This is a genomic window from Pseudomonas sp. 9.1(2019) (assembly GCF_009910445.1).
In the GTDB taxonomy this organism is placed as follows: Bacteria; Pseudomonadota; Gammaproteobacteria; order Pseudomonadales; family Pseudomonadaceae; genus Aquipseudomonas; species Aquipseudomonas paraversuta.
The window spans coordinates 682,853-728,368 of record NZ_VBWF01000011.1 but is presented as its reverse complement, the minus strand read 5'-3'; the positions used below and the strand labels follow the sequence as shown (position 1 = coordinate 728,368).

Genomic DNA, 45,516 nt, shown 5'->3' with positions numbered 1-45,516 from the left:
CCCAAGCAATTTGCGTTCTTGATGACAAGAACAGACAAGTTGCGGTGTGTGAAGACGATACAAACCGAAAGTTTGCATAACACACAAATCTATTACATACCCATTCGCTGGAACGTTGACCGTAAGGTAAACGCGCTTGCTACCGAATTTCTTGACGACCATAGAGCATTGGAACCACCTGATCCCATCCCGAACTCAGAAGTGAAACGATGCATCGCCGATGGTAGTGTGGGGTTTCCCCATGTGAGAGTAGGTCATCGTCAAGATTAAATTCCAAACCCCCTGTCTGCTCACGCAGACAGGGGGTTTGTTTTTGTGCCGAGAAAAGTTGCAACATGCCTGGCCGCAACAAGCTGCAACTCGGGCACTGCGTGCCCAGATTCACCTGCAGCTCAAGTCCTACAAATATGCACAGTTATTTTGTAGTCCGCGCACTAGAATAGGCGCAGTCATTTTCTGAGCCCGAGACTCCCTATATGCCAGATCCGGTTGACCCCCAAAGGGTGTCAGATCTACCGCTGGACGAGTTAGTGGCCTGCCACGAGTGCGATCTGTTGATGCGCAGGCCACATCTCGCTCTCGGCGAAAAAGCCCAATGTCCGCGCTGTGGGTATGAGCTCTATGCTCATCGGCACAAAGTCGTCGAACGCAGCCTCGCGCTGGTGATCGCCGCTTTGCTGCTCTACGTGCCCGCGAACTTTTTGCCCATCATGCAACTCAATCTATTGGGCCAGGCGTCGCAAGACACGGTCTGGAGCGGTGTGCTTGGCCTGTTCAATACCGGCATGCAAGGGATCGCCGTTGTAGTCTTCCTGTGCAGCATGGGAATTCCGCTGCTCAAGCTGCTATGCCAGCTCGTCGTGTTACTCAGCATTCGCTGGAACATAGGCCGTAGCTACGGGCTGCTCATTTACCGTATTTATCACCACTTACGTGATTGGGGCATGCTTGAGGTGTACCTGATGGGAGTACTGGTGGCGATTGTGAAATTGTCCGACCTTGCAGAGTTGAGCCTCGGTCTTGGTTTAACCTGTTTTGTCAGCTTATTGCTGGTACAGGTCTGGCTGGAAGTTGTGATGTCGCCGCACCAGATCTGGCAGGCATTATCCGGGGAGGATGTCCATGCGGGCGATTGATGCAGGTATCTTGATCTGTGGCGAGTGTCACGAGCTGAACAGACAAGACCCCGAGACCGACGAGCAAAGCTGTACCCGATGTGGCGCTCTGGTACATGCGCGTCGTCCCGACAGCCTTATGCGTACCTGGGCATTGCTGTTAACCTCGGCCATTCTCTACATTCCGGCCAACCTGCTGCCCATCATGACCGTCAACTCTTTGGGCCAGGGTTCCCCGAGTACCATCATGGCGGGTGTCATTGAGCTGGTGCAGCACGGCATGATCCCGATTGCGGCCGTGGTATTTGTGGCCAGTATTCTGGTGCCAACCTTCAAGCTCGTCGGCATCGCCTTGCTGTTGTTTTCAGTGCAACGCCGTCAGCCGCTGTCAGCCCGGCAACGGATCATCATGTACCGCTTTATCGAATTCATTGGCCGCTGGTCAATGCTGGATATTTTTGTCATCGCCATTCTGGTGGCGGTGGTGAATTTTGGACGGATAGCCAGCATCGAGGCCAATCTTGGTGCGGTGGCTTTTGCCAGTGTGGTGGTATTAACAATGCTAGCCGCTGTAACTTTTGATCCCCGACTGATTTGGGATAACACGGAGTCGGACGACGACCATGAGTGACTTGCCTACCGCTAAAACCCGCCCGGCTTCCAACTGGTCGGCGATCTGGATTCTCCCGCTCATTGCCCTGATCATCGGTGGCTGGCTGGGATGGCGTGCCTATACCCAGACCGGAATCGACATTCAGGTGCGCTTCGAAAGTGGCGAAGGCATCGTCGCCAACAAGACTGAAGTGGTCTACAAAGGCATGCCCGTGGGCAAGGTCAAAACCCTGGCTCTGGACGAAGCTGGCCCGAGCAACGGGGTCATTGCCACCGTCGAGATGGATAAAGACGTCGAGCAGTACCTGAGAACCAACACCCGATTCTGGCTGGTCAAACCCAGCGTCTCTCTGGCGGGTATTACCGGCCTGGAAACACTGGTATCCGGCAATTACATCGCCGTCAGCCCGGCAGATGGCGAGTCAACGCGCAAATTCAAGGCCTTGTCACAAGAGCCGCCTCTGTCTGACGCCAAGCCAGGACTGCACCTGACGCTCAAGGCAGACCGCCTGGGCTCGTTGAACCGGGGCAGTCCGGTGTTTTACAAACAGATTCAGGTTGGTCAGATCAAAAGCTACGTGCTCTCTGAAGATCAAAGTACGGTCGAGATCAAAGTCTTTATCGAGCCGACTTACGCCAACCTGGTGCGCAAACACACACGTTTCTGGAACGCCAGCGGCATCAGCATCGACGCCAACCTTTCAGGGGTGAAAGTGCGCAGTGAGTCTCTGGCCAGCATTGTTGCCGGAGGCATAGCCTTCGCGACGCCGGAGAACCGTAAAGACAGCCCGCCAACAGACACAAATCTACCGTTCCGGCTGTATGAGGACTTTGATGCCGCGCAGGCGGGGATCAAGGTCAAAGTCAAACTCAGTGACTTCGAAGGCCTGCAGGCAGGCCGTACACCGGTCATGTACAAAGGTATTCAGGTCGGTAGCCTCAAGGCCTTGAAAGTTGACCCGGACCTCACCAGTGCCAGTGCCGAACTGGCCCTTGATCCGCTGGCGGAAGATTACCTGGTGCAGGGCACCCAGTTCTGGGTGGTAAAACCTTCCATTTCGCTGGCCGGGATTACGGGGCTGGAAGCTCTGGTGAAAGGCAACTACATCGCCATTCGCCCGGGAGACAAAGGCAGCACACCGGAACGCGAATTCATTGCGCGGCCCAAAGCACCACCGCTGGATCTGCGCTCACCGGGTCTGCACATGGTGCTCTTCACCGATAATCTGGGATCACTGGATGTCGGCAGCCCGATTCTCTACAAGCAGGTCAAGGTTGGATCGGTCCAGAGCTATCAGTTCTCCCGCACCAAGAAGCAGTTGGTCATTGGTGTCCACATCGAGAAAGAATACGAAAACCTGGTGAACGCCTCGACCCGTTTCTGGAATGCCAGCGGCATCACGCTCACTGGCGGATTGACCGGGGGGATTCAGGTCAAGAGTGAGTCCCTGCAAAGCCTGATGGCCGGCGGGATTGCATTCGAAACACCGGAAGCCACGGCGCCCCTGCAAAAACGCATCCCTCGTTTCCGCCTGTATACCGACCGCGACGCGGCGATGCAGCAAGGTGTCGCTGTAACAATCAAAGTGGCACGTGCCGACGGGCTGCGCAGCGGTACGCCGATTCGTTTCAAAGGTCTGGATGTAGGCAAGATCGAAAGCATCGACCTCAGTGACGACCTGCAGTCGGTCATGCTCCAGGCCCGTATCACCGAAGTGCCGGGGCGGATAGCACGGGTGGGCAGTCAATTCTGGGTCGTCAAACCCGAGCTTGGATTGATGAAAACCGCCAACCTGGAAACCCTGGTCACCGGTCAGTACATAGAAGTGCAGCCTGCTGCCCGGCAACTGGGTCCGCAGACCAGCTTTGTCGCTCTGGATCAAGCCCCGGAGGCTGCCGTCTCGCAAGCCGGGTTAAGCCTGGTGTTGAGTGCGGCACGCCGTGGTTCGCTCAAGGAAGGGGTACCCGTGACCTACCGTGAAGTTACGGTGGGCAAGGTCACTGGATACGAGCTGGGCAATACCGCTGACCGTGTACTGGTGCATATCCTGATCGAGCCGCGTTACGCGCCATTGGTTCGCACTGGCAGCCGCTTCTGGAACAGCAGCGGCTTTGGTGTCGATTTTGGTCTGTTCAAAGGCGCCACAATCCGTACCGAGTCCCTGGAGACCCTGGTCCAGGGCGGTATCGCATTCGCTACCCCGGATGACGGCAAGATGGGTAATCAGGCCCGCCCGGAGCAAACCTTCCCCTTGTTCGACAAGTTCGAGGACGAGTGGCTGCAATGGGCACCGAAAATCCCGTTGGCTAAATAGCCTTCAGTTGCACCCGCTTAACAAAAGACCGCGATCAATGATCGCGGTCTTTTGGTTTGCAGCGCATTTCAGGTTTCAGACCTCATCCAGCTCCGGCTGTTGAACCGGTACGCCAGCGACCGGTTGCACTTCGTCATGGCGACGAATGTACTTCCAGTCATCCTCGTCGATGTAAATCCCGTTCGGGCCGCTGCCGCCTTCAAGGTCGATGGCTACGTGGGCACAGACCTGCGGCTTGACACTGGCCAGGATAGGCACAAACCCCAGCTGCAGACTGGTTTCCAGCAGCGCGGTCTGGTTCTTCTCGTCGATGTCGGCCGCTTCGTCGAGGTAGTACGGCAGTCGAATGCGCCCGGCCTGATCGCGGTCCATCAAGTGCAGCAACAGATACATGTTGGTCAGCGCCTTGATGGTCATGGTCGTACCGTTGGACGCAGCACCGTCGATATCGGTATGGATCACCGGCTGGCCATTGACCTTGGTGATCTCGAACGCCAGCTCAAACAAATCCTTGAGCCCCAACTGGTTATGGTTTGCCGCTACCAGTCGCGCCAGATACTCCTTGGCCTCTTCGTTCTTGTTGTCCTGCTCGGCGCTCTGGCTGAGGTCGAACACCGACAGGGTTTCGCCTTCTTCGTACTGACCGGCGCTGTGGATAATCTGATCGATATGCTTGAGCGCTTCCTTGTTCGGTGCCAGCACGATACGGAAGCTTTGCAGGTTGGAGACCTGACGCTTGTTGATCTCGCGGTTGAACAACGCCAGCTGGTGTTCAAGGCTGTCGTAGTCACTGCGAATATTGCGCAGGGTGCGGGCGATGTCAGTCACGGCTGCACGACGGGCCTTGCCCAGGGTCAGGGCTTCTTCGGTGCGGTGGGCATAAGCGTTGATCAGCAGTTGCAGGCGGCGCTCCATGTCGTCTTCGCTGTCGAACTTGGCCACTCCCTTCAACCGCACCTGGGCATATAAGGCTTCGATCTGCCCGTCGCTGCGCAGCAGACTTTGCCAGCTGTCCTGATAGTCATTGAGCAGCGGCAACAGGTTGTCCATCGAGTCGTCGACCGGGTCCATGAACGGCGTGCCGAACGGCAGGTCGGCAGGCAGTAACTGACGACGGCGCAGGCTGTCATCCAGGGTGCGCTGCTTGGCTTCCATGTCGCCGATCTGGCGGCCCACCAGCTGCAGCTTGGCCGACAGTTGTTGCACCCGTTCGGTGAACGCATCGCTGGAGCGTTTCAATTCGTCTTGCGCACCTTCGGCCTGGGCCAGTTGCTCAAGCTTTTCGCCTTCCTCGGCACTCAACGTCTGACTGCGGCGGAAGTCTTCCAGCGCCTTTTGTGCGTCCAGCACCTGTTGATACAGTGATTCAGCTTCGCTCTTGCTCGCCGCCCGGTCAGAGGTCACGGCCTGCTGGGTTTTCAGTTGTTTGAGTTCTTTTTCCAGACGCTCTTTGTGCTCGCGCAATGCCGCGCGGTCCGCCAGTGCCTGCAGGGCCGGCGGCTCGATATGGCCAAGATCGATGCTAAGCCCTGGCGCCTCAAAGCGCTCACCTTTGAAGCCGGCGAGGATCAGTTCCAGGGATTTGACCCAGGCATCGCTGTCATCCAGGGCAATGCCGTGCTCACCCAGCGGCAGGCTGAACAGGGCGCTGTTGAACAGGCGCATCAGGCGCTCTACATCCTGTTGCGAAAACTCTTCGCGCAGACGGGCGTAGCTGTTGTTGTCGGCGTGGTCGAGCTGCTGCTTGACCGACTTCAGGCGTTTTTCCAGATCCCGCAGGCGCTCATCCAGATCCTCGGCGCTGAATTGACGCGACTGGGACAGGGCCCCGGCCAACTCATCATGGGCATCCTTGGCGGCCAGCAGCTGCTGCTCCAGCACTTTCACATCGTCAACCAGGGCAAAGCGGTGCTTGAGCACTGACAGCTCACCAAGCCAGCGCTGTATACCGCTGATTTCCCGCTCCAGGCGCATCAGTTCCTGGGTGCTGCTGCGTTGATCGTTTTGCAGCGAATCCTGTTCGTTGCGGTAATGCTCGGATTGAATCAGCAACTCTTCCTTGCGTGCCCCGGCGTAGTCTTGCCAGGTGCCGAGCAGAGAATCCAGGAGCGGCGACAGGCGATGCAGCTTGCCGCGCAGCAGATCACGCTGGCGAACACCGGCGGCCAGCGCTTCCACCAGAGGCCCGGCGCCCACCAGCGCGTTGTAGTCCTGCTCCATGCGGCGTACGTCGCGGAAGGCTTCTTCACAGGCGGCAATGTAATCGACGCTGCCCGAACGCAGGCTGTGCTCAAAGGCATCGAGGAACAGTTGCTTGAGCTTGGCCGCAGTGATTTCGCGCATGTGCAGCAGGTTGATAAACAGGGCGCGGAACGTCTTCATGCTCTGCTCGCTGGTGGAACGCAGCGGGATCAGCGTCAGGTCCAGCGGAATCGAGGTGTGCCCGCCCACCAGCAGACGGCGCAGTTCGTCGGGCTTGAGCTCATAGGCCTTGAGACCATTGCGCTCAAGGTTGGTGAACAGCTCCTTCTGCCGCAGGCAGGTGTCGTCTTTCTGATAATGGGCCAGGTCCAGTTTGCCTGCGTAGGCAAAGAACTGGTGACCGAAGCCGCCACCCGGGCCACGGCCGACCACGCCGATCACATGGGGGCCATGGGGCAGTGAGACTTCGACGAGGATGTAGCTGGTGTCGGACGCAAAGTAGAAGCGGCGCGACTGTTCGAGGCTGTACTTGCCGAAGCTCATGTCTGACATGCGCGCCAGAATCGGGAACTGCAAGGCATTGATCGAAGCTGATTTGCCGAGGTTGTTGGCACCGTACACCGACAGTGGGTGCTCAAGCGGGAAAAGGCCCAGGCTGTAACCGGCGGTATTCAACAAGGCAAAACGGCGTATTCCGTAGCGTTCCTGGCTCATGCATCCATCTCCTGTTGCTCGGCGGCAATGGCGCGTGCCAATGCGGCTTCTTCGTCCTCTTCCTCGGGCTCAGCGTCATCGTCGATCAACACCGGCGTGGGCAGCGGCAGAATGCTGTGCAGGCTGGCGGCCAGATCGCGGTCTTGCTGAACCGACAGGCAAACATCCAGGAAGCGGTGCATCGGCGGCAGAAAACGGTAGATCCCGGGCTCTTCGCTGGCGAATCCGAGCTGGGTCATGCGGCGCATGATCTTTTCTTCCAGCTCTTCGTGGGAAGTGACCTCCGCCTGTACAAACAGATCACGGTATTTATCCAGCAGCGCAGGCAGCTCATCGCGGCCCAGGCTGCCACCATCGAGCACGGCAATCGGGTCGCGACCCTGATCGGCCAGATGCTCGACGATGATAAAGGTGAACAGTGCCAGGCGTTGTGCGGTCTTGTTCACTTGCGCGGTGGCGGTGTCGGGCACGAAGTAATAAAAGCCGCGGGTATCACACACCAGCTCAAAGCCCAGTGCCTTGAACAGGGCGCGGTACTGATCCTGAAAGTTTGACAGTTGCGCGTACAGCTCCGGGTCACGACGGCTGACGTGGTAACCCTTGAACAACTCGCGAAAGATCGGCGCAAGTTGGGACAGTTCTGACAGATCAAGATGCATGGAGAGGGCTCGCTGTAGTCTCGGTTGCGTCTTCGTTGCGAGAAAGCAGGGCGAAGGAACGCAGGCTGACCAGATGTTCGTGGGTGTGATAATCGCGGCGCTCCAGGCGTTCGCGCACGAAGCGTTTTTCCCGTGACAGGCGGGAGAACCAGTACAGCAACTCGTCGGTGTCACCGTCTGGCTCCTGTGCCAGCAGCCAGTTCATCAAGTCCGGCATTGGCAGCGCGTCGCTGCAACGATCGAGCATTTCCTTGACCGTACGCGGCGCTTTGGGTGTTTCGCCCCGGTGGGCTTTATGCGCCTTGGGGAAACGTGCCGGTTTTGCTTCGAAGCGGGCCAGCGCATACACGTAGGCCTCCACCTGACTGGCGCTGCCCAAAAAGGTACTTTGCGGGCGCGTGAACATCGGCATCGAGGCTTGCGGCACGGCGTCCAGCCCTTTGCGGCGGATGGCTGCCAGCGCCAGTGCGGCGCCACGGGTCACGGCATTGTGCCGGCGCGCCTCTTCACGCAGCGGCAGCAACAGCTCGCGGGCATGGCGCAAAGTCAGCTGGGCGCTGGTTTGCATCTCAAGGATCCGCGCATGGGTGCGCAGCAACATGTCGTCGTCCACCAGATGGCCGAGTCGCTGTTGCTCGCTGAGCATGCGCAGCAATACGTTTTCAACCTTGCGCACGCCTTGCTCGAAAGCACCGTCGGCGTTGACCAGCTGGATCATGGGCTCGACGTATTCGTCCCACGTTGCCAGAACCTCGGCATAACGCTGGCGCAGCGGGATCTGCCGGTCGCTGGTCTTGGCCCGCTCGGCTACCGCGACCAGGGCCTGTTCATCATTGGCGAGTTTTTTCAGCACATCGCGAACGCGCATATCGAGCAAGCGCAGCTGGCGCGCCAGATCATGACCGTCACGGATGTCGAACGCATCCTGGATGTACCCCGCCAGACGCTCCAGATGACGCAGATAGGCTTCGATCTCCAGGCACAGGCCAAGGCGGTGCTCGCGCCTCAGGTAGGCCAGAAAATCGAGGATCTGTGCATTTAACTCAAAGCGGTTCGGGCTTTTGGCGACCGGCACCAGAATATCCAGCCGGATCCAGCTGTCGAGGACGTTGGTGATGTCCTGTGGCGTGCTATCCACTTGATGGATAGCCAATTGCAGACGTAGTTCGCTGAGGCTCAACGTGCCTTGGTCGAAGTGTTCACACAAAGGCTCAAGGAGTGCCCAGTGCTCGGCAAGGGCACGTAATACGCGCTTGGGTTCGATCATGGGAGGGCCGGTCAATTGGCAATGAAAGTTCGCGATTGTACTGCAACGTGCCGTCGAGTCATCACTTGACGATCAGAGGCGCAACCCGCCGAGCATCCGTTTTTCATCAACGGGGGGCGGGAAGGGCAGAAGGGCGGTAGAATTGCCTATCTTTAGTTATCCACAGATGGCCGCCCCTTGTTGAACGAGTCCCGCCGCCGCGCGTATATGACTGCCATGCAGGTGGTCAGCTGGTTACCGCGCACCGAATTGCCATTTGCCGCGCCTTCGCGGCCCGAGCTGCTGGTGCTCCTCGAGGCGCCCGCAGAGCCCGTGATTACGCGGCCTGCGGTCAAGGCAGTGGCGGCTGCGAGCGCGCCTGCAGAGCGGCCAAAGATCGAAGTGCCCCGGCCTTCGATCTCTGTGCGTGCGGCCAGCAAGCCCGTGGTTGAAGCCGAACCGGTACCGGTCACGCCCAAGGTGGTGCAACTGCCGCCGCCGCGCTTTGCCTTGCAGTTGCTGCGGGCCGGGCGTTGTCTGGTGCTGGTGGAGTTACCCACAGGCAGCGCGTTCCAGAGCCGTGATCCGGCGTATTTATTGTTAAAGGACATGTTGCGCGCTGCCGGTCTGCCCGACAGCCCGCAAATCATTGGCGAGCCCGTGCGCTGGCCGTTGTTGCGCCGGGGCAATGTCGACCAGGGGCCGGAAGCCGCGCGGGAATTCGTGCAGGGCTTTGTCATGGCCCGTCTCGAAGAGGCCGAGTGTGCCTGCTTGTGGCTGGTGGGGCTGCCAGCGGTGCGTTTTGCCGGTGAGGCAGACGCGCAAGCGTTTAACACTGAACTTGCAATTGAAGGGCTGGGCTGCGCATGGGCGCTGCCGGGTCTGGAACTCTTAATGGATGAGCCACAACGCAAAGCGCATGTGTGGCAAGCCATGCGCCGGCTGATGGCGCGCTGGAAACAAAACGATGAGTGACGCTGTAACCTTTCGCCCGATGACCGAGGCGGACCTTGAAGCCGTATTGAAAATTGAATACGCCGCCTTCAGCCACCCCTGGACCCGCGGTATTTTTCTCGACGGTCTGGGGAAATACCAGATCTGGCTGATGTTTGAAGGCGAGCAGCAAGTGGGCCACGGGGTGGTGCAAATCATCCTCGATGAAGCACATTTGCTGAACATCACCGTCAAGCCGGAAAGCCAGGGCCGTGGCCTGGGACTCAAATTGCTCGAGCACCTGATGTCCATTGCCTATGCCAACAAGGCCCGGGAGTGTTTCCTGGAGCTGCGCGACAGCAACACGGCTGCGTTCAAGTTGTATGAGCGTTATGGCTTTAACGAAATCGGCCGCCGCCGTGACTACTATCCGGCGGTTGGCGGACGTGAAGATGCAGTCGTGATGGCCTGCACCCTGGTCGACTGACCCGCACCGCCACCCTGCAGGAGCTGGCTTGGCAGGATCTGGCTTGGTAGGAGCCGGCTTGGTAGGAGCTGGCTTGCCAGCGAGCTTTTAACAACATACAGCTCGCTCCTGCAGGTGGGGTGGGAGCTGGTTTGCCAGCGATCAAGTCATTCAGGTTTGCGCCCCACCGGATCTATATCTGCCAGCTCCGCTTCGTCCAGGCCGTGGCCTGCGCCAATTTCACTTTCCTTGACCACGCTCAGATCCCAGTCTGCTGCGCCACCCCGTTCTTCCACTGCCTCGTAGGCATCCCGTGCTCCGTCCTCGGGTATCAGCATCTGCGCATCCAGATCATCCGGGTCCGAGCCATTGCCCGGCAGTGCCGCTCCGCTGATTTCCCGGTTGCGCGGGCGATTGTCACCAATATGGCGCTTGTACTCTTCATCGGTCACCAGATCATCCAGCGACTCGCGGGTATCCTGGGGGTCGTCAAAGTCCAGCGGTTCAACCGAGCCCATGCGGTCTTCCATATCGTCGATGTCCTCGGGTTCTTCTGCTCCAAACGGACGACGTGAATCAGTCATGGTAATTCCTCATAATGTGAGTCCTGTTACGGTGGACTCTAGACGATCCTGAAGATTCCACGTGACCCCGACCAGCGGTTGGCTGTCAAAGCAGCGCATCAACTCTTGAGGCTTCACAGCATGAACGAACTACAAGACCTGATTGATAACAACGAACGCTGGGCAGATGCGATCAAGCAGGAAGATCCCGAATTCTTTGCCAAACTGGCCCGCCAGCAAACGCCGGAATACCTATGGATTGGTTGTTCGGATGCGCGGGTACCGGCCAACGAAATCGTCGGCATGCTGCCTGGCGACTTGTTCGTACACCGCAATGTGGCCAATGTGGTGCTGCACACCGACCTCAACTGTCTGTCGGTCATCCAGTACGCAGTGGATGTATTGAAGGTCAAACACATTCTGGTCACCGGCCACTATGGCTGTGGCGGGGTGCGGGCTTCGATGAAGGACCAGCAGCTGGGTCTGATCGATGGCTGGCTGCGTTCGATACGCGACCTGTATTACGAGAACCGCGAGATGCTGGCGCTGTTGCCGACCGAGGAGGAGCGCGTCGACCGTTTATGCGAGCTCAATGTGATCCAGCAAGTGGCCAACGTGGGTCACACCAACATTGTGCAGAACGCCTGGCATCGCGGGCAGAAGCTCTCGGTCCACGGCTGCATTTACGGCATCAAGGACGGCCGCTGGAAAAGCCTGAACACCACCATCAGCGGGTTGGACCAGTTGCCGCCGCAATACCGCTTGCGCCCGGCAGGGGCTGTGTGAAACGCCCCCGCAACCTGTAGCCGCGAGCTTGCTCGCGATGGCAGCCCTGAACGCCGGGGTTGCCATCGCGAGCAAGTGTTTTTCGCTGTTACGGCATCACTGGCGGCGCGTAGGTCAGCGTGGTCCCCAACGCCCACAGCAGAAACAGCACCAGGGGCGTATGCACCAGCAGTTGCACGAATGAAAAACCAATCAGGTCCCGTGCCTTCAATCCCAGCACGCCCAGTAGCGGCAGCATATAGAACGGGTTGATCAGGTTCGGCAAGGCTTCGGCCGCGTTGTAAATCTGTACGGCCCAGCCCAGGTGGTATCCCAGATCATTGGCCACCTGCATTACATAGGGCGCTTCGATAATCCATTTGCCGCCGCCTGACGGAATGAAAAAGCCCAATATCGCCGAATACACCCCCATCAACAGGGCATAGGTGTCATGGGAGGCGATCTGCACGAAGAAGGACGAAATGTGATGGGCCAGGGTTTGTCCGTCAGTGCCTTTGACCACCGTCATCAGCGCGGCAATCGAGCCATACAGCGGGAACTGGATCATCACGCCAGTGGTGGTGGGCACCGCGCGGGCTACCGCATCGAGAAAGCTGCGGGGGCGCCAGTGCAGCAGCGCGCCGAGCATCAGGAACAGGAAGTTATAGGTGTTGAGCCCCGAAATGGCGCTAATCGCCGGTTTGGTCGAAAACTCATGAAACAGCCAGCCGCCAGCCAGCAGTACCAGCAAAATGGTCAGCAGCGGGCTGTACTCCAGCCATTCGCCGGGCCGGGTACGCGGGGGCAATTTGGGTGTGCTGAAGGTCGGGTCAATTCCGCAGGCGGCGGCATCACGTGCCGAGTCCGGGCCCGGAGCCGTTGCGTAGGCAACGATCAGCGAGACCACCACCAGCGCCGCCAGCAATACGCCGGACTGCCACAAAAAGATGGTTTCAGTGAACGGGATGACCCCGGTAATCGACAGGATCGACGGCGGCAGACTGGCCGGGTTGGCCTGTAGTTGCGCGGCAGATGACGACAGGCCCAGAGCCCAGACTGCACCCAGCCCCAGGTAGGCGGCGGCACCGGCGGCGCGATAATCCATGCGCAAGTTGGTACGCCGGGCCAGTGCACGTACCAGCAGCCCGCCAAACACCAGCGACAGGCCCCAGTTGAGCAAGGATGCAACCATTGAAATCAGGGCCACCCAGCACACTGCCTGGCGCCCGTTTTTCGGGACCTTTGCCAGCTTGTCGATGAGTTTCACGGCGGGCGGTGAACTGGCGACCACATAGCCGCCAATCACGACGAAGGCCATTTGCATGGTGAACGGGATCAGGCTCCAGAACCCGTCGCCGAATGCCACGGCGGCGTCGGTGGGTTTGGCACCCATCGCCATTGTGGCCAGCGCCACCGTGATCACGGCAACGGCGGCAAATACCCAGGAGTCGGGGAACCAGCGCTCGGCCCAGTTCGAGCAGCGCAGGGCAAAGCGGGCAGAGCGGCTGTCTGCAATCTCAGCGGCCATGGAAAATACCTCAGTGTTCTTATGATTATTGAAGGGCCGGTTTCAGCCTGGCGTGCACAATAAATCAATTCGCAGGTATTTCCGATGGGATAAAGGGTGAACCAACGCTCGGGGTCTACAGTCACTGACTATAAGCGGCAAGCCTGTCGCTTTGTGACGACCAGACAACTTGGAGTTCAAGATGAAAGAGCACACATGTGACTGTCCGAACTGTAATTGCAAGGTAGGCGCCAATGGCATTGAGCGCGATGGCAAGCACTACTGCTGCCAGGCCTGTGCTGACCATCACCCCAAAGGCCAGGCGTGCGCCACCTCCAGCGGCTGCCATTGTGGTGACAAGGGGTAATCAGCCAAACCTCGCGCAGTTCTGCACTGCGCGAGTCCTCTGGCGAAGAGCCGACTCAAGTGGCTCGCCACTTCACATCCGCAACACCGTGTTTTTCCACTTCCAGACGGCTGGATTTGTTCTCGTTTTCACGACCTGGCCGGCCGATACGTACCACCCCCGCATCACACCCAGCCCAATGCCACGCAACGGCGTTATCCATGCGCGCCAGGCGGATGATGAAAGATTTAGGGGCCCCGTGCAGTGTGTATTCAATAACGTAAAGCTTTGCCGAATTCATGATTCAAAAAAACCTCCCTGTGGTTTCTAAGTGAGTCTCTGGTCATAAAAAAATTCCGTTTAAATGACAAAGGGCGAGGTGTTCTTCGACCCGGGTATCGCCAGCGAGCAGCATTGCTATGCACACCTAGGGTAGCCCTTAACAAAAATAACCCCCCGATCTGCGAAAAGGCGCTGCTGCAGGGGTAAACTCCCGGCTTTCCTGAAGGAGTTTCTATGAGTCTTTACCAGCCTGGCATCCTCGCCAAACCCGTACCCTCCCAGGGGCGCTACATGTTTTTTGCCCTCAAGTCCGTAGAAGCACTGCCGGCAGCGCTCGACGTTCTGTCGCAGTGGGTGGATGGCAAAAGTGTAGTGGCAGGCTTCGGGTCGCCTCTGGTAATGGCCCTGGGCGCGAAAGTTCAAGGTTTGCGGGTGTTCCCGGCACTCAATGCCATGGTTGAAAACCCGTCGACCCAGCACGCACTGTGGCTGTGGTTGCTGGGTGATGACCGCGGCGAACTGCTGCATCGCAGTCAGAAGATCGAGACCGCGCTGGCGTCTGCGTTCAACGTGCTGCAAGTAACCGAAGGCTTCCGCTACGGCTCCGACCGTGACCTGACCGGTTATGAAGACGGTACCGAAAACCCGGTGGACGAAGCGGCGGTAGAAGCGGCCATCGTGGCCAATGCCGGCCCGGGCCTGGACGGTGGCTGTTTTGTCGCGGTGCAGCAGTGGCAGCATGATCTGAACGGTTTTGCCGCGCTGCCCCAGGCCGAGCAGGACAACATCATCGGCCGTCGCCTGAGCGACAACGAAGAGCTTGAAGAGGCACCGGCTTCGGCCCACGTCAAACGCACCGCCCAGGAGAGCTTCTCGCCCGAAGCCTTTACCGTGCGCCGTTCCATGCCGTGGACTGAAAACGGCAAGTCCGGGCTGATGTTTGTCTCCTTCAGTCGCACCCTGAATGCCTTCGAAGTTCAGTTGCGTCGGATGAGCGGTCTTGAAGACGGCATCGTTGACGGCCTCTACCGTTATAGCCGGCCATTGAGCGGCGGTTATTACTGGTGCCCACCGCTGAAAGACGGGCGTATGGATTTGAGCGCGGTTCGCCCGGCTTAACCCTGTAGCGCATTTCTTGTAGGCGCCGCCGGACGCAGCCTGGTTCCTCGTCAGCTGCTACGGGGGGGAGTGCTTTCAGGAATTGTCTGATTATTTTTATCATGCCCCGGCCTCAGGCTAGGGGCATGAAATCCACTCCCCAAGCCGCCCGAAAACTTCTCCATCTTTTTGCCTGCGGCCTGTTAGTTGCGGTTTTCGCGAGCTCGTTCGTTTACCTGCGGGCAGTCTTCAACGAAGAAGTGTCCCAGCGCCGCAGCGTCATGAACGAGGCAGTGTTCAACGCTCAGGATTTTTTCGTCAGCCGCCAGACCTTGCTCAAAAGTCTGGTCCTGGCAACGGTGCCGGACACCGCACTGTCTCAAACGCCTGACAGTGTCGATCCTCTGGAAGAGATAAAAATCAGTCTGGGCAGTGAAGCGGGCCATTGGAGCCTGTGGCTGACCCGACGCATGATGGACTATCTGTACGAGAGCAAAGTCAATCTGCTGTACGTCCCGCCAGCCGATCAACCCCAGGTGGTACGTCTGTTTGACGCATCCCCCGGTCTGGACCCCCTCTTGCCCCGGGTGGTCCTGCAACGTCTGGCCGAGGAGGGCGACAGGGCGTATTCCTTTGATGATGACCTCTGGCTGACCGACAACAAGGTCCTGGACTCCCCGTTCTATTTATTCGCACGCCTTGATAGCCGCAACCTGTCTTCCGGTTGGTTGGGCATTGAAGTTGAGGTCCCGGACCTGATCGAGGCTTTACGCAGTGATAGCGCTGGCGATTTCATGTTGCTGGACGGTCAGGGGCAGATCATTTTCACCAATGCCGCGCAGTCCACCCTGGTGGATTCATTACACGCCCTGGAAGCCAGAAACTCGTTTGGCTTTATTGGTTCAGGGTGGTTGCCCGACAGCCTGGCGATCCGCAAAAAACTGGGTTATTCAGGCTGGCAAATCGTCTATGCCGTGGACATTAAATCGTTGCTGCCAGTATTGGGCTGGCCTTTGGCGGTTTGTGTGCTGCTGTTCATTGCCGTCTGTATCGGGCTGCGCTTTTTGATCGTGCGCATCGACCGGCGCCTGATTACTCCGGGTGAAAACCGTATCCAGGCGCTGGTTGAAAGTGAGGCCTTCAGTCGAGCTGCCTTGCAGGTCGCGCCGGTCGCCTTGTGCGTCATTCGCCGCACGGACGGCACGGTGGTGCTGGAAAACTCGCTTTCGCAACAGTGGCTGGGCCTTAGCAGTGAGCGTGGCAAGTTGTGCCATGGCTGGATTCATCGCGCTTTCGACGAGTCCGACCTGAGCAACAGCGATGAAGTCGAGATGGAAGATGGTCGTCTTCTTTACCTCGCGTTTGCACCGACCCGTTACAAGAGTGAAGACGTGCTGATTTGTGCGTTCAGCGACATAAGTGCGCGCAAACAGATAGAAGTGACGCTGGAGCGTGCCCGGCAGCTGGCGGATCGGGCCAATGAGGCCAAAACCTTGTTTCTGGCCACCATGAGCCATGAAATCCGTACGCCTTTGTATGGTGTTTTAGGCACCCTTGAATTGTTGGCGCGCACCGATCTCAACGATCAGCAAAACAACTATTTAAAAGCCATCGAACGCTCTTCCGGCAATCTGTTGCAGCTGATTTGCGACGTACTGGATGTGTCGCGCATTGAGGCGGGCCAACTACAGCTTGAGCTCAACACCTTCAGCCCGATGGAATTGATAGAGGAGGTGATTCAGGGATACAGCGGTGCTGCTCAGGCCAAGGGCCTGCAGCTGTTTGCCCTGATTGATTCGACGGTGCCCGAGTGGCTCAGCGGGGATGTCACCCGTATCCGCCAGATCCTCAACAACCTGCTCAACAACGCCCTGAAATTCACCGACTACGGAAAAGTCGTGCTGCGCCTGAAAATGGACAGCCGCGATGATGAGCGGGTCATGTTGCACTGGCAGGTTTCGGATACCGGTAAAGGGATCGCCCATGAAGAACAGGCCCACTTGTTCGAGCCCTTTTATCAAGTGGAGTCTGCCAAGCACGTGGTCGCGGGTACGGGGCTTGGGCTTTCTATCTGCAAGCGTCTCATGCACTTGATGAACGGCACCATGCGGTTGGTCAGCGAGCCGGGCCTGGGCAGCAGCTTTACCCTGCATTTGCCCTTGGTACAGGTCAAGGCCCCTTCGCGCCTGAGCCCCTTGGGCGAATTGTCTTCCAGTGTTGTGTATGTGATTTCGCCCCTGCGCGAGCTGGCTGAATGTTATTGCGCCTGGTTACGACGCTGGGGCGCACGGGCTCATCTGGGAGCCCCGAAGCAGGGCGATGCCTGTGACGATGGGGTGTTGCTGGAACTGCACCCGGGCTGTGCCCGGCAATTGCTGGAGCCCGACTGGACGGGGCCGCTGGTGGTGGCCGCCAGTCACAGTTCGCAGCCACTCTCGACTGCCAATCCTTGCTGGCACGCCGACCTCAACAGCTTGCAGGACGTATACCGCGCCCTGTGCGAGGCGCAGGGCATGCGCACAGACAGTCATTTAAAAACGGGAGCCGCCAGGGCAGAGCTCAATCTCGGATTACGAATCCTGGTTGCGGAAGACAACGTCATCAATCAGCTGATTTTGCGTGACCAGCTCCAGGAGCTGGGCTGCACAGTGACATTGGCCAGTGATGGTCTGGAGGCGCTCGAGCTCTGGCAGCACGGGACATTCGATCTGATTTTGACCGACGTCAACATGCCAAGAATGAACGGTTATGAGCTGGCCACCCGGTTACGGGCCATGAATATTACTGAGCCAATCATCGGAGCAACGGCCAAGGCCATGCCCGACGACTCCGAGCGTTGCCTGAACGCCGGGATGAATCACTGCCTGATCAAGCCTTTCACGTTGCACACCCTATACAACTGTCTTCAGCACTTTAAAGGAGGATCCAGTGAAGCCCTATCGTGTACTGGTCGTCGAGGATCATCCCTTTCAGCATGAGTATTTACTGAATGTATTCAGCGAAGTGGGGGGCTTTGCAGTTGACACCGTTTGGGACGGCGCGGGTGCCCTGCAATGCCTGGCCCGTAATGACTATGACCTGCTGCTCAGCGATTTGCTGATGCCGGGCATGGATGGCGTGCAATTGATCCAGAGGATTGCGGCCCTGAAAAAAACGCCGGCGCTGGCGCTGATGAGTGCCTCGTCGCGGCGAATGTTGATCAGTGCGGGCCTGGCGGCGAAAAACCTGGGTATTACAGTGGTCGGCCTGATTTCCAAACCGGTGGAAATCAATGCCGTCATGCGTTTGAAAGAGCGTATGGCGATCTTCCGGCTCAACGGCGCCATGGACCCTGCGCAGGGTATACAGGTCGATCCGCAAAGTATCGAAACGGCCATGGGCAACGGCCAGATCCAGGCGTGGTTCCAGCCCAAGAAGTCTCTGCGCGACGGCAATATTCTCAGCGCTGAAGCGCTGGTCCGTTGGGCTCACCCCGAAGTCGGGCTGTTATTGCCCAAGGACTTTCTTGCGCTCTTGATCAACCAGGGGCTGGAGGAGCGACTGCTGTGGCTGATGCTCGAGCAAACATTGCAGGCACAAAGAAAGTGGCGCGAGCAGGGCTGGGATATCCCGGTTTCCATCAATTTGCCTACTCACTTGCTGGACAACCACGATCTGGCCGACCGCTTGCGCGATTATGTGATGGCCGATGGCGGCGAGCCGCGCAGCATCGTGTTTGAGCTGATGGAAAGCTCAACCACAGAAGAGCTCAGTAACTACTATGCTGGCGCCTGTCGCTTGCGCATGATGGGTTTTGGCCTGGCCCAGGATGACTTCGGCAAGGGTTTCAGTTCCTATTTCAACCTGGTCTCAACCCCCTTCAGCGAACTCAAGATCGACCGTTCGCTGGTGCATGGCTGTGTTGAAAATGAAAATCTGGCCTCGGCCCTGCGCAGTCTCGTGGAGCTGAGCCGAAAGCTGGGCCTGACGGTGGTTGCTGAAGGGGTCGAGACACAGGCAGAACTTGCATTCTTGCGTAGCATTGAGTGTGATCAGGCCCAGGGATTCCTGATCTGCGGCGCCGTCTCATGCACAGATTTCGAAACCCTGTTGCTCGAAGACAGCTCCTGGCCAACCTGCAACTAGCCCCTGCAGGGCATTCCCGCTTTAGTTGCGTCATCAATATGGAGTCAGGCAATGCGCGAGTTAAAGGTTGTGATTGCCGACGATCACCCGGTGGTCCTGGTGGGGCTTCGGGAAGTGATTCAACGGGACAAGTGTTTCAATCTTGTCGGCGAAGCCCTGAATTCGTCGCAACTGGTAGAGCAGCTGGTAGTGCATCAACCTGCCTTGTTGATTACCGACTTCAACATGCCCGGTGATGAGACCTTTGGTGATGGACTGCAGCTGATCGAGTACCTGATTGAACATTTTCCGGGGGTGAAAATCCTGGTGCTGACCATGGAGAGTAATCCGCTGATTATTTCTCGCTTGCTGGAAATGGGCGTGGCGGGAGTGATTGCAAAAAATCATATCTATCAAGAAATAGGTAAAGCGCTGAATGCTCTGGCCAAGGGGCGGCCCTATGCCGGGGCAGCGGCTCCGGCCACGTCGGTAATCACCAACCTCAAGGTCATTGATGAGCGTTTCTCCACACTGTCACCCCGCGAAGTTGAAGTGTTGCAGCTGTTTGTGGCCGGCAACAGCGTGGGGGACATCGCCCGTCAGTTAAATCGAAGTGTCAAAACAGTCAGCACACATAAAGTGTCTGCGATGCATAAGCTGGAAGTGCTGAATGACCATGCTTTACTCACTTACTGCATAAAGGCTGACCCGTGGAACCTGTAGTCGTTGCCCGGGCACGGGGCTGCGAATGGCACGAAAGAACCCGACAGATCACAGTCCCATAGGGGCATGCGACTACACAGAAAGTTGGAGTTAGGTAAGCCATGGCGCAAATGAAAGTCTTGTTGGCCGATGATCACCCGATTGTGTTGATGGGGGTGCGTGAAATCATCGAGCGCGACCCGCGTTTCAAAGTGGTGGGCGAGGCGCTGAGTCCGTCCGGATTAATCGAAAAGATTTCGCTACTGCGTCCTGACGTGATTATCACGGACTACAACATGCCGGGTGATGAACATTACGGCGATGGCTCGCGTCTGGTGGAATACCTGCGCCGGCACTTTCCCGAGCCGCGGATCATAGTGCTGACAGTGATTTCCAATCCGCAGGTTTTGACCTGGTTGTATGACTTGGGCATCAGCGGGGTCATATCCAAGAGCTCGGGGCTGGAGCAGATTCTGGTCGCACTGGATGCGTTCTATCGGGAGGGGCATTACCAGCAAGACATGCCTGAGGGTACGTCGAGTGAGGAGCTGGATGATGTTGCGCAAAGGCTCAGTCAATTAACCGTCAAGGAATTCGAGGTCCTGCGACTGTTTGCTTCTGGCATGGCGGTCGGGGAAGTTGCGCAGAGCCTGAACCGCAGTATTAAAACGATCAGCACCCTGAAGATTTCGGCAATGCGCAAGCTTGATGTCGACAATGATCAGGCGTTGCTGATCCTGTGCCTCAAAGCCAATCTGTTCACCTGACCGAGCGGGTTTACTGGTAGATCATTTCCATCAACAGCGTTGAACTGTAGCTGCCGACTGCGGGCATTTGATTGCCGATCCTGACTGGCCGCACCGAGAGCTTGAGCTTTAACAGTGTGTCTTCAACTGCGAAGGCATGCTGTTCACCCAGGGTCAAATCCACCGTGTTGACGCTGCTGCTGACATCACTCAGGCGGGTTTTCAACCCCACTCGGTCAAGGGTGGTGCGCAGCGTGTTGCTGTCAAACGAACCATTGCCCGCGCTAAAGCGCAGCAGCACCTGGCTGCCTTTGAGGCATTGAAAGTTCAAGTCCACATCAGTCCATTCAGAACTGTCTGCGCTCAGCACGCTCAGGCTCGCCTTGGGGATATCGACACTCTGCGACGTCGGGAAACTGGCCGTGCAGGGCGGTTTTATCAGGGTGCCGGTAATATCGAGCCGGCTGGCCTCCTCATCGCCATACGCTGTGCCGCAGCACAGCGTTACGCTCGCCAGCAGTGCTGCAATCAGGCTGCCTCTGGCCTGTATGAACATCTCACAGGTACTCGAGGGTAATGACCGACGAACCGGTGAAACTACCCTCGGTCTGTGCGGCGATCGCAATCAGCTTGGCGGTCAAACCAAGGTTTACGGTGCCGCTTTGATTGGTCAGGTTGCGTTTGGTGCCGGTGACATTGGCCACGGAGTTGTCACTTTTCCACGACAACATATACACAAGGTTGGTCTTGCTGGTAGTCGCATAAGTGGTGGAGCCTGAATAGACGCCCGAAGCCTTGATGCTGACGTTCAGTGCCGAGTTGGCCGGGCAGTTCAGAGTGACCGGAATATCCACGCTGCTGGCGCTGCTTATCTGGTCGGTGCGAATGCTGCCAAAGTTGGCAGTCAAGGTTTTGCTGCTGGTCAGGGAGCAGGGCGCTTTGGTCAGGGTGCCACTGACGTTGATGGTGACGGTGTCGTCTGCATACGAAGAGGTGCACGCCAGACCAGTGAGAAGGGCTGCAGCCATTGATAAGCGCAAGTTCATGATCGGTTCCTGTGGTCATTCAGAGATAGTTGATGTTGAGGGTGTATTGGCTGGTGAAACTTCCAGTGGGTGAAACACTGGTATTCAGGCGCGGCCGGAAACCCAGGCGAATGGTATTGGCGCCTGTAGTCAGGTTGAGCGTACGCGGACTGTTGAAGGTCACGGCAGAGTTGTTATCGGCCCAGGTGGCGGCCATCGACAGGCCGGCCAGGGTGGTCGCCGAAACCCCGGGGCTGCCACTCACAGCGCTTTGCGTGGGCACCAGCGTGGCGGTTGCCTGGGTGCCGCGGGTGCAGTTCAGCGTGACATTTGCCAGTTGCTGCGAAGTCGCGAAGTCATTTGAATTCAAAGTACCAAACGGCAAGTTCAGCGCACTGTTTGAACTCATGGTGCAGGCTGGATTGATAATCCTGAATTTAAGGGTCAGGGTTTGAATCTTGTCGACATAACCTTCATAGCCTTTGATTGAGGTACTCGTCAGGTTAAAGGTAATCGAGTAGTTACCAGGGTTCTTTACACCGTAGGGCATGTAATACAGCACGCTATAGGGAACGATGGTGCCGACGGGCAACCTCTGGCAGACATTGCCGTTGGGGGACATGCAAGTGGTTGATGCGACGCCCCAAGGCTGTTCGGGTACTACTCCTCCAGCATCCGACCACGCATAGATGGGCCAACCGGTGTCTATTGTGCCGGTCCAGACCTGGGTGTGTTGCAACGATGAGCCATAAGGGAAATTGCGCGTCACTCGGCAACTGCCGGTCATTCTTGTTTCGAAATACTGCCCCGGGGCCAGGTCGCCCAGATTCACCACACCTGTGGTGCCTGTCGGGGTACAGGCCAGGTTGTTTTCAATCAGTGCAAAGGCCTGTTGGCAACCAAGGCCCAACAGCAAGCCAAGCAGCAGCAAGCAGCGTTTAATCCGGCGCGAGCCGGGCAGCAGGTTTGTTGAGTTATGCATCGGGAGTACCTTGAGTGTCTGCATGGGCGGCCGACGGGGTATCGCAACTGATCTGCAGTTGGCCGATGCCCGTGTCTGACAGCGTGTAATTGTTCAGGTCCAGATCTGTGGCGCACCACTGCCGGCCGCTGACATTGATCACCAGTCGCGACTTTTCGGGTACGCCAGTCAGAAATACCCGACCCTTGTCTGCCACCATGGCGTTGCTCAATAAGGTGCCGTCCAGTCCATAAACCTGAGCCTCGGCAGCAAAGGGTGCCGGCTTGCCATCTTTGGCGCTGAGGCTGATCAACAGGCGGCGACCATTGCGGGTCTCGAAGTTGGCCAGTACAAAAGCGCCACGATTGGGGGTCACTTCCTGCACCAGTTGCTCGACGTCGGTGTTGTCCGATAACGAGTCGGTATCGAGCGCTACCTTGTTTTTGCGGTAGGGCTGGGCAGAAGAAATAATCGTGTAACCGCTGCTGTTGGTTTTGACCCCGCTTTTGGTCAGCACACCGACGTCCCCGGCACCGGGCGTGGCCACGATGATGTTGGTCTCGCCCAAAGGCTGGGTGAACATCAGGGTGTCACCGGTGGCGACGATCGCACCCTCCACGCCATAGTCCGTCTGGCGGGTGTTCTGGTCCTTGTTGTAAGACCCGTGCCAGATGGCATTGGCCGCGTTGTAACGGGCGGCAACCGAACCGCCGAGCAAGCGCTCGTCGTCACTGACTTGCTGATTGATGCCCAGGTTGTAAGACAGGGTGTCGTTGGGGAAATACGAGCCGCTGAAGGTGGCGTTGCGGCTGGCATTGCCGCCCGAATCCTGACTGTTGCTCAGGCCCAGACGGCTGCTGCTGCCCGGATCGCCCAAGGGAATGCTCACGCTCAACGATACGCTGCGAATGTCATCACCGACGCCGCTGTTCTGCGCCAGGCCCAAGTTGTAGGACGCGCGCCCGACACTGAAGCTGTAGCCCAGTTGCACCGAGGTATTGCTCTTGGCCAGGTTCCAGTAATCGGTTTTGGTCAGGTTGGCGTACATGCCGCCATAGGAGCCGAATTGCTGCGATACGTTGGCGGTAAAGCTGCTTTTCATATGGCCGCTCAAGTACGGGGTATACATCGCACTTTCGGTCAGCGTCTCGTCCACATAGGGTTCGAGGGAGTTGTTGGCGCGCGCATTGATCGCCTCGTTAAAGCTGTAATAACCGCTGGTGGAGTAGCGGTAGCCAATCAGGCTGAAGCTGGTGTCGGTCAGATCGATGGACTTGGAATAACGAAAACGAAAAGACTGCCCCGACAGGGTCTTGGAGTCCGGGCCCATGTCGTCGCTGATGGCATGGGTCACGTCCAGCGAAATGGCGCCGAAACCCGAAAAGTCGTGGGCAAAGCCTGCCAGCACGGAGTGGTACTGTTCACTGACGATGGTGCCACCGAACAGGGTGGTACCGTCAGTCAGCCCCCGGCGGTAGGTGCCTTGTACAAAGCCCGGCTTTTGTGGGTTCAATGCACCGTCTGCAGGGCGATACTGGCCGGCGGTCACGGCGTAGCTTTGTTGACCTTCGCGCAACATGTAGGGCACGGACGAGAACGACTGGACATACACCTGTCGCTCGCCATTGGGGCCTTCAACCGTGACTTCGATATCACCGTTGCCCGAGGTCGAGTACAGATCCTTGAGCGCAAACGGGCCGGACGGCACCCACTGCTCGCTGATCACATAGCCGCGCTGGCGCAACGTCACCAGCGAGCGGCCATTGGCCACGCCACGAACTACAGGCGCGAAGTTGCGCGAGTCATCCGGCAGCATGTCCAGGTCAGAAGCAATGCCCACACCGCGGTAGGAAATCGTGTCAAACAGATCGCTGTCGGTTGAGCTTTCACCGACAGTGGCAATCGCCATCAGGTTGCCCAGGTCCCGCTGCACATAGGTGTCCACGGACTTCCAGTTGCCATCGACGTTGGTACTCTTCTGCCAGGTCGAGAAGTTGCGAAAGCGCCAGGCCCCGCTATTGAAACCGCTGTGCACACTGCCGAACTGGGACTGACGATTGCCGTACTGGCTCTCGTAGTGGCTGCCTGAAAAGTTATAGTTGGCAAAAGCGACTTGCTCGCCATCGCTCCAGCTTTTACGGCGGGTGGCGAATGGAATGCTGCCGATATAAGCCTGGGGCACTTGCAGGTCAAGCTGCTGTTTATTGAAGTCGTAGTCATAGGTGATACCGGTCAGGTCGCCCTGGAAGTACACACAGTTGTCAGCACTGATCTCAGTGTTTTTCAGGCGCTCGGGGTCAACGCCAAAATCAGTCAGGGCCTGAAGGCTGAAGCAGGGAAACAAGCCTGAAGGGGTCGATGTCTGGCTCGGCGTTTCGCGGACAAACTGCAAGTCGCGCTGTTCGAGATAACGATTGCTCAGTGACAGGTCGACACGATAAATACCCGGAAGTTGGCTTTGGCTCATGGCTTTTACTTGCTCGGCTACTTCGGCCGAACTGTTGCCGCCACCAATTTCCAGAAAGGAAGAATCGAAGCTGTAGTCTGCGCGAACGGCAGTCGTTGTGAGACTGATCGCACTGAGGGACAGAAGGCCCCAGTAGTTTATTCGGCGCGCGAAGGCGCACATGCGCAATCGCAGCATGAGAGAGTTCTTCCAGTCGGCGTGTAGTTCAGTATTCAGCGAGCAATAACAGGTGTTGTCTTGACCGTACTGCCGTATTCGTTGATGTAGCTGAATTCGAGGGTGTCGCTGTTTTTAAACGGTATTTTTGTAGTAATGGAACTACCGGGTTTTATGACTTCGGGCAGGCCTGTGCTGGCGTTGTTGTTAATCAGCAGTTCACTGACGACCACGTTATAGCCCGACGGGTTATGCACACTTAAGTGGCCGCCATCCGCTCGCCATTGAAGCCCTTCAACGGCTTGTACCAACGTGCCTTTCAAGTCGGCAGGGCGGTAGAACAGTTTGATTGTGGTCTTGAGTGCAATTTGCAGCACGTTTTGATTGCGTTGTTCTTCACTCAGGGCCGGGATGGCTTTTACGTTGAGAAAAAACAGGCTTTCTTTATCGGTGGGCAAGTTTTGCGCGTTGGTCGCAATTACCCGCAAGATATTCTGGCTATTGGCATCCAGGCGAAACAATGGCGGGGTGATGATGAATTCATCTGCGCTCTCATCCGGTTTGTCGAATGTGCTGACCCAGGATTGCACCAGATACGGTACGCCGTCGTCACCGGAGTTTGAGAGTGAAAGATTGGCTTCCTTGTCTTTGCTTTGATAAATAACCCGCGTAGAGCCGACATTGACGCCTGCTTGAATCTGGGGCAGCCAAAAGACCGCTGCCAGTGTCAACAAGGCTGCAATTTTTAAACGCATGAAGGGTGTCCTCTGTTTAACCTAACGACCGAGCTCGCGATTGAACGCGAGCTCTTTCGTTTAAAAACATGAATTACTTGTAAGTAACGTCGAAGCTGGCCAGGGCGTTAACTTTACCGGTGCCGATACCGCTCACTTCTTCAGTGTCTGCCGCCAGACGTACATAGGAAGCGGTGAAATCGAAGGTGTTGCCTTGAGGGCGCAGTACGTAATCAGAGCTGGCGGTGTTCAGTGCCAGTTTGGAGCCGGTGCGTGCATCGTTGATCTGAATGCCGACGCCAGTGATCTGGTTTTCACCGGTCATGCCCAGTACGGTTGCATCAGTAACGGCTTGTTGGCCGCTGAACTTGATGGAGGCGTTTTTCAGGGTTGGGCCGCTGCAGTTCTCCAGAGAGATGGAGAACGGAGTGGCGCCGGCTGTAGAGCCAACAGTGCTGGCGAAGTCAGCGATACGCACCTGGCCCATATCAACGGATTTCTTCACGCTTTCGCTGTTGATGGTGCATGGGTTGTCGTTGATGACGCCGGTGAATTCAACCTGGCCGTCAGCCGCTTGAGCAGTCGCCGCTGCCATGACGATCAGCATCGAAGAACCACAAAGTGCCGTGTATTTGCCTATTTTTTGAAACATGGGAGACGTCCTTTACAAACAGATGAAGTGTGATATTCATTTTAAGTGTCAGCCTGACAGCGGCGTGCCGCAGCAGGTGTTGCACAGGATGCAGCTGAACGTGGAATAGCCCCATCAGACGATTCCTGTTCGTCGTTTCAAGCGTGGTCCAGGGCGGGCAAAGCGCTGTTTTTTGTAGCTCTCAAAGTGCGTAGATACCTTGGCAGCTAGTGGGCTTGCCAGGCTCCATCCAGCTGAATGACGGCGCTGAATAATGAAGCAAGCAAAGGTACGTCTCGGTGCACTGGCATTGAGTTCATTGCGACTGAACAAGCTGTTGCTCCTGCTGACCGGACTTGCCCTGTTGCTGGTGGGCATGAGTTATTGGGCCGTTAACCGTTTGTTGATGGAGGAACGCGAAAAGACCGAATTCCACTTCGCACGGTTGATTGAAAGTATTCATGAACACGAAGACTTTTTACGCATTGGCGCTGAAAGTTATGACCACGCCAGTGGCAACTTTTCGATGGACAACAAGCCGCGCTCGCACATTGAGTTGATGCGTCAGGACAATGAAGTTTTATTTCAAAACCGGGACACGGCCAAGTCCCTGCCGTTTACCGTCAGTCAGCGCGACACGTTCAGCCTGGATGAAATGCAGGGGGTTTATTCGTTTGGCGTACAGTTGACCGATCTGTTCACGGCTTACTGGTCCGATTCTTATTATTCGGCACCGCAAGTGTTTGTCTTTTCACCCACCGCCCAGTTTTCCATTGCCGTCCCCGGTATTGATGGCACCCGCCAGTACCCGCTGTTGTTCAAGGATAATTTCTTTGCAGTGACCAAGCGTTTGTACGACGCGTTTTTGCCCCGGCGTCAGGCGCTCAACAGTGATCAAGTGTTGTGGATGAAAGCTCCGCTCGAGCTCATTCAGAAGCGCAAATACATAGTGGGCGCTATCAAGGTCAATCTTCCCCAGCGCTTTATGCAGGCGGCTAACGAGGGGAGTTCGGTGATTCTCAGCGCCTTGCTTGATGTCAGCGATGTGAGTGACCTTGAACGCTTGTTGATGCGCCCCACCAACAGTCGCCTGACCCTGATCTCCCCTGCTGGCGACGTGTTGTTGGGTGATGCTCGGAATGTCGAAGAGCTGGCGCCCGGGCTGAGTTTTACCCGTGACGGTCTGCGCTTCAAATTGACCTCAGGCGGGGCCGACCCCTGGATCGGCCTGTACGCCATCACGTATCAGAACTTCTTTGGCTATGCGAAATGGCCCTTGATGGGCGCGGCGGGCCTGTTTGGGTTGTTCGTCCTGATTGGCTGGCGCGTCAACCGCTGGTATCGGGTGCGGATCATCGAGCCTGCTCAGCGCTCCAGCCAGTCCCTGGCTGAAAGTGAAGAGTTCAATCGGGTCATGCTCGATAACGCGCCCGTTGGCCTGTGTGTGGTAGAGCGTGCAACCGGCGTCATATTGCTGGAGAACCAGCGCGCGCAGCAGTGGCAGGGCACGCCGGAACTGATTGCCTTGTTGAAGCGTGATTACGCCGAACGCGAGCCGGGTGAGGTCCAGCTTGAAGTGGCCGGGCGTTATCTGCAGGCCTGTTTTGCATTCGCCCGCTACAAGGGCAGGGATGTGGTGCTGTGCGGTTTCAATGACATCACCCGGCATGTGGATGACGCCAATCTGATGGAGCAGGCAAGGCTCGCGGCCGATGAGGCCAGCAAGGCCAAGACCCTGTTTCTGGCCACCATGAGCCATGAAATCCGCACCCCTCTGTACGGGGTGCTGGGCAATCTGGAGCTACTGGAGCTCACGCCTCTGAATGAGCGCCAGCACGAGTACCTGAAAACCATTCAACGTTCATCCGCCGTTCTGTTTCAGTTGATCAGCGATGTACTGGATGTATCCAAGATCGAGTCGGGGCAAATGGCGGTACAAGCCCAAGCCTTTTGCCCACTGGATTTACTTGAAGATTGCGTGCGCAGTTACTCGGCGGCAGCGAGCAATAAAGGCTTGAAGCTGTTCGCCTGTGCGGACGCAAACTTGCCGCCACTGGTATGCGGGGATGCAGTTCGTATCCGGCAAATCATTAATAACTTGCTGAGTAACGCGATCAAGTTCACCGATTCAGGCCGGGTTGTTCTCAGGCTCAAAGTGACCGCCATTGAACCGGACCATGTGTCGCTGCAGTGGCAGGTTTCTGATACCGGTATCGGTATAAGCGAGCAGCAACTGACCCGCCTGTTCAAGCCTTTTTCCCAGGTCGGTGGCAGCGAGCGGGCAGGCGGGGCAGGGCTGGGTTTGTCCATCTGCTCGCGGTTGAGTGAAATGATGGGCGCCAACTTGCGGGTGGTCAGTGAGCCGGGACTTGGCAGCAGCTTCTCATTACAGATGTCCTTGCCCGTCATTGCCGGCGCGCTGGTCAACAGTGCAGACATTGATCTGCGCAATGTGAATATCCATGTCCGCGCGCCGCTCAAGGATATCGGCCAGAGCCTGGTTGACTGGTTGTGTGCCTGGGGCGCGCGGGCGCAGTTGTTGCCGGTCTCGGAAGCTGAAGACCGGGATGCGATCCTGCTGGATATCGTCACGGGTTCCACGCAATCGCAACAAGCTGCGGGTGAGCGCGTCATTGCGACTGCGTCGGGCCGCAGCCAGGCGCAAAGGACGGCTCGGGGATGGGAGGTCAATGCGTATGACATCCGGGCGATTGCCAGAACCTTGATGCAGGTGGCGCAGGGAACTGCACCGCAGTTGAGCGCCACTGTGCCGCAGCCGCAGGCAAGTCTGGAGTTGAATGTGTTGGTGGCCGAGGACAATCCGGTCAACCGCGAAATCCTCAAGGAGCAGCTTGAAGCCCTGGGTGTTCGAGTGACATTGGCAGAGGATGGCGAGCAAGCCTTGGTGCGCTGGAGCGAAGGCTCGTTCGATCTGGTGATCACCGATGTGAACATGCCCAGGCTCGACGGTTATCAGTTGACCCAGCGCTTGCGTGAGCTTGATCCGGCTGTACCGATTATCGGTGTGACCGCCAATGCCATGCGTGAGGAGGGTGAACACTGTCTGGAAGTCGGGATGAATGCATGGCTGGTTAAACCCTTGAGCCTGAGCACCTTGCGCCAGACCCTGTGCGCTTATTGCCCGCAGACAACGCAGGCCCCTGCGCCCGTGCTGGAATCCGCCGCCAGGGCTGAACCCGCAGACGACCTTGAAGGCTGGATTACGCTTTCGCCGGCCATGCATCGCCTGTTTATCAGCACCCTGCAGGAGGACCTGACCCAGGCCGGGCTGGCGCTGCAGCAAGGCGATAGCGCGACACTGGTCAGTTATGTGCATCGAATCAATGGTTCATTTGCCACGGTCTGCGCGGTCAATCTGGCGGCAGCATGCAATGAGTGTGAAATCGCCTTGCTGCGTGAGTCCTTGAACCCTGAGTCAGCAGTGGCGATCAAGGCATTGCTTAACCGCCTGCACGGCGTGGTGGCGAGGATGGTTGAAGGGGAGCTGTACCCTGAAGGTTAGCGATGCAGGCTGAGAGCGGGTTCGGCCCGCTCGCTACAAACGCAGCTTGCGACGGATTCTTTCCACCCGGTCACTGTTAGGGCCCGCCAGCTCCTGGCGCTCGCGCAGGGTTGCAATGTAACTCTCGCGGGTTCGCAGGATATGGCGGCTGAGCAGGGTCGCCAGCGCGCCATGCTTGCCCGCCTCGGCGAGCTCGATCATCTGCCGATGATCGTTGAACGAACGGTCCGGCTCATGCCGGGCGCGCCGGGCCAGATGCGTACGCAAGGCCGCGACACGGCCCAGGTTGCGTTCGTAGGCGTCCACCAGATAACGGTTGGCGCTGAACCTGAAAAAACTCAAGTGGAACTCGGTGTCGGCAGCGCCGTAGGCCAGCCTGTCATCCTGCTCCAGCGCCATGATCATCTGTGCCAGGGCATCGCGCAGTGCCTGCAGGGTGGCCTCGGGGTTACGCTCAAGCGCACGACGCGAGGCTTCGACCTCCAGGGTCACACGGTGCTCGCAGAGCTCGACTATGTCGTCTTCGGTCGGGCTGAACACGTAGCTGCCGGATTTGGCCACCACGTTCACCAGGCCCTCGGTCTGCAACAGCGCCAGGGCTTCGCGAACCGGCGTGCGGCTGACCTCGAAGGCGGCGGCCAGACTTTCTTCGGACAGCGCCTCTCCCAGGTCGAAACGCGCCGAGACAATGGCTTCACGGATCTCATTGGCCAGACGCATGGCGAGGGACTTTTCTACGGATTTGCTCATCGGATCTACGCAGGTTTTGTTCGCCGAGCCATGGCTCAAGGCTGTGTGGGGCATCATGATAACGGAACATCAGCTTTAAACTTGTATACTAGTTGTTGTACCTTAGATTCGTCCCCCAACAATAATATGGACGTTTCGATGGCCACTTCCCAAGCGCTTCAGTCATCTTCTTTGCCCACCTTGCTCGATGCCTTGCGCGAACTGCTCGGTGAGCGTTTAAGCACCAGCCGTGCCGAGTGCGAGCAGCACGGCCGTGGTGAGTCTTACCACCCGACCTTGCCGCCGGACGCGGTGTGCTATGCCGAGTCCACTGCCGAGGTTGCAGCCATCGTCAAGCTTTGTGCCGCGCAGCGGGTGCCGATCATCGCCTTTGGTGGCGGTACTTCACTGGAAGGGCATGTGGGCGCCACCCGGGGCGGGGTTTGCATAGACCTGAGCCGCATGCAGCGGATCATTACCGTGCGTCCTGATGATCTGGATGTGACCGTCGAAGCGGGCGTCACGCGCATGCAGCTCAATGCCGAACTGCGCACCACCGGGCTGTTCTTTCCGGTCGACCCCGGAGGCGAAAGCACCCTGGGCGGCATGGCGGCAACCCGCGCATCAGGGACCAATGCCGTGCGCTACGGCACCATGCGCGAGAACGTATTGAACCTCACCGTAGTACTCGCCGATGGCCAGGTGATAAAGACCGGTGGCCGCGCGCGCAAGTCGGCAGCAGGCTACGACCTCACCCGCTTGTTTGTCGGTTCGGAAGGCACGCTGGGGATCATCACCGAAGTCACTCTGCGGCTTTACGGCATTCCGGAAACGACGTCAGCGGCCGTCTGTACCTTCCCCACGATCGCGGCGGCGGTGAGTTCGGTGGTCTCCATCATTCAGTACGGCATCCCGGTGTCGCGCGTTGAGCTGCTGGATGCGCGCACGGTGCAGGCGGTCAATCGCTTTTCGAAGATGGCGCTGGCCGAAACGCCGACCCTGTTTTTCGAGTTCGCCGGCACCCCGGCCAGTGTGGCGGAGCAGGTAGAGCTGACTCGCGAGATTGTCCAAAGCAATGGTGCGCTGGGGTTTGAGGCAGCAGCGGATGCCGATGCGCGCAATGGCCTGTGGCGTGCCCGGCACAATGTGCACTATGCGATGCAGTCCATGCGGCCAAATGCCCGGATCTGGAGTACTGACGTGTGTGTACCGATTTCGGCGCTGACCCGATGCATTACCGAAACCGCCGAAGATGTCGCCAGGGTCTCTTTTTTCGTCGGAGTGGTGGGGCATGTGGGGGATGGCAACTTCCACCTGGGGCTGGTGGTCGATCCGGATAACGAGGCAGAAATGGCCGAGGCCGAAGCGCTCAATGAGCGTGTGGTGGAGCGCGCCATTGCATTGGAGGGTACGTGCACCGGTGAACACGGCATTGGTTCGGGGAAGATCAAGTACATGGACCTGGAGCACGGAGCGGCAGTCGGTGTCATGCGCCTGATCAAACAGGCACTGGACCCGCTCGGCCTGATGAACCCGGGCAAAGTCTTGCCTGAGGCTTGATGCTGGAATTTCAGGCCAGCCACTTCAGTGCTGTGGATGATGGTGCCGAAAGGGGAGCAGGCGTGGCGTTTTCCGGTTTGCAAGAGCGAGGGCAAAACCAATACCCCAGACACAAGAAAGCCCGCACTAGGCGGGCTTCTTGTTGGTTCGATTTCATCTTGCGATGAGCCTGAACCGGTGTTTGGTGGCTACACAGGGACTTGAACCCCGGACCCCAGCATTATGAATGCTATGCTCTAACCAACTGAGCTATGTAGCCAATGGCGCGCATTATTCCCTCGTACTGGACATGTGTCAAGCAAATATCTGAAATTTTTCTCTGTGCTATCAATTGCTTAAGGATTTCATGCCTGGAATGGAAATCTTCTGTAAAAAAATGGCACATTGACGCACCTGCAAGTGCACATTCACCTGTTGTCCGGAAACTAAAATGTCCCTTAGCAACGCTCAAACAAAAACAACCGAGTCCCCCTCTGTCCCGCAATCCAGCCCCTTAGTCATGCGCATCATCGGTGCCGTGGCGCTGGCGCATCTGATCAATGACCTGATCCAGGCGGTACTGCCGTCGATCTACCCGATGCTCAAGGCCAAATATGACCTGACATTTACCCAGATCGGTCTGATTACCCTGACGTTCCAGCTCACCGCTTCGCTGTTGCAGCCCTGGGTCGGTTATTACACCGACCGTCATCCCAATCCGCTGCTGCTGCCCGCGGGCATGGTGTGCACCCTGATCGGGATTTTGATGCTGTCCCAGGTTGGCAGTTTTCCGCTGATCCTGGTCGCAGCGGCTTTGGTCGGTGTCGGTTCGTCAACCTTCCACCCCGAAGCGTCCCGGGTAGCGCGACTGGCATCAGGCGGGCGCTATGGTCTGGCGCAATCGACTTTTCAGGTCGGCGGTAATGCCGGCTCTGCCTTCGGTCCGCTGCTGGCGGCGGCGATCATCATTCCTTTTGGTCAGGGCAATGTGGCCTGGTTCGGCCTGTTTGCGCTGTTCGCCGTAGGGCTGCTGTACGTCATCAGTCGCTGGTACCGCAATCACTTGAACCTGTTCAAGCTCAAAGCCGGTCAGAAGGCCACCCACGGCCTGTCAAAGCAGCGTGTCATCGGTGCGCTGGTGGTATTGGGGCTGCTGGTGTTCTCCAAGTACTTCTACATGGCGAGCCTGACCAGCTATTACACCTTCTTCCTGATTGAAAAGTTCGGCGTATCGATTGCCAACTCGCAGATGTATTTGTTCCTGTTTCTCGGAGCGGTTGCGGCGGGTACGTTCTTCGGCGGCCCCATTGGTGACAAGATCGGCCGCAAGGCGGTGATCTGGTTCTCGATTCTGGGTGTGGCGCCGTTCACCTTGCTGCTGCCCTATGCCGACCTGTTCTGGACCAGCGTCCTGAGCGTCATTATCGGCTTTATTCTGGCTTCGGCCTTTTCAGCCATTGTGGTGTACGCGCAGGAACTGGTGCCGGGCAACGTGGGGATGATCGCCGGCATCTTCTTCGGCCTGATGTTCGGCTTTGGCGGCATTGGTGCGGCATTGCTCGGCCATCTGGCTGACATTCACGGCATCGAATACGTTTACACGCTGTGTTCATACCTGCCGCTGTTCGGAGTGCTGGCGATCCTGTTGCCACGAACCAAAAAAGTTTGATTAGTGGCAGCCAGGGGTCATCGAGTATTTTCGATGACCCTTTTTTCGTCTGTTTGCGTGGTAAAGCCAAACGTCAGCAGGGCACTTTCAACGGTGCTCATGTGCTGTAAGCACAGTTGCCACGGTGCGGAAACCGCATCGGCCAGCTGATCTTTGGACACCGCCACCAACTCTGGCCGCTCATCATCCCTGGCGATGGATGCACATCCTGCGGCGACGTTGCTCAGCCGCTCATGCAGCGAGGCCGGTGGTGGCCCTTGCTCCTTGCGCAAGGCATCGGCAAAGGCTTCGGCGAACAGCAGGGAGCTGGCGTACAGGCGCACGGCGTGACGTTCGTAACGCCCGGCAATGTCCTTTACCTCACGGGATACAAAGCGCCCGCGCAGCGTCCAGCGCGCGGTGTTGCGAGCCATGCTGATACCGTTTTCCAGGGCAATCAGGCTGTCGTGAGCGCGAGAGAAGATCTGCACCGCACTTTGAGCCTTGGCCGCGTCCTTTGCTTCGAGGGCCTGAAGACTTTTGCTGAAGCCCGAGGCGAGTTTTTCCAGCAGGTCTTTTGCCGAGCTATCAATGATTCCGATGGGGTTGGGCGTAAGCAATATCTGGCTGAAGATCAAGCCCACGGACGCCCCGACCACCACATCCAGCATGCGCACAAAGCCTGCGCTTTCAGGGCCGACGGCCAGCATCAATACTGCAGAGACCCCGGCTTGAATCGGCACCACGGGGCCCTGGCCGTAAAGGGCTGCAATGGCGATAGCAAAGAACGTGGCAAAGCCGATTCGCAGCAAGGGGTAGGAGTCCGGCAGCCACAAGGCGGCCTCGCCCACGATAATCCCGGTGGCTACCCCCAGCATCAAACCCAAGGCTTGCTTGCCATGGCTGGGCAGGCCGGGGGCCAGGCAGACGACGGCGCTGATGGCGGCAAACACCGGGTGCACATGGCCAAAGAAATATTTGGCGAGAATCCAGGCCAGTGCAGCCGCGATGGCCGATGCCAGAGCGTCGCGCCAACCTGAGGCCCAACGTGTTTTGACTTTGTCTGCAATGGAGTCTGCATAGTTACTGAGGGATTTGGCACTGGGGATCATCGATGCTCCCGATCTTGGTGAAGGATGGCATTAACCATAGACCCTTACTGCCCGGCAGAGTGCGGGAGGGCGCCTGAACAAACCCGGGACCAAAAAAAACCGCGCCTGGGCGCGGTTTTTTTATACGTGTGGTGTTTTACACGTTGAAGCGGAAGTGCAATACGTCGCCGTCTTTAACGATGTATTCCTTGCCTTCCAGACGCCATTTACCGGCTTCTTTCGCACCGGCTTCACCGTTGAACTTGATGAAGTCGTCGTAGGCGATGACTTCGGCACGGATGAAGCCTTTTTCGAAGTCGGTATGGATCACGCCGGCAGCCTGCGGAGCTGTAGCGCCCACTTTCACGGTCCAGGCGCGTACTTCCTGTACACCGGCAGTGAAGTAGGTTTGCAGGTTAAGCATTTCGTAACCGGCACGGATCACGCGGTTCAGGCCCGGCTCTTCAAGACCCAGGGCTTCAAGGAACATGTCCTTTTCTTCGCCGTCATCGAGCTCGGCAATCTCGGCTTCGATCTTGTTGCAGACCGGAACCACGATCGCGCCTTCTTCTTCGGCAATGGCCAGCACTACGTCGAGCAACGGGTTGTTTTCGAAGCCGTCTTCAGCCACGTTGGCGATGTACATCACCGGCTTGGTGGTCAGAAGGTGGAAGCCTTTGATGATTTGTTTCTCATCGGCGTCCATGTTCTTGATCAGGCTGCGTGCCGGCTTGCCCAGGGTGAAGTGGGCAATCAGCTGCTCCAGCAGGGCTTTTTGAGCGACTGCGTCCTTGTCACCGCCTTTGGCGTTGCGCGCGACTTTCTGCAGTTGCTTTTCGCAGCTGTCGAGGTCGGCGAAGATCAGCTCAAGGTCGATGATTTCGATGTCGCGCTTGGGGTCAACGCTGTTGGAAACGTGGATCACGTTTTCGTCTTCAAAACAGCGGACTACGTGAGCGATGGCATCGGTTTCACGGATGTTGGCCAAAAACTTGTTGCCCAGGCCTTCGCCTTTCGACGCGCCGGCCACCAGGCCTGCGATATCGACGAACTCCATGGTGGTGGGCAGTACGCGCTGGGGTTTGACGATGGCAGCCAGTGCCTCCAGGCGTGGGTCGGGCATCGGCACGATACCGGTGTTCGGTTCGATCGTGCAGAAGGGGAAGTTCTCGGCCGCAATACCAGACTTGGTCAGGGCGTTGAACAGGGTGGACTTGCCGACGTTAGGCAAGCCGACGATGCCGCAGTTAAATCCCATGGTGTTTCCCCTCGGATAAAGAGTCAGGCCTTCTGGCTGTGCAGGTTTTTCATCGCACGGTTCCATTCCCCGGCGAGGATATCCGGCAGCACGCCGAGGGCAAAATCGATGCTGGCGTCCAGTTTTTCCTGTTCGGCGCGAGGCGCTCGACCCAGAACAAAATTGGACACCATGCTGGCGACGCCTGGGTGGCCAATGCCGAGCCGCAGACGGTAGAAATTATTGTTGTTTCCCAGTTGCGCAATGATGTCGCGCAGTCCGTTATGACCTCCATGGCTGCCGCCCAGTTTGAGCTTGGCAACGCCGGGTGGGAGATCGAGTTCGTCGTGGGCCACCAATATGGATTCAGGCGCAATGCGGTAGAAACCGGCAAGCGCCGCAACGGCCTGGCCGCTTCGGTTCATATAGGTGGTGGGAATCAACAGACGAACATCCTGACCCTGGTGGCTGAAACGCCCGGTCAGGCCAAAATACTTGCGGTCCGCAACGAGGTTGACCCCGTTTGCCGACGCGAGACGCTCAACAAAAAGGGCCCCTGCGTTATGCCGGGTCTGTTCGTATTCGGTGCCTGGATTTCCCAGGCCAACGATCAGTTTTATGGCGGTCACGACAAGGGCCCTTCTATGGAGTTGTGGATAACATCGCCACTGACAGTTAGCGGCGAAAGCGGACAAAAAAGCGGGTTTACATGAGTAAACTTCGCGATCTTGTCCGCTTTACTCGCTGCGTGTTAGCTCGCGATGTTTCTCATAACTCCAACGACAGAGTAATGAATTACTCTGCGTCTGCTTCTGGTGCAACGCGTGGCGCGTGAACGTTGGCTACTGCCAGGTCGTTACCGTGAGCCAGAGCTACGAACTCAACGCCTTTAGGGGCGGTGATGTCAGACAGGTGAATGATCGAGCCGACTTCGGCGTTAGCCAGGTCAACTTCGATGAATTCAGGCAGGTCTTTTGGCAGGCAGCTAACTTCGATTTCAGCAACAACGTGCGAGATCTCGCCGCCTTTCTTGATCGGAGCAGCTTCACCGATGAAGTGAACCGGTACGATTGCAGTCAGCTTCTGACCAGCAATAACGCGTACGAAGTCAGCGTGCATCACGTGGCCTTTAGCCGGGTGACGCTGCAGAGCTTTGATGATTACGTTTTGCTTGACGCCGCCAACGGTCAGTTCGATAACGTGGCTGTAAGCAGCTTCGTTTTCGAGCAGTTTGGCAACTTCTTTAGCCAGCATGCTGATGGATTCAGGGGCTTTTTCGCCACCGTAAACTACAGCTGGAACCAGGCTTGCGAGACGACGCAGGCGGCGGCTCGCACCTTTCCCCAGGTCGGAACGCACTTCAGCATTCAGAGTAAAATCGTTCATGTTGTATCTCCAAAATAACCACATCCGACCTAGCGTTTGCGACCAGCGCTATGGACGGTATGGGCAAAAAAGCCCCGCCCCAACAGGCTGCTGGGGCGGGGCGCTTTTCGTCAGCGGGATGTCAGAGAAGGGCAGGGCCCTTATCGGAACATCGCACTGATCGATTCTTCGTTGCTGATGCGGCGAACCGCTTCAGCCACAACCGGTGCGATATCCAGTTGACGGATACGCGTACAGGCTTGTGCGGCAGCGGACAGCGGAATGGTGTTAGTCACCACCAGCTCATCCAGCATGGAATTTTCGATATTCTCAATTGCCCGACCCGACAGCACAGGGTGTGTGCAGTAGGCGAACACTTTGGAAGCGCCATGCTCTTTCAAGGCTTTAGCCGCATGGCACAGAGTGCCGGCGGTATCGACCATGTCATCAACCAAAATACAGGTACGCCCTTCGACATCACCAATGATATGCATCACTTCCGAGTGATTGGCTTTCTCACGGCGTTTGTCGATGATACCCAGATCGACGCCCAGGGATTTGGCAACAGCACGTGCACGCACGACGCCGCCGATATCCGGGGACACAATCATAAGGTTTTCAAAGCGCTGATCTTCGATGTCATCCACCAATACTGGGGAGCCATAGATGTTATCTACAGGAATATCGAAGAAACCCTGAATCTGGTCAGCATGCAAATCAACCGTGAGAACACGATCGATGCCGACTACGGTAAGCATGTCAGCGACAACTTTTGCGCTGATAGCCACACGTGCGGAACGCGGACGGCGATCCTGACGGGCATAACCAAAGTAAGGAATAACAGCAGTAATACGAGTAGCTGAGGAGCGGCGGAAGGCATCAGCCATCACGACGAGTTCCATCAGGTTATCGTTGGTCGGAGCACAAGTCGGCTGAATGATGAAAACGTCTTTACCGCGGACATTTTCATTAATCTCAGCGGTAATTTCGCCGTCAGAAAATTTTCCGACAGAGATGTCACCGAGTGGGATATGCAGCTGACGTACGACACGCCGAGCCAGATCGGGGTTAGCGTTCCCCGTAAAGACCATCATCTTGGACACGCGCAGTACCTGAAGGCTGAGGGTAACCTGGATGAGTATAAGAAATGGCAGGGGCGGCTGGATTCGAACCAACGCATGGCAGGATCAAAACCTGCTGCCTTACCGCTTGGCGACGCCCCTGTATCTGTTGCTACGAGTACCGTGTACCCGTTTCCTTTGCCAGATCTTGTAGCTTGCGATGCAACATCGAAACGTTGCTTCCTTTTGCTACAAACCCTGTAAGGGTGTCTGTCAGAAGGTGCAGCACTTTATCAGCATCTGCTTCGTTTGGGAAGGCCCCAAATATACAACTTCCAGTTCCAGTTAATTTTGCTTCGGTATATTTACCTAGCAAATTCAAAGCGTTACGTACTTCTGGATAACGCTCCTTAACTACTGCTTCGCAGTCGTTTCGGCTGTTTCCCTTGGGAACGGGGCGCACTTTAATGGGCAAAGAGTCACGTGTCAACAAAGGATCTGAAAATATTTCTGCAGTACTTACAGATACTTGCGGGACAAGTACTAAATACCAGGGTTCTTCCGGATCAACTGGTGTAAGAATTTCGCCAACACCTTCAGCGAAAGCGGCGTGGCCGCGTACGAAAACCGGGACGTCAGCCCCCAGGCTCAGGCCCAGTGCTGCAAGTCGATCGAGGCTCCAGTCCAGTTGCCAAAGATGATTGAGTCCCAGCAACGTGGTTGCCGCATTTGAACTGCCGCCTCCGATGCCGCCGCCCATGGGCAAGACTTTTTTGATCCGGATGTCTATTCCCAGGGAGCAGCCGGATTGTTCCTGAAGTTTTTTTGCCGCCTTCACGATCAGGTTTGCATCGTGCGGGACTCCGGGAAAATCGGTGTGCAGGCAGATAACGCCATCATCACGTACTGAAAACGTCATTTCATCGCCGTAGTCGAGGAATTGAAACAGCGTTTGCAGTTCGTGATAGCCATCTTCGCGACGGCCGAGAATGTGCAGCATCAAATTCAGTTTCGCCGGGGAGGGCAAAACCAGAGCATCTTTTTGCATGTCATTGACCTAACTGACGGGGTTGCCAATCTTTAACCACTAGGGTGACGTCCAGATCCGGGCCATGCAGCTTGACCCGCTCGGGCAGCCAGAAGCCGTTCTGTTCGACGTAGCTTAAATATTCGATTTTCCAGCCATCCTGCTCCAGATTCGCCAGGCGGCTATCGGCATTCAGGGTCACGCGACTTTTGCTGTCCGGTGCTGGCAAGCCGCGCACCCACCACACCAGATGTGATACCGGCAGGCTCCAGCCCAACTGTTCGCCCAGCAATTCTTCGGGCGAAGTCGCTTCATAGCGGCCCTGATTGGCGACTTCCAGACTGACTTTTCCGGGACGACCGGTCAGGCGGGCAGCGCCCCGGCCCAGCGGGCCCGACAGGCGAATATCGTAATAGTCCTGACGTTGCAGCCAGAACAGCGTGGCGCTGCCTGAATCCTTTGGTGCGCGAATTCCGACCTTGCCGTTGATTTGCCAGCCGTCGAGTTGGGTCAGTTGCTGTTTATGTTCTGACCACAGGGCCGGGCTGCCGTGGCCCTCAACCGATTCACGGGCGCCAAAACCCGCGCAGCCGGCGAGGAGGGCAATCAGGCCAAAGACAATCAGGTGACGCAGATGACGAAATAACATGATTTAAAGACTCTCCGATCCGGTCAGGCGCAACACGGTCTTGCGCAGGATTGGGCTTTCAGGATTTTCTTTAAGGAACTTGCTCCAGATCTGCTTGGCCTCGCGCTGTTTGCCATTGGCCCACAGAACTTCGCCCAGATGCGCAGCCACTTCCTGGTCCGGGAAGCGTTCGAGGGCCTGGCGCAGCAAACGTTCCGCCTCATCCAGATTACCCAGGCGGAAATTGACCCAGCCCAGGCTATCGAGCACGGCCGGGTCGTCCGGGTTCAAGTCGTAAGCTTGCTGGATCAGCACTTTGGCTTCGGCATAGCGGGTGGTTCGATCTGAAAGGGTATAACCCAGCGCGTTCAATGCCATGGCATTGTCGGGTTCGCGCTGGATGATTGCGCGCAGATCGCGCTCCATCTGTTGCAGATCGTTGCGCTTCTCGGCCAGCATGGCGCGTGAATACAGCAGGTTCAGATCATCGGGATACTGTTTGAGTGCCTGCTGCAGGACATTCCAGGCCCGATCGGTCTGATTGTTCGCGGCCAGGGTCTCTGCTTCTATCAAGTACAGCTGGATGGCGTAGTCCGGCTGCGCATCGCGGGCGGCGGCCAGTTTTTTCGAGGCTTCATCTGCGCGGCCGTGGCTGACAAGAATATCGGCCTGACGCAGTTGCGCGGGCAAATAGTCATTGCCGGGACCTACCAGGGCATATTCGGCGAGAGCCCCCTGTGGGTCATTGCGCTCTTCGGCAATGCGACCCAGGTTCAAGTGCGCAGAGTCGACATGACTGTCGCGCTCGATCAACTCTTCCAGATAGCCCTGGGCTTCATCCCAGTTTTTACCTTCGAGGGAAATCAGCGCCAGCGAGAAGCGCAGCTCATCGTCTTCAGGGTACTGCTCTGCGAGGCTGGCGAACTGCGTTTTGGCCTCGGCCATGCGGTTCTGTTCAATCAGGGTGCGCGCGTATGTCAGCCCCAAACGTTTGTCATCGGGGTACTGGCGAATGCTTTTTTTCAGCAGCGGCAGGGCTTCATCACCGCGATTGAGGCTTTGCAGCAAACGAGCCCGCAGCAACACCGGGGCGACTTCGCCATCCTGGGGCGGATTCTTTTCCAGCAACTTGAGGGCGCCTTCAGTGTCACCGTCCTGTTGCATCAGCAAGGCCTTGCCGAAAATCAGCTGGCCGTTGTCCGGGTGCTTGACCAGCAGGCGATCAAAGCTTTTCTGCAGGCCGGCACGGGTATCGGCATCTGTTTCTGAAGCCGACAGGGCCAAAAAGTCGAAGTGAGTGTCGCCTTTGGCCTGCAGGACTTTCTCCATGTACACCATGGCGTCGTCATAACGACCGTTGCGCGCCAGCTGAATGGCAGCCGCACGTTGTGCCTCAAGATCGTCCGGCGCGTTTTTAGCCCAGATCAGCGATGTATCGAGAGCGGCCTGATCGGCGCCCAGGTACTCGGCAATTCGCAAGGCGCGCTCGGCAATGCCGGGATCTTGCGTATTGATCGCCTGGGTGACGTAGTTGTCGAGAGCGATATCCAGACGATTACGTTGGCCGGCCAGCTCCGCGCTCAGCAGGCTGTACAGCGTTTCTTCGCTGAACGAGCCATAAACCGTGGGTTTTTCCGGAGTGGAAGTAGCCTCTTCAGCCGGCGATGAATCATCCGGTGACGTGGGGGCCAAAGCCTGGCAGCCACTGAGAAGGACGAGAGAGAGGAGCAACGCGGAGGATCTATTCATATAGGAGAAGGGCGACTTACCTGCGGTCCGGGCATCATGACACATGCGACAGGGCAAACCCTAACAGGTGCGACTATCGAATATCTGGGTCAATGGATGTTTGATAATTGGGCTTCAAGAGAACTTAACTATAGAGACAATAGTCAGCAATGGTTGTTCTGAATCTGGCGAAGTAGGACAATTGTCGGCTTCTCGTCATCATCAGCGATCTTGAATGGCCTTCCTCGCACTCGGTATTAACCACAAGACTGCTTCAGTAGACGTCCGCGAGCGCGTGGCTTTTACTCCAGAGCAGTTGGTTGAGGCCTTGCAGCAACTCTGCCGACACACCGACAGCCGCGAAGCTGCGATCCTCTCCACCTGCAATCGCAGCGAGCTATATATAGAACAGGACCACCTTTCGGCAGACTCGGTGCTGAAGTGGCTGGCCGACTATCACCATCTGAGCCTCGAAGAATTACGTGCCTGTGCCTATGTCCATGAAGACGATGCTGCCGTTCGTCACATGATGCGTGTGGCTTCAGGCCTGGACTCGCTGGTGTTGGGCGAACCACAAATTCTCGGCCAGATGAAATCGGCCTATGCCGTGGCGCGTGAGGCGGGCACGGTCGGGCCTTTGTTGGGGCGGCTGTTTCAAGCGACCTTCAACTCGGCCAAGCAAGTGCGCACCGACACCGCCATCGGTGAAAACCCGGTTTCGGTGGCGTTTGCCGCCGTGAGCCTGGCCAAGCAGATTTTCAGCGACCTGCAGCGCAGTCAGGCCCTGCTGATCGGCGCCGGCGAGACCATTACCCTGGTCGCCCGTCACCTGCATGAGCTGGGGGTAAAACGCATAGTCGTGGCCAACCGTACACTGGAGCGTGCCAGTACTCTGGCCGAACAGTTCGGGGCGCACGCGGTGTTGCTGTCGGACATTCCCCAGGAGCTGGTGCACAGCGATATCGTGATCAGCTCCACCGCCAGCCAATTGCCGATTCTGGGCAAAGGCGCGGTGGAAAGCGCTTTGAAACTGCGCAAGCACAAACCCATTTTCATGGTGGATATCGCCGTCCCCCGGGATATCGAGCCAGAAGTCGGCGAGTTGGACGACGTTTACCTCTACACCGTCGATGACTTGCACGAAGTGGTCGCGGAAAACCTCAAGAGTCGCCAGGGCGCAGCCCAGGCAGCGGAAGCGCTGGTCAGCATTGGTGCTGAAGACTTCATGGTGCGTTTGCGTGAGCTGGCGGCAGTGGATGTGCTCAAAGCCTATCGCCAGCAAAGCGAGCGCCTGCGTGATGAAGAACTGCAAAAGGCCCAGCGGATGCTCGCCAACGGCAGCAATCCCGAAGACGTGCTGGTACAACTGGCACGCGGCCTGACCAATAAATTGCTGCACGCACCCAGCGTGCAGCTGAAAAAGCTTTCCGCCGAAGGCCGCCTCGATGCGCTGGCCATGGCCCAAGAACTTTTTGCCCTCGGTGAGGGCTCATCGGATAGCTCTGCGGATAAAAAATAGTAATGAAAGCGTCACTGCTGAATAAGCTGGACATCCTCCAGGACCGTTTTGAAGAACTGACCGCGTTGCTTGGCGATGGCGAAGTCATCTCTGATCAGACCAAATTCCGTGCCTATTCCAAGGAATACGCGGAAGTAGAGCCCATTGTTGCAACCTACGGGCAGTGGCTGAAGGTACAGGCCGACCTTGAGGGCGCCCAGGCGTTGCTCAAGGATAACGACCCGGACATGCGCGAAATGGCGGTTGAAGAAGTCCGCGAAGCCAAAGAACGGCTGCTCGAGCTGGAACAAGACCTGCAACGCATGCTGTTGCCAAAAGACCCGAACGACGGGCGCAACGTATTCCTTGAGATTCGCGCCGGAACCGGCGGCGATGAAGCGGCCATTTTTGCCGGTGACCTGTTCCGCATGTACTCGCGTTACGCTGAGCGTCGTGGCTGGAAGCTGGAAATTCTGTCGGAAAACAGCGGCGAGCATGGCGGCTACAAAGAAGTCATTGCCCGGGTTGAAGGCGAGAATGTTTACGGCAAGCTGAAGTTCGAGTCGGGGGTACACCGCGTACAGCGGGTACCGGCGACCGAATCCCAGGGGCGGATTCATACTTCTGCGTGCACCGTGGCGGTACTGCCGGAGCCGGACGAGCAAGAAGCGATCGAGATCAACCCGTCCGACTTGCGCGTCGATACCTATCGCTCTTCGGGCGCGGGTGGTCAGCACGTTAACAAGACCGACTCGGCCATTCGCATCACGCACTTGCCATCGGGCATCGTGGTGGAGTGTCAGGAAGAGCGTTCCCAGCATAAAAACCGGGCGCGGGCGATGTCCTGGCTTTCGGCTAAATTGAATGACCAGCAAACCAGCGCCGCTGCCAATGCGATTGCCAGCGAACGAAAATCCCTGGTGGGCTCGGGGGATCGCTCCGAGCGCATCCGGACTTACAATTTTGCACAAGGGCGGGTCACCGACCACCGTGTCAATCTGACCCTGTATTCCCTGGATGATGTACTGGCTGGCGGTGTTGATGCCGTTATTGAGCCGTTATTAGCGGAATTTCAGGCTGACCAACTGACGGCCCTGGGTGAGTAAATGACCATTATTGCCAGCTTGTTGCGTGCCGCAGAACTGCCAGACTCGCCAACGGCGCGCCTGGATGCGGAACTGTTACTGGCCGCAGCCCTGGGCAAGTCGCGCAGTTACCTGCACACATGGCCCGAAAAAATTGTCAGCAGCGAATCGGCTTTGACCTTTTCCGGCTACCTGCTGCGTCGTCGTGCCGGTGAGCCTGTTGCCTACATTCTGGGTCAGCAGGGCTTCTGGAAGCTGGACCTTGAAGTTGCGCCCCACACGCTTATTCCCCGTCCTGATACCGAACTGCTGGTCGAAACTGCGCTGGATCTGCTACCCGCCAGCCCCGCCAGGGTTCTGGATTTAGGTACCGGCAGCGGTGCAATTGCCCTGGCCCTGGCCAGTGAACGCCCTGCGTGGCACGTCACTGCGGTCGATCGGGTACTTGAAGCCGTAGCCCTGGCCGAGCGTAACCGTCAGCGCCTACAGCTTGAAAACGTCCATGTACTGACCAGTCACTGGTTCAGTGCGTTGGCTGATCAGCGCTTCGACCTGATTATCAGCAACCCGCCTTATATTGCTGCGGGCGACGTGCACCTGGCCCAGGGCGATGTGCGTTTCGAGCCTGAAAGCGCATTGGTCGCCGGTGTCGATGGTCTGGACGACATTCGCGAAATTATCCAGGCCGCGCCACAACACCTGAATCCAGGGGGCTGGTTGATGCTCGAGCACGGGTACGATCAGGCCGACGCTGTTCGCCAGCTGTTATCGGGTGCAGGTTTTGCACAGGTCGAAAGCCGCAAGGACCTGGGCACCCACGAACGCATCACCCTGGGTCGCCTGCCGTGCTGAGCGATGAGGAACTGTTGCGCTACAGCCGACAGATCCTGCTGCAACAGGTCGATATCGAAGGTCAGCTCAAGCTGAAAAACAGCCGTGTACTGATCGTCGGTGTGGGCGGGCTGGGTTCGCCAGTGGCGCTCTACCTGGCGGCTGCCGGGGTTGGCG

40 protein-coding genes, 2 tRNA genes and 1 rRNA gene (1 of these 43 running past the window's edge) are annotated in these 45,516 nt (G+C 57.5%); 20 read left to right on the top strand and 23 right to left on the bottom strand.

Going from position 1 to position 45,516, the window contains the following annotated elements; genetic code table 11:
* Positions 1-150 precede the first annotated feature (150 nt).
* From rrf to FEZ21_RS22315, 4 genes are all read left to right on the top strand, one after another.
* Positions 151-266 (top strand): 5S ribosomal RNA (gene rrf, locus FEZ21_RS22330).
* A 210-nt stretch (positions 267-476) separates the two neighbouring features.
* A complete protein-coding gene (locus FEZ21_RS22325) occupies positions 477-1,136 on the top strand; it encodes a paraquat-inducible protein A (RefSeq protein ID WP_003439736.1) in 660 nt (219 codons plus the stop codon).
* Entirely contained in the window at positions 1,123-1,746 is a 624-nt protein-coding gene (locus tag FEZ21_RS22320) for a paraquat-inducible protein A (protein ID WP_003439738.1), read from the top strand. Before FEZ21_RS22325 ends, FEZ21_RS22320 begins: the two co-directional genes overlap by 14 nt.
* Entirely contained in the window at positions 1,739-4,042 is a 2,304-nt protein-coding gene (locus FEZ21_RS22315; RefSeq protein WP_160628428.1) for a PqiB family protein, read from the top strand. The genes FEZ21_RS22320 and FEZ21_RS22315 overlap by 8 nt, the downstream gene beginning before the upstream one ends.
* 75 nt (positions 4,043-4,117) lie before the next feature.
* Here the strand turns inward: FEZ21_RS22315 and mksF are convergent, their stop codons facing one another.
* The 3 genes from mksF to mksB are packed head-to-tail and all read right to left on the bottom strand — an operon-like array spanning position 4,118 to position 8,884.
* Positions 4,118-6,958: an Mks condensin complex protein MksF gene (mksF, locus tag FEZ21_RS22310; protein ID WP_160628426.1), complete on the bottom strand. Its 2,841-nt coding sequence runs from the start codon at positions 6,956-6,958 to the stop codon at positions 4,118-4,120.
* A complete protein-coding gene (gene mksE, locus FEZ21_RS22305) occupies positions 6,955-7,617 on the bottom strand; it encodes an Mks condensin complex protein MksE (protein ID WP_003439743.1) in 663 nt (220 codons plus the stop codon). The genes mksF and mksE overlap by 4 nt, the downstream gene beginning before the upstream one ends.
* A complete protein-coding gene (gene mksB, locus FEZ21_RS22300) occupies positions 7,607-8,884 on the bottom strand; it encodes an Mks condensin complex protein MksB (RefSeq protein WP_003439744.1) in 1,278 nt (425 codons plus the stop codon). The genes mksE and mksB overlap by 11 nt, the downstream gene beginning before the upstream one ends.
* 177 nt (positions 8,885-9,061) lie before the next feature.
* Here mksB and FEZ21_RS22295 point away from each other — a divergent pair, with 177 nt between their 5' ends.
* Together FEZ21_RS22295 and rimI are read left to right on the top strand one after the other, a co-directional pair.
* Positions 9,062-9,838 carry an energy transducer TonB gene (locus tag FEZ21_RS22295; RefSeq protein WP_160628423.1) on the top strand — a complete coding sequence of 259 codons (777 nt, stop codon included), beginning with the start codon at positions 9,062-9,064 and terminating at the stop codon, positions 9,836-9,838.
* The gene (gene rimI / locus FEZ21_RS22290) at positions 9,831-10,283 is read left to right on the top strand and encodes a ribosomal protein S18-alanine N-acetyltransferase (protein WP_003439747.1); all 453 of its coding nucleotides are present in this window, start codon (positions 9,831-9,833) and stop codon (positions 10,281-10,283) included. Before FEZ21_RS22295 ends, rimI begins: the two co-directional genes overlap by 8 nt.
* A gap of 146 nt (positions 10,284-10,429) precedes the next feature.
* On the opposite strand, the gene FEZ21_RS22285 is transcribed toward rimI, so the two are convergent.
* Complete coding sequence (locus tag FEZ21_RS22285; protein WP_127196081.1) at positions 10,430-10,846, bottom strand: serine kinase/phosphatase; 417 nt, start codon at positions 10,844-10,846, stop codon at positions 10,430-10,432.
* 120 nt (positions 10,847-10,966) lie between these two features.
* On the opposite strand from FEZ21_RS22285, the gene can reads away from it, so the two are divergent.
* Positions 10,967-11,611 (top strand): carbonate dehydratase, encoded by a 645-nt coding sequence (can, locus tag FEZ21_RS22280; RefSeq protein WP_003439749.1) that lies wholly within the window; start codon positions 10,967-10,969, stop codon positions 11,609-11,611.
* Positions 11,612-11,699: 88 nt separating this feature from the next.
* On the opposite strand, the gene FEZ21_RS22275 is transcribed toward can, so the two are convergent.
* Positions 11,700-13,118: a short-chain fatty acid transporter gene (locus tag FEZ21_RS22275; protein ID WP_010657332.1), complete on the bottom strand. Its 1,419-nt coding sequence runs from the start codon at positions 13,116-13,118 to the stop codon at positions 11,700-11,702.
* A gap of 181 nt (positions 13,119-13,299) precedes the next feature.
* Here FEZ21_RS22275 and FEZ21_RS22270 point away from each other — a divergent pair, with 181 nt between their 5' ends.
* Entirely contained in the window at positions 13,300-13,464 is a 165-nt protein-coding gene (locus tag FEZ21_RS22270) for a metallothionein (protein WP_081481326.1), read from the top strand.
* Positions 13,465-13,519: 55 nt separating this feature from the next.
* Here FEZ21_RS22270 and FEZ21_RS22265 read toward each other — a convergent pair whose 3' ends face one another.
* Positions 13,520-13,744, bottom strand: coding sequence for a DUF6555 family protein (locus FEZ21_RS22265; RefSeq protein WP_003439751.1), 225 nt, complete (start codon positions 13,742-13,744; stop codon positions 13,520-13,522).
* A 215-nt stretch (positions 13,745-13,959) separates the two neighbouring features.
* On the opposite strand from FEZ21_RS22265, the gene FEZ21_RS22260 reads away from it, so the two are divergent.
* From FEZ21_RS22260 to FEZ21_RS22240, 5 genes are all read left to right on the top strand, one after another.
* A complete protein-coding gene (locus FEZ21_RS22260; RefSeq protein ID WP_003439752.1) occupies positions 13,960-14,844 on the top strand; it encodes a Dyp-type peroxidase in 885 nt (294 codons plus the stop codon).
* 125 nt (positions 14,845-14,969) lie between these two features.
* Complete coding sequence (locus FEZ21_RS22255) at positions 14,970-17,801, top strand: ATP-binding protein (protein ID WP_160628421.1); 2,832 nt, start codon at positions 14,970-14,972, stop codon at positions 17,799-17,801.
* Positions 17,752-18,948, top strand: a complete 1,197-nt coding sequence (locus FEZ21_RS22250; RefSeq protein ID WP_003439754.1) for an EAL domain-containing protein — start codon at positions 17,752-17,754, stop codon at positions 18,946-18,948. Before FEZ21_RS22255 ends, FEZ21_RS22250 begins: the two co-directional genes overlap by 50 nt.
* A 51-nt stretch (positions 18,949-18,999) precedes the next feature.
* Positions 19,000-19,650 (top strand): response regulator, encoded by a 651-nt coding sequence (locus FEZ21_RS22245; RefSeq protein ID WP_010657330.1) that lies wholly within the window; start codon positions 19,000-19,002, stop codon positions 19,648-19,650.
* A gap of 101 nt (positions 19,651-19,751) precedes the next feature.
* Positions 19,752-20,396 carry a response regulator gene (locus FEZ21_RS22240; protein ID WP_003439756.1) on the top strand — a complete coding sequence of 215 codons (645 nt, stop codon included), beginning with the start codon at positions 19,752-19,754 and terminating at the stop codon, positions 20,394-20,396.
* Positions 20,397-20,406: 10 nt separating this feature from the next.
* On the opposite strand, the gene FEZ21_RS22235 is transcribed toward FEZ21_RS22240, so the two are convergent.
* The 6 genes from FEZ21_RS22235 to FEZ21_RS22210 form a co-directional block, all read right to left on the bottom strand.
* The gene (locus FEZ21_RS22235) at positions 20,407-20,931 is read right to left on the bottom strand and encodes a fimbrial protein (protein ID WP_003439758.1); all 525 of its coding nucleotides are present in this window, start codon (positions 20,929-20,931) and stop codon (positions 20,407-20,409) included.
* A gap of 1 nt (position 20,932) precedes the next feature.
* Entirely contained in the window at positions 20,933-21,421 is a 489-nt protein-coding gene (locus FEZ21_RS22230; protein ID WP_003439760.1) for a fimbrial protein, read from the bottom strand.
* Between the two features lie 19 nt (positions 21,422-21,440).
* On the bottom strand, positions 21,441-22,382 hold the full coding sequence (locus FEZ21_RS22225) for a fimbrial protein (RefSeq protein ID WP_003439761.1): 942 nt from the start codon (positions 22,380-22,382) through the stop codon (positions 21,441-21,443).
* A complete protein-coding gene (locus FEZ21_RS22220) occupies positions 22,375-25,005 on the bottom strand; it encodes a fimbria/pilus outer membrane usher protein (protein ID WP_010657329.1) in 2,631 nt (876 codons plus the stop codon). Before FEZ21_RS22220 ends, FEZ21_RS22225 begins: the two co-directional genes overlap by 8 nt.
* A gap of 35 nt (positions 25,006-25,040) precedes the next feature.
* Positions 25,041-25,739: a molecular chaperone gene (locus tag FEZ21_RS22215; RefSeq protein ID WP_003439763.1), complete on the bottom strand. Its 699-nt coding sequence runs from the start codon at positions 25,737-25,739 to the stop codon at positions 25,041-25,043.
* A 73-nt stretch (positions 25,740-25,812) separates the two neighbouring features.
* Positions 25,813-26,370 (bottom strand): fimbrial protein, encoded by a 558-nt coding sequence (locus FEZ21_RS22210; RefSeq protein WP_010657328.1) that lies wholly within the window; start codon positions 26,368-26,370, stop codon positions 25,813-25,815.
* 253 nt (positions 26,371-26,623) lie between these two features.
* On the opposite strand from FEZ21_RS22210, the gene FEZ21_RS22205 reads away from it, so the two are divergent.
* The gene (locus FEZ21_RS22205) at positions 26,624-29,872 is read left to right on the top strand and encodes a hybrid sensor histidine kinase/response regulator (RefSeq protein WP_160628419.1); all 3,249 of its coding nucleotides are present in this window, start codon (positions 26,624-26,626) and stop codon (positions 29,870-29,872) included.
* 33 nt (positions 29,873-29,905) lie between these two features.
* Here the strand turns inward: FEZ21_RS22205 and FEZ21_RS22200 are convergent, their stop codons facing one another.
* On the bottom strand, positions 29,906-30,679 hold the full coding sequence (locus tag FEZ21_RS22200) for a GntR family transcriptional regulator (protein ID WP_238840049.1): 774 nt from the start codon (positions 30,677-30,679) through the stop codon (positions 29,906-29,908).
* Between the two features lie 81 nt (positions 30,680-30,760).
* On the opposite strand from FEZ21_RS22200, the gene FEZ21_RS22195 reads away from it, so the two are divergent.
* Positions 30,761-32,161 carry an FAD-binding oxidoreductase gene (locus FEZ21_RS22195; RefSeq protein ID WP_160628417.1) on the top strand — a complete coding sequence of 467 codons (1,401 nt, stop codon included), beginning with the start codon at positions 30,761-30,763 and terminating at the stop codon, positions 32,159-32,161.
* A gap of 182 nt (positions 32,162-32,343) precedes the next feature.
* Here the strand turns inward: FEZ21_RS22195 and FEZ21_RS22190 are convergent.
* A tRNA-Met gene (locus FEZ21_RS22190) sits at positions 32,344-32,420 on the bottom strand.
* A 171-nt stretch (positions 32,421-32,591) separates the two neighbouring features.
* Here FEZ21_RS22190 and FEZ21_RS22185 point away from each other — a divergent pair.
* A complete protein-coding gene (locus FEZ21_RS22185; protein ID WP_029612974.1) occupies positions 32,592-33,809 on the top strand; it encodes an MFS transporter in 1,218 nt (405 codons plus the stop codon).
* Between the two features lie 17 nt (positions 33,810-33,826).
* Here FEZ21_RS22185 and FEZ21_RS22180 read toward each other — a convergent pair whose 3' ends face one another.
* The 9 genes from FEZ21_RS22180 to FEZ21_RS22140 all read right to left on the bottom strand — a co-directional run bounded on the left by FEZ21_RS22180 (position 33,827) and on the right by FEZ21_RS22140 (position 41,946).
* Positions 33,827-34,900 (bottom strand): aromatic acid exporter family protein, encoded by a 1,074-nt coding sequence (locus FEZ21_RS22180; protein ID WP_003439782.1) that lies wholly within the window; start codon positions 34,898-34,900, stop codon positions 33,827-33,829.
* A gap of 136 nt (positions 34,901-35,036) precedes the next feature.
* Complete coding sequence (ychF, locus tag FEZ21_RS22175) at positions 35,037-36,137, bottom strand: redox-regulated ATPase YchF (RefSeq protein ID WP_003439789.1); 1,101 nt, start codon at positions 36,135-36,137, stop codon at positions 35,037-35,039.
* Positions 36,138-36,160: 23 nt separating this feature from the next.
* A complete protein-coding gene (gene pth, locus FEZ21_RS22170; protein ID WP_160628415.1) occupies positions 36,161-36,745 on the bottom strand; it encodes an aminoacyl-tRNA hydrolase in 585 nt (194 codons plus the stop codon).
* Between the two features lie 166 nt (positions 36,746-36,911).
* Complete coding sequence (locus tag FEZ21_RS22165) at positions 36,912-37,502, bottom strand: 50S ribosomal protein L25/general stress protein Ctc (RefSeq protein WP_003439792.1); 591 nt, start codon at positions 37,500-37,502, stop codon at positions 36,912-36,914.
* Between the two features lie 140 nt (positions 37,503-37,642).
* Positions 37,643-38,584, bottom strand: coding sequence for a ribose-phosphate pyrophosphokinase (locus tag FEZ21_RS22160; RefSeq protein ID WP_003439794.1), 942 nt, complete (start codon positions 38,582-38,584; stop codon positions 37,643-37,645).
* 45 nt (positions 38,585-38,629) lie between these two features.
* Positions 38,630-38,704: transfer RNA gene (locus FEZ21_RS22155), tRNA-Gln, on the bottom strand.
* A 10-nt stretch (positions 38,705-38,714) separates the two neighbouring features.
* On the bottom strand, positions 38,715-39,590 hold the full coding sequence (ispE, locus tag FEZ21_RS22150) for a 4-(cytidine 5'-diphospho)-2-C-methyl-D-erythritol kinase (RefSeq protein WP_160628413.1): 876 nt from the start codon (positions 39,588-39,590) through the stop codon (positions 38,715-38,717).
* A gap of 1 nt (position 39,591) precedes the next feature.
* Entirely contained in the window at positions 39,592-40,218 is a 627-nt protein-coding gene (lolB, locus tag FEZ21_RS22145) for a lipoprotein insertase outer membrane protein LolB (RefSeq protein ID WP_010657323.1), read from the bottom strand.
* Positions 40,219-40,221: 3 nt separating this feature from the next.
* Complete coding sequence (locus tag FEZ21_RS22140; protein WP_127196070.1) at positions 40,222-41,946, bottom strand: tetratricopeptide repeat protein; 1,725 nt, start codon at positions 41,944-41,946, stop codon at positions 40,222-40,224.
* 214 nt (positions 41,947-42,160) lie between these two features.
* Between FEZ21_RS22140 and hemA the strand changes: the two genes are divergently transcribed.
* The 4 genes in view from hemA to FEZ21_RS22120 are tightly spaced (at most 2 nt apart) and all read left to right on the top strand, a layout consistent with a single transcriptional unit that may run on beyond the window.
* Positions 42,161-43,444: a glutamyl-tRNA reductase gene (gene hemA, locus FEZ21_RS22135; RefSeq protein ID WP_003439801.1), complete on the top strand. Its 1,284-nt coding sequence runs from the start codon at positions 42,161-42,163 to the stop codon at positions 43,442-43,444.
* Between the two features lie 2 nt (positions 43,445-43,446).
* Positions 43,447-44,529, top strand: a complete 1,083-nt coding sequence (prfA, locus tag FEZ21_RS22130; protein ID WP_003439803.1) for a peptide chain release factor 1 — start codon at positions 43,447-43,449, stop codon at positions 44,527-44,529.
* A complete protein-coding gene (gene prmC / locus FEZ21_RS22125; protein ID WP_003439804.1) occupies positions 44,530-45,360 on the top strand; it encodes a peptide chain release factor N(5)-glutamine methyltransferase in 831 nt (276 codons plus the stop codon).
* Positions 45,354-45,516, top strand: partial view of a molybdopterin-synthase adenylyltransferase MoeB gene (locus FEZ21_RS22120; RefSeq protein WP_003439805.1) — the start only. It continues 593 nt past the right edge of the window; only the first 163 of its 756 coding nucleotides appear in the window; the start codon lies at positions 45,354-45,356; its stop codon lies off the right edge, out of view. Before prmC ends, FEZ21_RS22120 begins: the two co-directional genes overlap by 7 nt.

Bases quoted from the DNA above. Each gene is read 5' to 3' on its own strand.
- FEZ21_RS22325 (WP_003439736.1), top strand. From the start codon at position 477: ATGCCAGATCCGGTTGACCCCCAAAGGGTGTCAGATCTACCGCTGGAC.
- FEZ21_RS22320 (WP_003439738.1), top strand. From the start codon at position 1,123: ATGCGGGCGATTGATGCAGGTATCTTGATCTGTGGCGAGTGTCACGAG.
- FEZ21_RS22315 (WP_160628428.1), top strand. From the start codon at position 1,739: ATGAGTGACTTGCCTACCGCTAAAACCCGCCCGGCTTCCAACTGGTCG.
- mksF (WP_160628426.1), bottom strand. From the start codon at position 6,958: ATGAGCCAGGAACGCTACGGAATACGCCGTTTTGCCTTGTTGAATACC.
- mksE (WP_003439743.1), bottom strand. From the start codon at position 7,617: ATGCATCTTGATCTGTCAGAACTGTCCCAACTTGCGCCGATCTTTCGC.
- mksB (WP_003439744.1), bottom strand. From the start codon at position 8,884: ATGATCGAACCCAAGCGCGTATTACGTGCCCTTGCCGAGCACTGGGCA.
- rimI (WP_003439747.1), top strand. From the start codon at position 9,831: ATGAGTGACGCTGTAACCTTTCGCCCGATGACCGAGGCGGACCTTGAA.
- FEZ21_RS22285 (WP_127196081.1), bottom strand. From the start codon at position 10,846: ATGACTGATTCACGTCGTCCGTTTGGAGCAGAAGAACCCGAGGACATC.
- can (WP_003439749.1), top strand. From the start codon at position 10,967: ATGAACGAACTACAAGACCTGATTGATAACAACGAACGCTGGGCAGAT.
- FEZ21_RS22275 (WP_010657332.1), bottom strand. From the start codon at position 13,118: ATGGCCGCTGAGATTGCAGACAGCCGCTCTGCCCGCTTTGCCCTGCGC.
- FEZ21_RS22270 (WP_081481326.1), top strand. From the start codon at position 13,300: ATGAAAGAGCACACATGTGACTGTCCGAACTGTAATTGCAAGGTAGGC.
- FEZ21_RS22265 (WP_003439751.1), bottom strand. From the start codon at position 13,744: ATGAATTCGGCAAAGCTTTACGTTATTGAATACACACTGCACGGGGCC.
- FEZ21_RS22260 (WP_003439752.1), top strand. From the start codon at position 13,960: ATGAGTCTTTACCAGCCTGGCATCCTCGCCAAACCCGTACCCTCCCAG.
- FEZ21_RS22255 (WP_160628421.1), top strand. From the start codon at position 14,970: ATGAAATCCACTCCCCAAGCCGCCCGAAAACTTCTCCATCTTTTTGCC.
- FEZ21_RS22245 (WP_010657330.1), top strand. From the start codon at position 19,000: ATGCGCGAGTTAAAGGTTGTGATTGCCGACGATCACCCGGTGGTCCTG.
- FEZ21_RS22240 (WP_003439756.1), top strand. From the start codon at position 19,752: ATGGCGCAAATGAAAGTCTTGTTGGCCGATGATCACCCGATTGTGTTG.
- FEZ21_RS22235 (WP_003439758.1), bottom strand. From the start codon at position 20,931: ATGTTCATACAGGCCAGAGGCAGCCTGATTGCAGCACTGCTGGCGAGC.
- FEZ21_RS22230 (WP_003439760.1), bottom strand. From the start codon at position 21,421: ATGAACTTGCGCTTATCAATGGCTGCAGCCCTTCTCACTGGTCTGGCG.
- FEZ21_RS22225 (WP_003439761.1), bottom strand. From the start codon at position 22,382: ATGCATAACTCAACAAACCTGCTGCCCGGCTCGCGCCGGATTAAACGC.
- FEZ21_RS22220 (WP_010657329.1), bottom strand. From the start codon at position 25,005: ATGCTGCGATTGCGCATGTGCGCCTTCGCGCGCCGAATAAACTACTGG.
- FEZ21_RS22215 (WP_003439763.1), bottom strand. From the start codon at position 25,739: ATGCGTTTAAAAATTGCAGCCTTGTTGACACTGGCAGCGGTCTTTTGG.
- FEZ21_RS22210 (WP_010657328.1), bottom strand. From the start codon at position 26,370: ATGTTTCAAAAAATAGGCAAATACACGGCACTTTGTGGTTCTTCGATG.
- FEZ21_RS22205 (WP_160628419.1), top strand. From the start codon at position 26,624: ATGAAGCAAGCAAAGGTACGTCTCGGTGCACTGGCATTGAGTTCATTG.
- FEZ21_RS22200 (WP_238840049.1), bottom strand. From the start codon at position 30,679: ATGATGCCCCACACAGCCTTGAGCCATGGCTCGGCGAACAAAACCTGC.
- FEZ21_RS22195 (WP_160628417.1), top strand. From the start codon at position 30,761: ATGGCCACTTCCCAAGCGCTTCAGTCATCTTCTTTGCCCACCTTGCTC.
- FEZ21_RS22185 (WP_029612974.1), top strand. From the start codon at position 32,592: ATGTCCCTTAGCAACGCTCAAACAAAAACAACCGAGTCCCCCTCTGTC.
- FEZ21_RS22180 (WP_003439782.1), bottom strand. From the start codon at position 34,900: ATGATCCCCAGTGCCAAATCCCTCAGTAACTATGCAGACTCCATTGCA.
- ychF (WP_003439789.1), bottom strand. From the start codon at position 36,137: ATGGGATTTAACTGCGGCATCGTCGGCTTGCCTAACGTCGGCAAGTCC.
- FEZ21_RS22165 (WP_003439792.1), bottom strand. From the start codon at position 37,502: ATGAACGATTTTACTCTGAATGCTGAAGTGCGTTCCGACCTGGGGAAA.
- ispE (WP_160628413.1), bottom strand. From the start codon at position 39,590: ATGCAAAAAGATGCTCTGGTTTTGCCCTCCCCGGCGAAACTGAATTTG.
- lolB (WP_010657323.1), bottom strand. From the start codon at position 40,218: ATGTTATTTCGTCATCTGCGTCACCTGATTGTCTTTGGCCTGATTGCC.
- FEZ21_RS22140 (WP_127196070.1), bottom strand. From the start codon at position 41,946: ATGAATAGATCCTCCGCGTTGCTCCTCTCTCTCGTCCTTCTCAGTGGC.
- hemA (WP_003439801.1), top strand. From the start codon at position 42,161: ATGGCCTTCCTCGCACTCGGTATTAACCACAAGACTGCTTCAGTAGAC.
- prfA (WP_003439803.1), top strand. From the start codon at position 43,447: ATGAAAGCGTCACTGCTGAATAAGCTGGACATCCTCCAGGACCGTTTT.
- prmC (WP_003439804.1), top strand. From the start codon at position 44,530: ATGACCATTATTGCCAGCTTGTTGCGTGCCGCAGAACTGCCAGACTCG.